Annotated in this window: 50 protein-coding genes and 2 pseudogenes (1 of these 52 running past the window's edge); 21 read left to right on the top strand and 31 right to left on the bottom strand. The window is 54.4% G+C overall.

Going from position 1 to position 57671, the window contains the following annotated elements; translation table 11 throughout:
- Positions 1-195, top strand: the 3' portion of a protein-coding gene (locus BUB22_RS09400; protein ID WP_139258920.1) for a DUF4832 domain-containing protein. 1347 nt of this gene lie to the left of the window's left edge; only the last 195 of its 1542 coding nucleotides appear in the window; the start codon falls outside the window, past its left edge; it ends in the stop codon at positions 193-195.
- A gap of 33 nt (positions 196-228) precedes the next feature.
- On the opposite strand, the pseudogene BUB22_RS09395 reads toward BUB22_RS09400, so the two are convergent.
- The 4 genes and pseudogenes from BUB22_RS09395 to BUB22_RS09385 all read right to left on the bottom strand — a co-directional run.
- A pseudogene (locus tag BUB22_RS09395) lies at positions 229-396 on the bottom strand (helix-turn-helix domain-containing protein); the annotation flags it as partial.
- A 142-nt stretch (positions 397-538) separates the two neighbouring features.
- A complete protein-coding gene (locus tag BUB22_RS16380; RefSeq protein ID WP_175547277.1) occupies positions 539-817 on the bottom strand; it encodes a hypothetical protein in 279 nt (92 codons plus the stop codon).
- Between the two features lie 332 nt (positions 818-1149).
- Positions 1150-1776 (bottom strand): SH3 domain-containing protein, encoded by a 627-nt coding sequence (locus BUB22_RS09390; RefSeq protein WP_073114911.1) that lies wholly within the window; start codon positions 1774-1776, stop codon positions 1150-1152.
- Positions 1777-1780: 4 nt separating this feature from the next.
- A complete protein-coding gene (locus BUB22_RS09385) occupies positions 1781-2644 on the bottom strand; it encodes a hypothetical protein (RefSeq protein WP_073114910.1) in 864 nt (287 codons plus the stop codon).
- A 372-nt stretch (positions 2645-3016) separates the two neighbouring features.
- On the opposite strand from BUB22_RS09385, the gene BUB22_RS09380 reads away from it, so the two are divergent.
- From BUB22_RS09380 to BUB22_RS09370, 3 genes are all read left to right on the top strand, one after another.
- Entirely contained in the window at positions 3017-5764 is a 2748-nt protein-coding gene (locus BUB22_RS09380; RefSeq protein ID WP_073114909.1) for a valine--tRNA ligase, read from the top strand.
- 154 nt (positions 5765-5918) lie between these two features.
- The gene (locus BUB22_RS09375; RefSeq protein ID WP_073114908.1) at positions 5919-6137 is read left to right on the top strand and encodes a hypothetical protein; all 219 of its coding nucleotides are present in this window, start codon (positions 5919-5921) and stop codon (positions 6135-6137) included.
- Positions 6127-6543 carry a PIN domain-containing protein gene (locus tag BUB22_RS09370; RefSeq protein ID WP_073114907.1) on the top strand — a complete coding sequence of 139 codons (417 nt, stop codon included), beginning with the start codon at positions 6127-6129 and terminating at the stop codon, positions 6541-6543. Before BUB22_RS09375 ends, BUB22_RS09370 begins: the two co-directional genes overlap by 11 nt.
- Positions 6544-6590: 47 nt before the next feature.
- On the opposite strand, the gene BUB22_RS09365 is transcribed toward BUB22_RS09370, so the two are convergent.
- Together BUB22_RS09365 and BUB22_RS16375 are read right to left on the bottom strand one after the other, a co-directional pair.
- Positions 6591-7178, bottom strand: a complete 588-nt coding sequence (locus BUB22_RS09365) for a hypothetical protein (RefSeq protein WP_139258916.1) — start codon at positions 7176-7178, stop codon at positions 6591-6593.
- Positions 7175-7639: a hypothetical protein gene (locus BUB22_RS16375; RefSeq protein WP_139258914.1), complete on the bottom strand. Its 465-nt coding sequence runs from the start codon at positions 7637-7639 to the stop codon at positions 7175-7177. Before BUB22_RS16375 ends, BUB22_RS09365 begins: the two co-directional genes overlap by 4 nt.
- Before the next feature lie 326 nt (positions 7640-7965).
- Here BUB22_RS16375 and BUB22_RS09360 point away from each other — a divergent pair, with 326 nt between their 5' ends.
- On the top strand, positions 7966-8163 hold the full coding sequence (locus tag BUB22_RS09360) for a hypothetical protein (RefSeq protein ID WP_139258912.1): 198 nt from the start codon (positions 7966-7968) through the stop codon (positions 8161-8163).
- Positions 8164-8295: 132 nt separating this feature from the next.
- Here BUB22_RS09360 and BUB22_RS09355 read toward each other — a convergent pair whose 3' ends face one another.
- The 7 genes from BUB22_RS09355 to BUB22_RS09325 form a co-directional block, all read right to left on the bottom strand.
- Complete coding sequence (locus BUB22_RS09355) at positions 8296-8631, bottom strand: GerW family sporulation protein (RefSeq protein WP_072808079.1); 336 nt, start codon at positions 8629-8631, stop codon at positions 8296-8298.
- 119 nt (positions 8632-8750) lie between these two features.
- Positions 8751-9614, bottom strand: a complete 864-nt coding sequence (locus BUB22_RS09350) for a hypothetical protein (protein WP_254794705.1) — start codon at positions 9612-9614, stop codon at positions 8751-8753.
- Positions 9615-9635: 21 nt separating this feature from the next.
- On the bottom strand, positions 9636-10487 hold the full coding sequence (locus tag BUB22_RS09345) for a hypothetical protein (RefSeq protein WP_073114904.1): 852 nt from the start codon (positions 10485-10487) through the stop codon (positions 9636-9638).
- Between the two features lie 19 nt (positions 10488-10506).
- Entirely contained in the window at positions 10507-11358 is an 852-nt protein-coding gene (gene asd / locus BUB22_RS09340) for an archaetidylserine decarboxylase (RefSeq protein ID WP_073114903.1), read from the bottom strand.
- A 25-nt stretch (positions 11359-11383) separates the two neighbouring features.
- The gene (locus tag BUB22_RS09335) at positions 11384-12229 is read right to left on the bottom strand and encodes a hypothetical protein (protein ID WP_073114902.1); all 846 of its coding nucleotides are present in this window, start codon (positions 12227-12229) and stop codon (positions 11384-11386) included.
- Positions 12230-12261: 32 nt separating this feature from the next.
- The gene (locus tag BUB22_RS09330; RefSeq protein WP_073114901.1) at positions 12262-13203 is read right to left on the bottom strand and encodes an asparaginase; all 942 of its coding nucleotides are present in this window, start codon (positions 13201-13203) and stop codon (positions 12262-12264) included.
- Entirely contained in the window at positions 13203-14189 is a 987-nt protein-coding gene (locus tag BUB22_RS09325) for a hypothetical protein (RefSeq protein ID WP_139258910.1), read from the bottom strand. The genes BUB22_RS09330 and BUB22_RS09325 overlap by 1 nt, the downstream gene beginning before the upstream one ends.
- Before the next feature lie 58 nt (positions 14190-14247).
- On the opposite strand from BUB22_RS09325, the gene BUB22_RS09320 reads away from it, so the two are divergent.
- The 5 genes from BUB22_RS09320 to fliB all read left to right on the top strand — a co-directional run bounded on the left by BUB22_RS09320 (position 14248) and on the right by fliB (position 19589).
- On the top strand, positions 14248-15072 hold the full coding sequence (locus tag BUB22_RS09320; RefSeq protein WP_073114899.1) for a TIGR02147 family protein: 825 nt from the start codon (positions 14248-14250) through the stop codon (positions 15070-15072).
- Positions 15073-15074: 2 nt separating this feature from the next.
- Positions 15075-16622 (top strand): DUF2341 domain-containing protein, encoded by a 1548-nt coding sequence (locus BUB22_RS09315; protein WP_073114898.1) that lies wholly within the window; start codon positions 15075-15077, stop codon positions 16620-16622.
- A gap of 226 nt (positions 16623-16848) precedes the next feature.
- Positions 16849-17613: a prohibitin family protein gene (locus BUB22_RS09310; RefSeq protein WP_073114897.1), complete on the top strand. Its 765-nt coding sequence runs from the start codon at positions 16849-16851 to the stop codon at positions 17611-17613.
- A 40-nt stretch (positions 17614-17653) separates the two neighbouring features.
- On the top strand, positions 17654-18409 hold the full coding sequence (locus BUB22_RS09305; RefSeq protein ID WP_073114896.1) for a fibrobacter succinogenes major paralogous domain-containing protein: 756 nt from the start codon (positions 17654-17656) through the stop codon (positions 18407-18409).
- A gap of 67 nt (positions 18410-18476) precedes the next feature.
- A complete protein-coding gene (gene fliB, locus BUB22_RS09300) occupies positions 18477-19589 on the top strand; it encodes a flagellin lysine-N-methylase (protein ID WP_073114895.1) in 1113 nt (370 codons plus the stop codon).
- Here the strand turns inward: fliB and BUB22_RS09295 are convergent.
- From BUB22_RS09295 to thiL, 3 genes are all read right to left on the bottom strand, one after another.
- The gene (locus tag BUB22_RS09295; RefSeq protein ID WP_073114894.1) at positions 19586-21004 is read right to left on the bottom strand and encodes an MATE family efflux transporter; all 1419 of its coding nucleotides are present in this window, start codon (positions 21002-21004) and stop codon (positions 19586-19588) included. The genes fliB and BUB22_RS09295 overlap by 4 nt on opposite strands.
- A 76-nt stretch (positions 21005-21080) precedes the next feature.
- Entirely contained in the window at positions 21081-23015 is a 1935-nt protein-coding gene (locus BUB22_RS09290) for a GspE/PulE family protein (RefSeq protein WP_254794704.1), read from the bottom strand.
- Positions 23012-23995, bottom strand: a complete 984-nt coding sequence (gene thiL / locus BUB22_RS09285; RefSeq protein ID WP_073114893.1) for a thiamine-phosphate kinase — start codon at positions 23993-23995, stop codon at positions 23012-23014. The genes BUB22_RS09290 and thiL overlap by 4 nt, the downstream gene beginning before the upstream one ends.
- A gap of 153 nt (positions 23996-24148) precedes the next feature.
- Between thiL and BUB22_RS09280 the strand changes: the two genes are divergently transcribed.
- Both BUB22_RS09280 and BUB22_RS09275 read left to right on the top strand, forming a co-directional pair.
- The gene (locus BUB22_RS09280) at positions 24149-24571 is read left to right on the top strand and encodes a hypothetical protein (RefSeq protein ID WP_073114892.1); all 423 of its coding nucleotides are present in this window, start codon (positions 24149-24151) and stop codon (positions 24569-24571) included.
- Positions 24572-24673: 102 nt separating this feature from the next.
- The gene (locus tag BUB22_RS09275; RefSeq protein WP_073114891.1) at positions 24674-25651 is read left to right on the top strand and encodes a hypothetical protein; all 978 of its coding nucleotides are present in this window, start codon (positions 24674-24676) and stop codon (positions 25649-25651) included.
- A 19-nt stretch (positions 25652-25670) separates the two neighbouring features.
- Here BUB22_RS09275 and BUB22_RS09270 read toward each other — a convergent pair whose 3' ends face one another.
- The 3 genes from BUB22_RS09270 to efp form a co-directional block, all read right to left on the bottom strand.
- Positions 25671-27251 carry a sialate O-acetylesterase gene (locus BUB22_RS09270; RefSeq protein ID WP_073114890.1) on the bottom strand — a complete coding sequence of 527 codons (1581 nt, stop codon included), beginning with the start codon at positions 27249-27251 and terminating at the stop codon, positions 25671-25673.
- Positions 27252-27362: 111 nt separating this feature from the next.
- Positions 27363-28595 (bottom strand): fibrobacter succinogenes major paralogous domain-containing protein, encoded by a 1233-nt coding sequence (locus BUB22_RS17115; RefSeq protein ID WP_254794703.1) that lies wholly within the window; start codon positions 28593-28595, stop codon positions 27363-27365.
- 519 nt (positions 28596-29114) lie between these two features.
- Positions 29115-29699, bottom strand: a complete 585-nt coding sequence (gene efp / locus BUB22_RS09255) for an elongation factor P (protein ID WP_072808129.1) — start codon at positions 29697-29699, stop codon at positions 29115-29117.
- Between the two features lie 41 nt (positions 29700-29740).
- Here efp and BUB22_RS09250 point away from each other — a divergent pair, with 41 nt between their 5' ends.
- Positions 29741-30715 carry a KamA family radical SAM protein gene (locus BUB22_RS09250; RefSeq protein WP_073114887.1) on the top strand — a complete coding sequence of 325 codons (975 nt, stop codon included), beginning with the start codon at positions 29741-29743 and terminating at the stop codon, positions 30713-30715.
- A gap of 119 nt (positions 30716-30834) precedes the next feature.
- Here the strand turns inward: BUB22_RS09250 and BUB22_RS09245 are convergent, their stop codons facing one another.
- From BUB22_RS09245 to rpsT, 6 genes and pseudogenes are all read right to left on the bottom strand, one after another.
- Positions 30835-32424 (bottom strand): BamA/TamA family outer membrane protein, encoded by a 1590-nt coding sequence (locus BUB22_RS09245; protein WP_083535481.1) that lies wholly within the window; start codon positions 32422-32424, stop codon positions 30835-30837.
- Positions 32425-32673: 249 nt separating this feature from the next.
- Positions 32674-35547, bottom strand: a complete 2874-nt coding sequence (locus BUB22_RS09240; protein WP_073114885.1) for a hypothetical protein — start codon at positions 35545-35547, stop codon at positions 32674-32676.
- Positions 35548-35551: 4 nt separating this feature from the next.
- Positions 35552-36061 carry a hypothetical protein gene (locus BUB22_RS09235; RefSeq protein ID WP_073114884.1) on the bottom strand — a complete coding sequence of 170 codons (510 nt, stop codon included), beginning with the start codon at positions 36059-36061 and terminating at the stop codon, positions 35552-35554.
- Between the two features lie 11 nt (positions 36062-36072).
- Complete coding sequence (locus tag BUB22_RS09230; RefSeq protein ID WP_072808144.1) at positions 36073-36489, bottom strand: roadblock/LC7 domain-containing protein; 417 nt, start codon at positions 36487-36489, stop codon at positions 36073-36075.
- Positions 36490-36892: 403 nt separating this feature from the next.
- A pseudogene (locus tag BUB22_RS17350) lies at positions 36893-37456 on the bottom strand (ATP/GTP-binding protein); the annotation flags it as partial.
- A 199-nt stretch (positions 37457-37655) separates the two neighbouring features.
- Positions 37656-37916, bottom strand: coding sequence for a 30S ribosomal protein S20 (rpsT, locus tag BUB22_RS09220; protein WP_072808151.1), 261 nt, complete (start codon positions 37914-37916; stop codon positions 37656-37658).
- 111 nt (positions 37917-38027) lie between these two features.
- On the opposite strand from rpsT, the gene BUB22_RS09215 reads away from it, so the two are divergent.
- The 3 genes from BUB22_RS09215 to BUB22_RS09205 all read left to right on the top strand — a co-directional run bounded on the left by BUB22_RS09215 (position 38028) and on the right by BUB22_RS09205 (position 41220).
- The gene (locus tag BUB22_RS09215; RefSeq protein WP_073114883.1) at positions 38028-39242 is read left to right on the top strand and encodes a DegT/DnrJ/EryC1/StrS family aminotransferase; all 1215 of its coding nucleotides are present in this window, start codon (positions 38028-38030) and stop codon (positions 39240-39242) included.
- Positions 39239-39751: an acyl-CoA thioesterase gene (locus BUB22_RS09210; RefSeq protein ID WP_072808157.1), complete on the top strand. Its 513-nt coding sequence runs from the start codon at positions 39239-39241 to the stop codon at positions 39749-39751. Before BUB22_RS09215 ends, BUB22_RS09210 begins: the two co-directional genes overlap by 4 nt.
- Before the next feature lie 128 nt (positions 39752-39879).
- Positions 39880-41220, top strand: a complete 1341-nt coding sequence (locus BUB22_RS09205; RefSeq protein WP_073114882.1) for an MATE family efflux transporter — start codon at positions 39880-39882, stop codon at positions 41218-41220.
- Here the strand turns inward: BUB22_RS09205 and BUB22_RS09200 are convergent.
- Together BUB22_RS09200 and BUB22_RS16715 are read right to left on the bottom strand one after the other, a co-directional pair.
- Positions 41217-42107, bottom strand: a complete 891-nt coding sequence (locus BUB22_RS09200) for a fibrobacter succinogenes major paralogous domain-containing protein (RefSeq protein WP_083535480.1) — start codon at positions 42105-42107, stop codon at positions 41217-41219. The two genes, BUB22_RS09205 and BUB22_RS09200, sit on opposite strands and share 4 nt — an antisense overlap.
- An 8-nt stretch (positions 42108-42115) precedes the next feature.
- The gene (locus tag BUB22_RS16715; protein WP_175547276.1) at positions 42116-43675 is read right to left on the bottom strand and encodes a fibrobacter succinogenes major paralogous domain-containing protein; all 1560 of its coding nucleotides are present in this window, start codon (positions 43673-43675) and stop codon (positions 42116-42118) included.
- A 698-nt stretch (positions 43676-44373) separates the two neighbouring features.
- On the opposite strand from BUB22_RS16715, the gene dnaG reads away from it, so the two are divergent.
- From dnaG to BUB22_RS09175, 3 genes are read left to right on the top strand one after another with little or no spacing between them, the layout of a single operon-like run.
- Complete coding sequence (gene dnaG / locus BUB22_RS09185; RefSeq protein ID WP_073114878.1) at positions 44374-46299, top strand: DNA primase; 1926 nt, start codon at positions 44374-44376, stop codon at positions 46297-46299.
- 4 nt (positions 46300-46303) lie between these two features.
- Positions 46304-47047, top strand: a complete 744-nt coding sequence (gene sufC / locus BUB22_RS09180; protein WP_073114877.1) for a Fe-S cluster assembly ATPase SufC — start codon at positions 46304-46306, stop codon at positions 47045-47047.
- Positions 47048-47049: 2 nt separating this feature from the next.
- Positions 47050-48024: a SufB/SufD family protein gene (locus BUB22_RS09175; protein ID WP_073114876.1), complete on the top strand. Its 975-nt coding sequence runs from the start codon at positions 47050-47052 to the stop codon at positions 48022-48024.
- 347 nt (positions 48025-48371) lie between these two features.
- On the opposite strand, the gene BUB22_RS09170 is transcribed toward BUB22_RS09175, so the two are convergent.
- From BUB22_RS09170 to BUB22_RS09160, 3 genes are all read right to left on the bottom strand, one after another.
- Positions 48372-50279: a SulP family inorganic anion transporter gene (locus BUB22_RS09170; protein WP_073114875.1), complete on the bottom strand. Its 1908-nt coding sequence runs from the start codon at positions 50277-50279 to the stop codon at positions 48372-48374.
- An 87-nt stretch (positions 50280-50366) separates the two neighbouring features.
- Positions 50367-50882: an OmpH/Skp family outer membrane protein gene (locus BUB22_RS09165; protein ID WP_073114874.1), complete on the bottom strand. Its 516-nt coding sequence runs from the start codon at positions 50880-50882 to the stop codon at positions 50367-50369.
- Positions 50883-50898: 16 nt separating this feature from the next.
- Positions 50899-53658, bottom strand: a complete 2760-nt coding sequence (locus BUB22_RS09160; protein WP_254794702.1) for a BamA/OMP85 family outer membrane protein — start codon at positions 53656-53658, stop codon at positions 50899-50901.
- Between the two features lie 275 nt (positions 53659-53933).
- Here BUB22_RS09160 and BUB22_RS09155 point away from each other — a divergent pair, with 275 nt between their 5' ends.
- Together BUB22_RS09155 and BUB22_RS09150 are read left to right on the top strand one after the other, a co-directional pair.
- Positions 53934-55271: a phenylacetate--CoA ligase family protein gene (locus BUB22_RS09155; RefSeq protein WP_072808184.1), complete on the top strand. Its 1338-nt coding sequence runs from the start codon at positions 53934-53936 to the stop codon at positions 55269-55271.
- 11 nt (positions 55272-55282) lie between these two features.
- On the top strand, positions 55283-55708 hold the full coding sequence (locus tag BUB22_RS09150; RefSeq protein ID WP_072808187.1) for an ACT domain-containing protein: 426 nt from the start codon (positions 55283-55285) through the stop codon (positions 55706-55708).
- A gap of 146 nt (positions 55709-55854) precedes the next feature.
- Here BUB22_RS09150 and BUB22_RS09145 read toward each other — a convergent pair.
- On the bottom strand, positions 55855-57671 hold a 1817-nt coding region (locus BUB22_RS09145), incomplete at its 5' end, for an FISUMP domain-containing protein (protein WP_305773999.1).

The raw sequence follows: 57671 nt of genomic DNA, 5'->3' as shown, positions 1-57671 counted from the left end.
TACAAGGCAAACCTCAGCGCAAGCGCCGAAGTCATCGAGGGCCTGCTAGATGAAAGCGGAACCACCGGGATCGCGGGCGCGCGCTTGAACAAGGACGCGAGCAACCTCGGCAAAATCCGCGCCACCGATCTCAAGGGCCGCAGCGTCCCGAACAAGGCCGCACACGGAGCGTACTACCCCGTTACAAAACGCTAGTTCTTCGTGATTTGCCAGTGACCACCCTTGTCAGGGCCTATCTTCCATGAGCCTTTTGGCGTTCAGCACTCCACACACTTGTCCATCGTCGCTGACGCCGATATACAGTTTGCCGCCCTGCGCATTGGCAAAGCCGCAAATCCACTTGAGATATTCGTCCCTCCAAGACGACTTGTATTCGATATTTTGACTTTCTGGCATAGGAACTCCTTGAAAAAAAAGAAAAACATTTGATAATCATCAAATGCCTTTCGGAGCCTACACTATTAGGAACCGCAGCTGAAATGTAGATTATGTACTAGAATTGGCAAGGGGCGAAAGGAAATTTTACAATCTATTATAATTAAAAACCATACCAACTAGGAGGTATTTTTCCATAGGCTGTATTTCCTAAACGACCCTTTCCATATATATGTTCAAGGACCTTTTCTGCATTACTTTTAATCGTATTCCTTGGAAAGGTTTCGTAAAAGCGATGATTAGCTAGTTCACTAGATATCCATTGGCAATACAGGACCTCTTTTCCACTGCTGAGTTCATACCAGCTAGGCGGCGTCTTTGCCCGCGCAGAGTTAACCAAATGTCCTTTTCCATATTTGTGTTCTAGTGCTTTTTCAGCCACCCAATTACTCGTATTCCTTGAAAAGGCTCCGTAAAAGCGCTGATTTACTAGTTCACTAGACACCCATTGGCAGTACAGGGCCTCATTCTCACCACCGAGTTCATACCAGCTGGGCGGCGTCTTTGCCCGCATAGAGCGTCCCAAACGTCCTTTTCCGTATCTATGTTGAAGAGCAATTTCTGCATCCCGGCTGCTAGTATTCCTTGGAAAGGTTTCATATATACATTGATTTAATTCGCTAGATATCCATTGACAATATAAGAGTTCCCTGTTTTCCGAACCGTTTTCGGTTGTACCAAGCGTTAGTAAACCCGCTAGTTTAATTACAGAATCTACGATAGATTCTCCTGATTTTTCCCTATTCGATGGCTTACTTCTTCTCGAATCACCAAACGATTCTTTTTTTTTCTACTACTTTCATTTCGATCAGACAATTCATTTTTATAGAATCTCTTTGGTAGAAATTTTTTATTTCTCATGAAAATCGCAAGTATCGCTAAGGCAATGACCAGTATTGCATACCCCGTCCCAACATGAAAAACATCCAATAAAAGCCATAAGCATGATATTGCAACAACTGCCCCCGCTGCAGAAATGCAACCGATTTTCTTTCTCAAGCCCAATTCCGTAACACCAAGAGCAAGAACAATGAATAGAACCAAAACACCCCAACCATCGCTAGAGGATTTTTCCGCATCGGCAGATGTGCTGGAAACGGGATTCAAAAACTTTTCGCTAACATAGCCTGAAGTTGACCTGGATTCAATTTTGCAAAAGCCACTATTACAAGATTCTACTTGTACGACATCCTCTTTTTGAAGCTTTCCAACAACCTTTGAAGTTGCAGTCGGTTTTTCTCTAACATTCAGTGTGTTAGCAACAACAGTCGCTTGATACGAAGACACTGCGTTCACTACCAAAAATATTGTAATGACGAAAATCTGTTTCAACACTTTCATAAAATCAACCTTCTTGTTTAAAGATATTGTAATAATGAGCCAAATACGCTTTCACCCCATCAACTTTACCTTTGTAATCATCTTTTAAAATCCGCGTATAGGAAGAAATAAATTCAGCAACATTTTCATCTAACTTTTGGTATTCTATCCCCCATTCACCATCAGTATTCAATTTACCCGAGGCTCCGCGTAAAATCCAAGACGGATCACTAACTGAATAGAGTGTATAGCCAAATTCTATAGAATAAGACGCCAGCATTCGAAGTTTATAGCCATTAAAAGAAATTACATACTTTGGACTTATTGCGCCGAGTTCCTGACGGACGAGCTTGTCATTAAGCGCCCAGTATTTATATTGATCTTGATTATTAAAATGAGATATTTTTCCATCGGGATTGATATCCCTAGCCTCAGTATGCAGAGAAAATTTGTAGTAGTTCGTCACCCCACAATAATCGAGTATATGTTCGGCAGGAATTTTAGTTCCTGTTTTAGCCATTATAAAAACGGCAATTAATGCAGGAATAACTCCATTCTCAAACGGAGCTATATCTACATCGCTTATATCAAAATCCGTCTCGCCATAATGGCGATTAAAGTCATCGCCATATTCCAATCGGCAGTTCAACTTTTCAAAATTATCTGAATACCGTTTTACTAAAGAGTTGTTATGCGAAATATTTTGCGCCGTACAATATACTAGAACACCATATTCATCGAACAATTTTCCTAAAAAGGGAACATATGGAGGGAAAGCCCCTTTTTCACTTTTAGTGGACAAGTAATTCAAGACTTCTCTACTGAAAGCAGCGCTCAAATCCATTTTCCGAAACTCATCCTTCAATTTTTCAAATTCGGCCTTATCCATCAATGTACCACGTTATATCATAAGCATATAAGTCCTCTCAAAATTTAACATAATGTATATAATTTCACAAACGATTTTAAATTCTACCCCATAATTTCAACAGCAGGAACTTTGCGAGCCAAGGGAAGGCATTCCCCTACCCTTCTTTGGATTGCTTCGCTGCGCTCGCAATGACGAAATGGGGGCTTTTTCTAACTTGGCGCCCCTTTGGGGCGCATTTAGTACGGCTCGGCCATGTCAAAGCAATGAATTGCTTTGACGTCTGCGACGTCCGTGGCTACGGCTCGAAAATGCAAAAAACAAGTTTTTCGCGCTTTCTCGCCTTGCACACTTTTGCCGCGGCACTCGCCTTTTACTAAATTTGTGCCCACTATGGAAACTCGTTACAATTCTAAAGATGTGGAAGCCCGATGGCATAAGACCTGGGCTGAGAATAACAGTTTTGCACCCAGCGGAAAGGGCGAACCGTTCTCGGTCGTGATTCCGCCCCCGAACGTTACCGGCGCGCTCCATCTGGGACACGCACTCAACGATACGCTCCAGGATATTTTGGTACGCTACCGCCGTAAGACGGGCCGCGACACGCTGTGGATTCCGGGTACGGACCACGCGGGTATTGCCACGCAGGCCGTGGTCGAAAAGCGCCTTTTCCAGGACGAACACAAGACCCGCCACGACATCGGCCGCGACGCGCTGGTGGAACGCATCTGGAAATGGAAGGACGAATACGAAGCCCGTATCACCAAGCAGCTCAAGAGCCTGGGCGTCAGCTGCGACTGGAGCCGTCAGCGCTTCACGCTCGACCCGGTCTGCGCTAAGGCCGTGCGCCACGCCTTCTTCAACCTGTTCAAGAAGGGCCTCATTTACCGCGGCAAGCGCCTGGTGAACTGGGATACCAAGCTCCAGACCGCCGTCGCCGACGACGAAATCTACTACGAACACGTGAAGGGCCACTTCTGGACGTTCAAGTACCCTCTGGCCGACGGTTCGGGATTTATCCCCGTCTCGACGACCCGTCCGGAAACCATCATGGGCGATACCGCCCTCGCCGTGCACCCCAACGACGAACGCTACGCGCAGTTCATCGGCAAGATGCTCAAGGTGCCGTTTGTTGACCGCGAAATCCCGGTGATTGCCGACGCCATCCTGGTGGACAAGGACTTCGGTACGGGTTCCGTGAAGGTGACGCCCGCACACGACCCGAACGACTATGCGACGGGCCTGCGCCACAAGCTCCCGATGATCAACATCATGAACGATGACGGCAGCCTGAACGAGAACGCCGGCAAGTTCCAGGGTCTCAAGGGCCAGGCCGCCCGCGACGCCGTGGTGGCAGGTCTCGAGGAACTCGGACTTTTGATCAAGGTGGAAGACCACGAAATGGATGTGGGCCACTCTGACCGTTCCAAGACTGTGATTGAGCCGTACCTCAGCGACCAGTGGTTCGTAAAGATGGACGTGCTCGCCGAAAACGCGATGAACGCCGTGAAGTCGGGCGAAATCAAGATTATCCCCGAACGTTACGCCAACAAGTATCTGGACTGGCTCGCCGAAAAGCGCGACTGGTGCATCAGCCGTCAGCTCTGGTGGGGCCACCGCATTCCTATCTGGCACACCGACGCTAGCGAAGACGAACTGAAGACCGCATTCGCGGGCCGCGACGACATCTACTTCTACAAAGCCGAAAACGGCGGCTACCTAGTGTGCAGCCAGGAAGAAGACCTGAAGCCCGACGCGGTGCCGGGTCACGAACTCAAGCAGGAAGAAGACGTGCTGGACACGTGGTTCTCCAGTGGACTCTGGCCGCATTCTACCATGGGCTGGCCGGAAAACACCGACACGCTCAAGCGCTACTACCCCACCAGCGTGCTCGTGACAAGCCGCGACATCATTACGCTGTGGGTCGCCCGCATGGTGCTCTTTAGCCAAGAGAATATGGGCACGGTCCCGTTCCACACGGTGTACATCCACCCGAAGATTTTGGACGGCAATGGCCAGACCATGAGCAAGTCCAAGGGCAACGGCGTGGACCCGATGGATATCGAAGAGAAGTACGGTACCGACGCTCTGCGTTTTGTGATGGCAAGCCTCTGCACCGACAACCAGGACGTGCGCCTGCCGGTGAAGAAGGAAAAGCAGCCGGATGGCCGCGAAATCAACACCAGCGAAAAGTTCGAAATCGGCCGTAACTTCAGCAACAAGCTGTGGAACGCCTGCCGCTTCCTTTACCCGCAGCTCGAACAGGCCGGCGCTTTGGCCGCCGAGCTCCCGATGGACAAGAACTTGTTCGCGCTCGAAGACAAGTGGATTTTGAGCCGCCTGCAGACGACCATCAAGGACGCGACCCGCATGCTCGAAGAATACCACTTCGCCGAACTCGCCGGGTTCCTGTACCGCTTCGTGTGGGACGACGTGTGCTCCAGCTATCTCGAGATCAAGAAGTCCGTGATCAACAGCGAAACGCTCACCGCCGAGAAGAAGAACGCCATGGCCATCCTCAGCTACGTGCTGAAGAACGTGCTCGACCTGCTCCACCCGGTGATGCCGTTCATTACCGAAGAGCTCAACAGCATTCTGTTCCAGGGCAGCGAAATGGTCATCAGCCGCGCATGGCCCAAGGCCGACGAATCGCTCATCGACGCGAAGATCGAAGCCGCATTCGACCAGGCATTTGCCGTGGTGGAAAGCGTGCGTGGCGTGCGTGGCCGCTACAACGTGAGCCCCGCTACCAAGCTGAACGCCGTGGTGAGTGTGGACGACGCCGCGACGGAAGCAAGCGTGAAGGACTGCATGGCAATCATCACCGAACTTTCGGGTCTTTCTGACCTGAGCGTCGCCGTGAAGGCCGTGAAGCCGAAGTTCAGCGCCAGCGCCGTGGTGCCCGGTGGCGAACTCTACATCCCGCTGGAAGGTATCCTCGACCCGGCTGCAGAAATCGCCCGCCTCGAAAAGGAAATTGAGAAGGCCAAGGCATTCGCCGCTTCAATTGAACGCAAGCTCTCAAACGAAAAGTTCGTGAGCGGCGCTCCCGAAGCTGTGGTGAATGCCGAAAGGACGAAGCTCGCCACGCAGCAAGACATCATTGCGAAAAATGAGGCGGCGCTTAAAGAGTTGAAGTAAGGCTCGCGACTTGTCATTCCCGGCTTGGTCGGGAATCTTCAAAACAATTCAAAAGAGGTGCCCCGCACGGGCACCTCTTTTTTCATCCCCCACATTGGTCTATTGACTATCGTTGTCAAAAAATATATATTGGTAATGTAAATGGAGGTTTCCTATGTCCGAAGCCATGGTTGCAGAATTCACAAAACGAGCAGCGTCCCTTTCTAACGAAGAGACGATTTTCGTCATTTCCATTCTTTTGGAAAAGCTGAAAGCACCTGCAACCGCAACTACGAAAAACGGCTCTTTGGACAATATTTTCAACTTGGCTGACAAGCTCCACTTAAACTCTGCCGGAAAGTCCTGGACACGCGAGGAGCTTTATGACCGCTAGTTGTTTTCTGGATACAAACATTCTTATACATTCAGTTGACGAAAAGGACAAAGCCAAGCAACGCACCGCCAGAGATTTGATTGCCACCTTGGTCCAAAATGATGACGCAATTATTTCCACGCAAACCTTGCAGGAATTTTACAACGCAGCAACAAAGAAACTGATTGCATCAAAGAAAGATGCCGGAACATTTGTCAAGCAATTCTCCGACATCATTCCAGTCCATAGCAACACCGTAAACGATGTGTTGGCGGCGATAGACATTAGTGAAGCGTCTCAGCTATCCTTTTGGGATTCTCTTATTTTGGCATCCGCAAAGGCATGCGGGTGCACAACGGTCTATTCAGAAGACCTGAACGACAGGCAAACGATTAACGGCGTAAAAGTCGTGAATCCGTTTAAGTAAAAGCGAAATTCTGTCGAGGCACGCTACACAAAATGTAGCGGGATTTTTTAATAACTAGGTTCCTTAAATTTTTCAGTTTCTCGGCATTTGGGATCATCGTAATAAATTGCGTATCGGGATTGTCGCCTGTTCTCTGGCGTTCGATAGTCTGGCATATGAATAAACTTCCTTCCATCGAAATCCAAGTAAGCGTTCATACAAAGTCTTCGTTCTCCATTCCAAAGAGCTTGAATTGAAACAATTTCACCATGCTTTATCGTATATTCAATTTTCAAGGTTTGATAAGCAATTCCCTTATTATACCAAACAATTTCATCAGCTGGTGTATATTCTTCAACAGATACTCGATAATAAAAATGCGGCTCGTTTAAATCTGGTTCTCCATTTTTCCTTTCATATCCACAGTCCATCTGCAATAGGTATGGAGCAATTTTTTTGTCTAGACGCGTCTGATACGCAACAATCTGAATATCCTTGGGTGAAGTCCCTTCTGGCAGTTCTCCAACGACCACAAAAAGAGTATCAGCCAAAGCAATTCTTTGCGGAACCTTGCTAGAATAGTCCGGTGTTACATGACTGGAGGAACCCGTGCAGGCAACAAGAATTGACACCAACAGTAAGAAAAGAATTCTCATTTTACCTCAACCACCAAGTCAGCAAATTCATCATCAGAAGTTCTCAAAACAGGCGCCTCTCTGGATTCATCACCGGACAGGAAGACAGCCTTTAAATCTCGGGTTGAATCGTCACAAGATATCATCAAAGTTCGGTACGGAACGCCCTCTTTGTACCAATCCACAAAATACCTATCACGACTACGGTCGCCCCAAAGTCTGCTAGGTTCACAAGACTTTGGTCCATACCGATAAAACTTTATTTGACGAGTATCTCCATCATAATTCAGAGCATACCAATGAACATTTTTATTTTCTAAAGGACAATCTCCACTAGAACAATCTCCTTGAGCATAGGCAACAATAGTTTCTTTTTCAACAGGGGCATTTTTAGGCAAAGATTCATTAACACGTATTAAATGGCTTGGATAAGGACAAGCCGTAAAAAACAAAGCAGCTAGCAACAACAATAAAAATTTCATCGCCAATAAATATAATTACAAATTCGCTAAAAAATAAATTCACAATAAGATACGTTCATTTTCCCAATTGCAGAAATAGCATCCGCGTTAGGGATAGCGAGCCTGCGAAACGTGACCACTTGGGGCGGAGACCTGCGTAGCAGGACTCCGTTTTAACAGCATTTCGGGCGGTTCGCAAGAATTGACCGGAATGCGTTAAAATATAGCCCGACCCGCACGGGCAGTGCGGAGAACGCCTTGAATTACATTTTTCCCGGCTGCAGAAATCGCCCGCCTCAAAAAGGACAAATGCGTAAGCCGAGAGGCGCGGGCAAATTTATTTGCCCATGACCGAGGCAAGCATTTGGCACGAAGTGCAAATCGAGAAGGCCAAGGCATTCGCCGCCAGCATCGAACGCAAGCTTTCGAACGAAAAATTCGTGAGCGGCGCCCCCGAAGCAGTCGTCAATGCTGAAAGAACGAAGCTCGCTACGCAACAGGATATTATTGCGAAGAACGAGGCTGCGTTGAAGGAACTGAAGTGACAAAAGCCGCAAAAGCGGAGTCAAAAGATCAAATAAGATTTAAGCCTCGGCCATGCGCCGAGGCTTTTTTATATAAAAGACGCCCGGCAGAGCTTGTTCTGAGCAAGCCGATAGGGCGGGCATGACAAAGCGCTATTCTGCGTCAGTCTTCTTGCTGAACTTGTTCACCACGTCGGGGACGATGTCCATGACCTTCGACACAAGCGAGCTATCCTTGCTGATGGGCATGATGCGCACGTCGTCGCCCTTGATGACGAGGAACGCTACCGGTTCGACCGAGGCGCCACCACCGGATGCGGAGGTGTCACCCTTGGACTGGTGACCGCCAAAGCCGAAGCCGACAGACACGCGGCTCACAGGCACGACCGTAGATTCACCGGCCTGGATAGGTTTTCCGATAACAGTCTCCGCCTGCGTGATGAAACGGAGCTTTTCCAAAAGAGTTTCTGCAAGTTTTTCGATAGCCATGATTTTAATATAACAAATAAAAAGGTTATTGGTCACTGGTCATTAGTCATTAGTTTAAATCAAATCGGGCAAACTTTCTTTTTTCTAATGACTATTGACTAAAAACTAATGACCAAGTATCAATAGCGGGCCTCGTAAACGCGGTCGCTTGCGGTAAAAAATCGGCGTTCCAGGTCGAACCAGCTGAGGTACCCCCAAACAACCACCACTCGACCGCCCGGCAGGTGCGTCGCCATCCCGTTTACGCCCTCACCCACGTTAAAGTACGAGACCTCGACATCCCGTGCGATTCCCTGCGGCGTAACCGGTTTCAACTGGGCTGCCCACTGGCGGTAGACATCGTCTTCCACCTGCTCCCAACTGCGGGCCACGCTCCACTGCAGGTTCGCATCGCGGTAGCTTTGCACCAGCACGGGGAAAAACGACTTGAGCCCGAGAAAATTCTGCGTCTGGATAGACGTGCGGTTCGCATCGCGGTGCTCGAATGGCAAGCTCAGGAATTCCTGCGGGAACCCCCCGTGATAGCCCGGGAAACCGCGCACGTAGTTTTCCAGGTCAATGCGTTCGTACCTGCGGAAACTGTCATGCGTGAAGATGAATATGCGGGCATCGGAACGGATACTTTGTTCAAGATGTTCCCCGCGGAGAATCGGGGTTATACCCTGGAAGCGCCCGCTGTTGATGTAGTAATCCATCGCGTACACGTCGCTCTTGAACTCGAGAATCGTCACGTCGAGCGTATCGCCCACCATCATGGGGTAGCGCATATCGATACGCTTCTGCAGTGCCGCGATATGTTCGCCCGCCGGAGTTTCGTTCTCGCGGACCTCAATCGGGCGCACGCCCTTGTAGAGAATTGCCGTATGGTCCACGGGCGGTTCGGGTTCCTTTTCACACCCGAGCAGCCCGAACGTTACCGCACTCAAGGCGAGCGTGGCGGCTATGCGGGCAACCCCCGCAATATGGCAAAAACGTTCCGGCATACTCCCTAAATTTAGCATTGATTACCTTGAACGTCGGGTGGCATAATCGCAATATTCATAGAGCGGGCACTTGGCACAGCGCTTGGTGCGCTCGCGACAGACAAAATCATCTGCCCCCGCCTCCAGGAAAAACTGCAGGGAATGTGCCACCGTGTACGGGACCTCGGGGCAAAGCGCCTTGCCGTACACATCCATGAGCTTCTGTTTCTGTGCAGGAGCGAGGTCGGCAAACCCTTCTTCGCGGGCGGGGCTGAACATGGCAAGGAACCGGCGGGCACCCATCGTCAAGGGTAGCGGGGGGAGTCCATGCAAGGCCTTCCTCGCGCTGCCTTCCGGCATGCGACACTGCACGCCAAGCCCGAGCGGTTCTGCCGACACGATGCGGTAAATCGCGGCACAGGCCTTCGGGCGGACGGCCGCCTTCCCCATGAAGTAAATTTCACCGAGGTCGCGCCACATTTCTTCGGGAGAGCGTTCGCGCGCCCAGGCAACCAGGTCCGGATGGTGCCGCACAAACAGGCCCACGCTCCAGAAGATTCCCGCGACATGCTCGAACATGCTCCAGTCCCTGCTTTCGAACGTGCGTTCGACCACATCGTTTATCGTACCCGCCGCAGGTACCGGGAGAGTCCAGAGCTTTTCTTCCGGGAAGGCTTCGTAGAAGGCGGAAAGCAGCCTCATGATTTCGGGAATGTCCCTGTCCTGGTAAATCGCCGTCCCGAATAGCACCCAGGCGACCTGCGCCGTCTGGGTCTTTGCCTGCGAGGCGATAGCGACAATCGGGTCGGACATGTGCGAAAAGCCGCAGACAAACTTGCAGACCGCATCGACCAACGCAGGTTCGTCCTGCACGAATCGCTTCACCGAAACCATCGACTAAACCGCGATAAAACTACAGCGCCTCACCCACCTTGACCGGCTGGCCAAGTCGCGAAACAAACAAGTCGGGGTGGCGTTCATGAATCTTCTTGTCCACAACGAGAATCACGGTGCTGCCCATCTCGAAGCGGCCTAGTTCACCGCCCTTCTCGAAGGTAACCTTCGTGCTCGGGACCCAGTCAAAGCGCTTGCAGTCCTTCGGCAACTTGCCCGCATTCGTGAGCAGTTCCTCGCTATAAACGACACCGATGCGGCCCACGTTCGTGGCCCCCACCTTTACCACGAGAATCTCGGAACCGTCTTCCAGACGGATACGGCTCGTGAGGCGTTCGTTAATGCAGAAAAGCCCTTCCACGCGTTCGACACTCCCCACGTTCACCGGCCAGAGCGTACCCGGGCAGTAGGCGGCATCCACAAGTTCGCCCTTCACGGGGCTATGGATGCGGTGGTAGTTGAACGGAGCAAGGTAGATTGTCGCGAAGGCGCCGCCCTCGAAACGCTTTGCCATCGCATCGTCACGGAGCAGGTCCTTGAGCGTGTAGTACTTGCCCTTCGCCTGGATGAGTTTCTGGTTCTCGTCGAACACGCCTGTCTGCGAAAGCACGCCATCGACCGGAGAGACAATCTCGCTATCGGCAATCGGGCGCGCACCGGGCTTAAGTTTGCGGATAAAAAGTTCACCGATGTTGCGGTAATGGCTAAGCGGGTACTCCGACTCTTCCATGTTCAGCTTGTAGTAGTTGGCAAACACGTTGCGCAGGGCCTTCGACACAAAGGGAATACGGAGGCGCGTGACAATACCGAAGGCGCGACTTGCGGCATTCTTCGGCAAGAGTTTCATAAAGACGTAGAAGGGCGTATTCATAATTTGGAAAGATAGTAATTAGAGATTAATGATTTTCCAGCGCATTCACGTCGGTAGTGAACATTTTTCCAAGGCGCTCGGCAAACGGAGCCGCCCATTCCTTCTCGGGAGCCACGCTACTCGTCGTCTCGGCCGTAAATTGTGAATAAACTAAAAACACCAGTTCCCCGTAACGGGCATCCCACATGCACCAGAGGGTTTTCCAGGTGTAGCCACCGCTCGAGCCCAAACTGGGGATCATTTCTACCTCGAGCGTTACCGGCATGGTGATGTAACGCAGTTCGTAACGTGCCGCAATATCGTTCAGCAAGTTCTTGAACGCGGCAGGCAGTTCGCGGGTCAGCGTCTGTTCCACGCCGTCACGCGATATCCAGGGTTCCATATTCGAGAGCGCCTTGCCCTCCACAAACTCGCTCTTCAGGAGTTTCACCGAAAGGGTATCTATATAGAGGGAATCCTTGTCGGGGAGCCGCATTCCCGGTAACAATAGTTCGCGGCGCATCTTCGGGAAGGCCGCCATGAACAGGGAATCTTCCACGCGGGCCAAGTCAAAGTCGAGAGCATCTGCGCTGAAGCTATGGCACATGCGGCACTTTTCGGGTTGCATCGCCTTCACCCTGAGCGTCGGGAGCACGCCCACCACCGCAGAGGAATCCAGGCGGGAATACGCCTCGCGGTTCCACTCCCGGTAAGATTTCTCATCGCTTATCTTGAGTTCAATTTCGCCGCGGGCCCCGCATTCCTCGCACGGAGCGTCGCGCATGCCGGAATCCCCGCCCGCAGAGCCCCCGCGGGCATCATCGCGCAGGCCGGCACAGGAAACAAGCCATGCGGCAAGGAACAGGAAGGAAATTTTCAAGAAAACGTTCACGCAATGCAATCTAAAAAAATATCTCGACACATTCAAACAAAGAACTTCTGGATGACCGCATTCTTGTGCGTCACCGTGAGGGCCAGCCGCAGAAGCACCGCCGCCTTCTGCGGCGGGAGCGTCCCTGCACAGATGCATCCGGGAGCAAGACGTTCGTTGAGCGTCACTACCCCATGATGCGTGCGGCTCGCAATCACGACAGGAATATCAATCTCCCTGAGGGCTTCTGCCCAGGAGAGGCTGAACTCGCCCGAGCCAGCACCCGCAATCACGAGCCCGTCGGAAACGCATGCGGCATACTTGAGCACCTTCGGGTTCGCATCTACGTTAAAGTACACAATATTCACCTGCGGGAGGCATTCCTGGCGAGAGATATCGAAGAAGTTCCTTTCGGCAGGGGCGTTCAGGACTGCGCCAACTCCCGGAGCATCCACCCCCATGGCGTTCAGCGCGCTCGCGCTGCACTTCTGCACGCCATGCGCATCGAAGAGTTCCCCTGCAAAATAGACCCACACCTTGTTCGCGGGCTTGTCGTCATCGACGGCAAAACCCACCGCCACGCGCACCGCCCCGAGCAGGTTCGAGGGTCCGTCCGGGTTCTTCGCCGTCGCGGGCTTCATCGAGCCCGTAAAGATTACCGCCTTCTCGCACCTCACAGTAAGGCTCACGAAGTACGCGGTCTCGTCCATCGTGTCTGTCCCGTGGGTAACGACAATCCCGTCTACGGTGTCATCTTCCTGCAGTTCCGCAATGCGCCGGGAAAGCGCAATCCATATTTTGTCTGTAATATCGTCGGAATTCACGTTACAGACCTGCTCGGCAACCACGTCGGCATATTCCGCAAGTTCCGGAACCGAGGCAACAAGCGCCTCGCCCGAAATCTGGCCCGACACGTAGCCCGAATCCTTGCCCGCCTCGCCCACGCCGGCAATCGTGCCGCCCGTGGCAAGTACCACAATACGTTTTTTCGCCATCACCTTACCTCGTCGAGCAACTGCGCGGCCGTCACCCCGTAAAACTTCTGGAGAGCCTCTTCGTCGCCCATCTTGTGCATGCTCTGGATAAAATCCCTGAAATACACGAAACTCGCATTGCGCGCAAGCAGGCGTTCCACCATGCGCTGCGAATACCAGTACAACCGTTCCGCATTGTCGCTCCGGCTTTCCTTCACAAAGGGCGCCGTCAGCGCATCAAGTGTCGGCACCGCCCCTTCCGGCCTCGGGAGCGCGGTTCGCGAGGCATCGACTACCTGCGCAATGCCCTCGTTCACCCAGAAAGGCACGTGACTGCGCGTCATCGCCCGAATAAAGGCGTGCGTGAGTTCGTGGAAAAGTACCGGCCTGTAGAGCTCGCGGTACTGCATCATTCCCACGGGAATGCGGAGTTTCCCGTCGAATATCGCCCCCACCCACTCGGGTCGCGGGCCCATTCCCTGATACTCGCTCGACCTGTAAAGCACAAGGCTCATCTTGTTCTTGGGCCTAAAATCAAACAGGCGGCAGAGGGAATCATAGGCCACCTCGAGAACCGCAAGCGCTTCCATCACGTCGCTTTTCGAAGGGTGCCCCTCGAATTCTACGCGAAAATGCATCGAGCGCTCTATTCCGAGTTCCTCCATCTCGCGTATGAGCTGCTCTGACTTTTTTCTCAGGAACTCAAAATCGGGAGTTTTTACCCCGACACTATCGATATAGCGAATACACTCCTCGTACCTTTCCTGCTCGTACAGGATGCCCGCCAGGTGAAGTTGCAGGTTCGAATCGTGAGGAGCATCACACAAAAGGGCCCGGACGCTCTTCTCCGCACATTCCCAATTCCCCGATTCCAGGCATTCCGTGGCATTGCGGACAATATGCTCCCGAACTTCAAACTCCTCCTGCTCGGCCCTATACTTCTCATAGAACTGCCAAGCGACATAGAAGAAGACTATTGACAAAAAGGTAACGATATAATTCTTCATAACCGGGAATCCGCCCATATCAAATTATATATTTTTTTACAAATACGGGGCAAGAACAATGCCAACTATATACGATTATACAGACTACCGCGACGCCATTCGGGACTTCTACCTCGAAAAGAAGAAGAGTAACAGCAAGTACTCCTATAGCGTGCTCGGGCTTGCCATTGGCTTGAACGCAAGCCATGTGTTCTGCGTCGTGGAAAAGAAGCGGAACCTGCCCGTCCGTTGCGTCCCCGCCATCAAGAAACTCCTCGGCCTCACGGGCCGCGCCGCGCAGTACTTTGACCTGCTGCTCGCCGCCACCCGCACCAAGTCCGAAAAGACCCGCGAAGAAATCCTTGCGAAGGCAAGCCTGCTGCGCGACGTGAAGAAGCACTACCTGCAAGAGAAGGAACAGAAGTACCTGAGTGACTGGTGGACCCCCGTCATTCGCGCCCTTATCGAAGTAAACCAGGGCAGAATCAACGCACAGGAAATTGCCGAGACTCTCGAGCCCAACATCGGTGTCGAGAGCGTACAGGAAAGCATAGACCTCCTAAACGAACTGGGTTTCATCCAGCCGCTCGGAAACGGGCTCGTGAAGCTTGCCGACGCCCATATCAACATTTCGGGCGAGGAACGCGCCCAGGCCATCCGGAAATTCCAGGCAAATGTGATGCAAATCGGTGCCCGTTCCTTGAACGCGATACCCCCTGCGGACAGAGATATTTCTACACTTACAATGGCAGTTGACCAAAAGGGATTTGAAGATATCAAGAATATGATCCAGGAATTCCGGAAGGAAGTGCAGGTACGGGTAGACAAGTGCGGTAAGCCGACACGCGTCCTGCAGATGAACCTTGCATTATTCCCGGTCGCATTCAACAAGAAGAAACAGTAACCATGAACGCCTTGTATAAAACACTTGTACTTGCTCCGTTCGCGCTGTTCTGTGCGTGCACCAATTCCGGTACCGCCGGCAGCACCACCGAAACGGAAAACGCCATCGCACGCGGTGACGGTACGGTTACTATTCGCCTGAACGATGCCGCCAGGGCTGCATACAGGGTCCTTCCCAACAGTTTTGTCGCCGATACGGCCGGGACCCCCGTCCCCGACAGCGCCTATACCTACATGGGCGAAACCGACTCCGCCGGGGGCATCCTTATCAAGGACCACCTCGAAGGCTCGTTCACCATAGAGATTGAAAAAGGCGATTCCGCCATTGCGTTCCAGTACACGCTGAGCAAGGAAAACAAGGAATTCGCCGTCAAGAGCGCGAAACTTACCGCAAGGGGCGCCGTAATGGGAGCCGTTTCCGTTCCTGAAAATGCTCCGCACGCCTGGGTGCATGTGCCGGGTGTCGGCAGGGTCGTCAAGACCGACACGCTCGGGAACTTCCTCATCGAAGGCCTCCCCACGGGCAAGCTCTCGATTGTCTCCTGGAACGTGCAGACGCAAGACACGATTGCGGAAACCTCCGTCGAGGTTCCGGCGAAGGACACCCTCGACCTGGGGCATATCCTCGCCCCGGGCGAAACAATCAACAAGCAGTCCATGTCCGTGAAGGCAAGCGGAATCATTTCCAGCTGGATGAAGCCGGTGAGCATCCCCTCCGTGATGACCCTCAGGCTCGATTCCGCGAATTTCGACTTTGCAAGCGCGAAGGGCGACGGGAGCGACGTGCACCTGCTAGACAAGGACGGCAACGAAGTGCCGATGCAGGTTGACTTCTGGGATTCCACTCGCCAGAGCGCGGCTATTTTCGTGCGGCTCGAAAGCCAGAAGGATACATCTGCCACATGGACTCTGGAATGGGGCGACCCGTATGCCAAGCCTCAGGAACAGGTGGATGTCTGGAAATCCGTTAGCGACTCGCTCAAGTACGCCCTCAATTCCGTGGAATTTTTCAACTTCGACAGCAAGGCTATCGTAAACGACCTGCCCTCCCCGCTCAAGAAGTACGACTGGTACGTGCAGTTGCATACGGTCGACACGCTTTCTGACTCGGTAACGGTCAAGACCCTCACGCCCGCAAGTTTCTTGCAGGCCGATACCAAGGGGCGTCCGGGAACGGTAGCACATATCGAGTACACTGCCGACTATCCAGACTACATCGTGTTCGGGACCCGCGTTGCACAACACACGCACGACTGGGGCCGCATGGATTCGCTGGTCGTATGGCTCCGTGGGGATGGCGACTACGAGATTATTCTCGAGAACCTTATCGACAGCCTGAACTACAAGGCATCGCACAAGGGCAAGTTGAGCAGCAATTGGGAACGCATAACGCTCAAGCCTGAAGATTTCGACTATGTCCAGCGCGATTACCACGGATGGGATGCGGCCCGCGACAAGATAACGAACTTCACGATTTTCGCCTACAATGGCTCGGAAATCTGGATTGACAACGTGCGCGCCTACGGGATAAACGTCGACGAATTCAAGTAAGATTCGCGGCTTTTTACTACAAACAAGCTAACAAAATACAGACAAAAACCGCATCTTTGCGAGCATATAGTGCGTATCCAGCGCGATTCCAGCGTGCATTTGTGGCAATCCGCCGATTTCAAGTTCCCATTCGCCCCGATTTCAAAAAAATCCACCCACATTTTTGCACAAAGAATTATATTATGCAGAGAAATTCAAAAGAGTTACACCCAGAAAGGACTCCGACATGAAAAAATTCATCATCATGGCCGCCACCCTCGCGCTTCTCGGCTGCGCACAGATTGACGAAACGGAACGCGGCGTCGTTCTCCAGTTCGGCAAGTACAGCGAGACGTTCGAACCCGGCCTCAACTTCTACAACGTTATTACCAAGGAAGTCATCCGCATCCCGGTCAGCACGCAGCTTGAAACCGTCAAGATTGAATCCGGCTCGAAGGACCTGCAAACCGTCTACGTAGGCACGAACGTGAACTACCACGTTGACCCGCTGAACGTCGACAAGATTTACTCCAAGTACGGCACACGCTACGTATCTACCGTGCTCCAGCCCAAAATCAAGGAAACCATCACGGGCATCACGCCGCAATACGTTCCCGAAGAAATGCTCCAGAAGCGCGAAGAAATCCGCAGCCGCATGGAATCGGCGCTCAAAGCAAAACTCGATTCTGCAGGCGCACATATCGTGATTGACGGCTTCACCATCACCGAATTCCAGTTCAGCCGCGCCTTCAACGAGGCCATCGAGGCCAAGCAGGTACAGGAGCAGGAAGCCCTCAAGGAAAAGAACATCAAGATCAAGATGGACTACCAGAACGAGCAGCGCGTCGCAAAGGCCAAGGCGGACTCCGCCGTCATTGCGCTCCAGATGGAAGCCCTCAAGAAGCAGAACGGCAAGGAATACCTGATGCTCAAGTGGATTGAGAAATGGGACGGCAAGCTCCCGCAGGTAAACGGGAACGATAAAGTCATCCCGATGATTAACATGCAATAAAAAAGGTTATATTTACATACAACCTGCACCAGGAGTCCATATGAATACATCGTTTGTCGTTTTCGTAGTCCTCGCCATAGTCATTGTCGCTATCTCGGCTTACCGTCTAGGCGTCAGGGTCAGCAGGGCCGCAAAACAGGAGGCCCCCGAGGCCCAGAACAAGATTCCGTACGAAAAGTGCGTCGAAAAAAACACGATGGCGTTCAAGTACGGCTCCTTCACCGATGCCCGCGATGGCGAAACCTACCGCACCGTAAAGATTGGCGGCCAGACCTGGATGGCAGAGAACCTGCGTTTCAAGACCGAGGGAACATTCGCCCCGAACGACGAGGAATCCAACGTGAAGCAGTTCGGCCGCCTCTACACATGGACAACCGCGCTCGATATTCCGGCGAAATACGCCGAAGAATCTACGGGCAACGACAGCGAGCTGCACAGCAAAATCAAGGACAAGGACTTCCAGGGAATCGCACCGGAAGGTTGGCACATCCCGAGCAACCAGGAATGGGAACAACTCCTTGCCAATATCGACCCCAAATCGGACGGCAGCGAGTTCCGCAGCGCATGCTCTTGGCAAAAACCGGGCAAGGATACCTTCGGGTTCTTCGCCCTGCCCGCCGGTTACCGTTTCAACAACGGCACGTTCCACCACTTTGGCAGGCGCGCACGCTTCTGGAGCAAGGACGAATACGGCAAGGCGAACGCATTCCGCCTGAGCATCACGGACAACTCCATCGACATCGAGGGAGTATACCGGTCCGATGCCGTTTCTATCCGGTGCGTAAAGAACGCCTAACGCAACAATCCATAGCGAGGCCCCGAGCCCCGCTATTTTTTTACCCTCTTCGCCAGGAACTCTCAAGATGATTCTGCGGAAGCCTGATTTCTACGACACTTTCAAGTGCATCGCCTCGCAGTGTACCGACACATGCTGCGTCAGCTGGGAAATCGATGTGGACAGGAACTCGCAGGAAGTTTACAACAAAGTAGCAGGGACGTTTGGCGAGAAGTTGCGCGCGAACATCGAGGACGGGCATTTCAAGCTGCTCCCCCACGACCGCTGCCCGTTCCTTACCGGCGTGAACCTTTGTGAAATCTACACGAACCTGGGAGAGGGCGCGTTGTGCGACATCTGTCGCGAGCACCCGCGATTCGTGGAGGTCTACGGCGACATTATGGAGCGGGGGCTCGGCCTCTGCTGCGAAGAGGCAACGCGCCTGCTGCTTGCGGGTAACGGCCCGCTTGCATTCGTGAACGAGGAATGCGACGAGCCCGAAGACGAACTGAGCGAAGATGACCGCGAGATATGCAACGAGGTGCTTTACGAGCGGGAATACATTTTCAATACGCTTGCCGATTTCGACAAGCCTTTTGGCAACCGGCTATACGACGCCTTCGGGTACACAGGCGACAAGCCATTCGCCCCGCTGAACGATGCCCGCGGGCTATATGAGTTGCTCGCCAAGACGGAAAGTTTTGGCCCCGCGTGGGACGAAGCGCTCGCCCGCATCAAGGCGCGCGTAGATGCCGCGGGCGCAATTCAAGATGCAGCACAGTCTAAGACAGCCGCGGGTGTTAAAAATATTACGGGTGTTAAAAATATTGCGGGTGTTGAAAATGCCGCAGGGCTCCAGGACGATGGCTACTTCTCGGAAACAGAAAGTGCACGCCTCCTCGCCTACCTCGTGTACCGTCACTACGCCAAATGCCTCTTTGAGGGGCGCGAAGATGGCAAGCGCAACTTCGCCCTGTTCTTCTGGAACGCAGTTCGGTTCTTTACCCGCGAACTTGCGGGCATCCCGGCATCCGAAACAAACAAAGCATCAGAAATAAACGGCATCGCAGAATTAAACAGCGCCGCGCCCGAGGGGCAGACCGCACAGCGCGTAAAAATCAACGCCATCAAGATTCTCTCCCGGCAGCTGGAATACTCCGAGGAGAACATGGAACTCATCGAAAAAGAACTGGATGGCTAGTTGCCCTTTTCCAGCACATGCCTGCGCCACTTGCCGCTTTTCCACCGCATCCAGAAAATTATCGGGGCCGTCCCGTACACGGCAACGACGGCAATCCATGCGTAATGCGCCGGCAGGTGGAACACGTATGCGGCAACGTAGAGCGCACCCGCAACACACCAGTTCATTATGGCGCAAGTGAACATCACCCACACCGTATCGCCCGCGCCGCGCAACGCACCCGCATACACCACAAGCAGCACTTCCACGAATATGTAGACAGTCGCAATCCGCAGCATGAATATGCTCATGGGCCGCGCCGCATCGAAAATCGCAACTGCGCCGGCAGCCGCTTCCGCAGCATCGGGCTTGAAGATATCCGTCAACACACCCGGCAAAAAGATAAAGAAGATTCCCATAATGAGCGAGTAACCCCACCCGAGCTTGAGCCCCGAATAAGTGGAGCGGCTTGCGGCAGCGCCATCCCTTGCCCCCACATAGCGCCCCACCAGGCTAGTAGACGCAATTTCCAATCCCATCAGGGGCACGTACGCCACCATGTCCCAGTTGAACATCACCGAAGATGCCGTCGCCGCCTCGGGCCCGAGCGCATGGAACATGAGGATAAGCATCTGGAACGCACTCATGTTCAGGAACATCTCGACACCCGACGGTATGCCCTTGCGCAAAAGTTCGCGGGTAAGCGGGCCGTTAAACGCAAACGACTTGCGGGAACCGAACCGAGCGTCACAATCGCGCCCGAAGAACTTCACGAACAAGATGACGGTCGATACCAGGTTCCCGATGAGCGTCCCGTACGCGGCCCCGGCCACGCCCAGCGCGGGGATTGGGCCCAGGCCGTATATCAGCACAAAGTTGCAGGCAACGTTCACGATCATGCCCACGAAGGCAGCCTTCATCACAATCTTGGTCTCGCCGATGCCGCTAAAGAAGCACGGTGCCGCATTGCGCACCAGGTTTATGACACCACCGAACATCAGTATGTTGAAATACGTCTTCTGGTATTCCAGCTGGTCGGCAGGCAAATTTTCGAGGCCGAAAACGAAATGGCCCAAGGGAATCGTCAGGTACAAAATCGGCACGCACACAAGCGAAACATACAGCGCCTGCATAAAGACCTTCGCGCAATCCCCATGCCGCCTTGCCCCCAGTCGCTGCGCCACCATCGCGGTCGTGTAACTGATTGCGCCGGTAAAGAACGTCGTGAGAGCAAGCTGTACAGCGCCAGCACCGAGCGCGGCATTCATCTCGGCGGGGCCGAGCTTCGAAAGAAACAGGCGGTCGATAAACGTCATGATGGTATCGAAAGACATCGACAGAAGCATCGGGAGCGCCACGACGAGCACATCCTTCACGTCGCCGTTCTTCTTGAATTTTGACGGCCTGTAGAACCTGTTCAATATTGCATCGACCATATTGGGCGGCAAATATAGAAAAAGCCATCGCGTGACGGCGATGGCTTTGAATCTTTTGTATGGCGAAAGCGACCGCTTAATCATCCGGTGCAGATGCACCCACGGCCTGTTCGAGCGTGGTAAGGCCCTGCAGCGCCTTGTTGATTCCGTCCATACGCAGCGTAATCATGTCGCATTCCTTCATGGCGCAACGCTTGATTTCGTCACCGGAGGCGCGCTTGATAACCAGGTTACGCACGGATTCGTTCGGCACGAGGAACTCGTAGATACCGCAACGGCCCTTGTAGCCCGAACCATCGCACTTGTCGCAACCCTTGCCGTGATAGAACTGCATATCCGGAGACAGGTGCAGTTCTTCGCGCAGGGAGTCGGAAATTTCCACCGGCTCCTTGCAGTACTTACAGATGCGGCGCACAAGGCGCTGGGCCAAGATGCCCTTGATGGCAGTAGAAACAAGGAACGGCTCCAGGCCCATTTCCAGCAAGCGCGGGAAAGAACCGGCAGCATCGTTTGTATGCAGCGTACTGAAGACCAAGTGACCCGTCAAGGCAGCTTCGATAGCCATGGACGATGTCTCCTGGTCACGCATTTCACCGATCATGATAACATCCGGGTCCTGACGGAGCAGGGCGCGAATGCCCGCCGCGAAGGTAAAGCCCGCGGCGTTGTTAATTTGTCCTTGGTTAACGCCATCGATGTTCAATTCCACCGGGTCTTCCATGGTAGAAATGTTAATCGTGGAATCAAGAATCTCGCGAATAGAAGCGTAAAGCGTAGTAGACTTACCGGAACCCGTCGGGCCGGTTACGAGCACAATGCCGTTAGGAGCGTTAATCGCATCGATAAACTGCTTGAACACGCGCGGGTCAAAGCCCATATCCTTCAGCGGGAACTGACCCGAGTTCGGGTCCAAGATACGCATAACAATCTTTTCGCAAACACCGCGCTTACGCAGCGAAATCGGGAACGAGCTCACACGAAGGTCAACTTCCGAGCCCTTGTAGCGCACGGTAAAGCGTCCATCCAGCGGGCGGCGCTTTTCTGCAATGTCCATCTTGGAAAGGAGCTTGATACGCGAAAGAATCTGTGGCATCAGTCGCGCCGGAATCGGGGCCATCACCTGCAGGTCACCGTCAATGCGGTAACGCAGCTTGAGGAAGGTTTCCTGCGGTTCCAGGTGAATATCGGATGCGTGGCGCGCAATCGCTTCGTGGATAAGCGTCGTCACAATCTTCACGACCGCGCGGCCTTCCTCGTCGGTCAGTTCCGGTTCGTCGTTGCCGCCCTGACCGCGTTCCACGGTCTCAAGTTCTTCGCCATCCTTGCTTTCGCTGATAAGTTCGGCAAGCGATTCTTCTTGCGGGCCATGACCGGCGTACACACGCTCGATAGTCTTCTGCACGTCGACTTCGGATGCCATCACGACATCCACTTCCATCTTGACCTTGAACTCCACAATCTGGATGACGCGCATGTTCGTGGGGTCGGTCATCGCAAGCGTCAAGGCCTCGCGGACTGCCTTGCGGTCGTCATCGTTCTTCGAAACGAACAGCGGTACAATCTTGTACTGCTTGCACATTTCCTCGGGCAGGTACGTGTAGGCGTCCGGGTCGATATTGAAGTTCTCGAGCTTCACGTACGGGACTTCGAACTGCCTCGAGAGAATCTCGACAAGCCTCTCTTCGGGCATGTAGCCCAGTTCCACGAGCGTGCGTCCCAGGCGCTTGCCCGTAGTCTTCTGCGTTTCGAGAGCCTTCTCCAGCTGTTCGGGCTTGATGTAGCCCTGCGCGAGGAGCATCTCGCCGATACGCATCTTGGTCGTGGACTGCATCTGCACGCCAAGGATGCTCGTGAGCGTATCTTCCGACACCATGCCCAAGCGCACAAGGATTCGCGCGAGGGGAATGCCGGTACGCTTGTGTTCGGATGTAGCGTGAGCCAGCTGGTCTTCGTCGAGCACGCGCTGACGGAGCAACAACTCACCGAGGTTCATTTTCACGTTACTAATCATAAATGTGACCAAGCCTGTGCTTTAACAATCGAAACCTTCCCGTCCAAGCCCCGCATGCGGACTTCCGTACCTTCTACGACAGTCCCAATCCTGTAGGCTCCGCCCGGGAGGGCCCCTTTTTCAAGAAATATATCATTTTTGAAAGATTCGGTGAACAGGAGTTCGTACTCTTCGCCACCATTTAACGCAAAATCAAGAGAGTCAAGGCCATAGCGCTCTGCCATACGCAAGACTTCGGGGTCTATCGGCAACTTTTCGCAGTCAATCTCGATACCCACATGCGACGCGCCCGCCAGGTGGTTCAGTTCCGAGGAAAGCCCGTCGCTTATGTCTATACAGGCTCCCGAAACGCCAAGTTCCACAAGGCGCGCCCCGCAGCGTTCGTCTATTACGGGAGCGAGATGATAATTTACCAGCGTCGGGAACTCATCGCGCGCTTCCGGGTGGTTCAACAGGAGCCAGAGTCCCGCACCCGACTTGCCGAGGGTGCCTGCAACATACACGCCATCGCCCAGTTTGGCGCCCGAGCGCACCAGAGGCTTTCCACCCGCACATGTTCCTAACAACGTTGTACTGAACATACCGCATTCACCCGCAACCGTATCACCGCCAATCAGCGCTATTCCACGCCTAGCGAAACCTTCGGCAAGGGCCTTGCCCACGCGAGTACGTACCTCATCGCTCCAGTCCCTGTTCACGCAGAGCCCGCAAACGGCAAACCTGGGCACGCCACCCATCGAAGAAATGTCCGACACGTTAGAAACGACATGCTTCTCTACCGCCTGCTCAGGGTTTGACCAGTCCATGCGGAAATGCGTCCCTTCCACGGAAAGGTCCTTCGTCACGAGCCAGCCGTCGAACATGGCGCAGTCATCGCCCACGGGGAGCCAGCCCCTCCTTTCGGGCGCAAATTCACCCATCGGGAGCGACTTTTTTAGCACGGAATCGATAAACTTGAACTCACCCAAATCAACAGACATACCGCAAATTTAAATAAGTCTTGGAACCGCGCAAAAAACATCTTGGCGACAAACAGTGGATAAGTTGGCTATAATCGTGGGGTAAAAAATAAATTTTGAAAATACCCCCAAAAATCTATCCACAATCCGCAATAAATACCTATCTTTTAGGGCATGGGACACATCTTCTTCATATCGCCGTCCGCCCCCGGCAGTCTTGACAAGATGAGCCAGTGGACACTCCGCTGGCTGCTCGAGAACGACATGGCGGAAGACTGCACGATGTACACCTGCAATTCCGTGGAAGAAGCCACCGGAATCCTCGAAACGGCGCTCATCGTCGGCGAATCCCCGTCCCTCATCATCTTCGACCATGCCGACCGCCCCACTGACGTGAATATTGCGTTCAGCAAGACGCTCCACAGCAGCATTCCCGAATCGTGGATTGTGGAAATCGTACCGGACTCCATGCCTATCCAGAAAAGCGACGACAGCAGCCTCTACTGGGTACGCAGGCCGCTTGACGAGGACGAATGGCGCGAGACGCTCGAGCAGGTGCTCCGCAGGACCCCCACGCCGCAGTGGGCGAACGAATAATTGATAATGTATAATTGATAATGGATGATGAGAGATTATCAATCATCAATTATCAATCATTATTCTTTCCACATTTTAAGTTTCAAATACTAAATTCTACACATGATTAAAGGTGTAAGTTACTTTGGTGTGCGCGCGCCCAAGCACGTTCTTGCCGACATGGCCGACATCAAGGCGGCAGGCTACAACGCGGTGCTCCACACGTGGAGCGAGGAAGACCAGCAGTATTACTACGGCACGATGAAAGATATCGTGGACGGGAGCGCCGGAATGGGCCTCAAGGTCTACATAAACCCGTGGGGTGTGGGCCGCGTGTTTGGCGGCGAGGCGTATTCGGAACTGACTGCACGCAACCACGACTTGTGCCAGGTGGCGCTCGACGGCAAGCCCAAGGTGGCCGCCTGCCCGAACCATCCTGAGTTCCGCGCCTATATGCACAAGTGGATTGAAACCGTGTGCGCGACGAAGGTCGACACGATTTTCTGGGATGAGCCGCACTTCTATTTCGAGAAGGGCGGGCTACAGAACTGGAGTTGCAGGTGTTCGCATTGTCGCGAGATGTTCCGCGCAAAGTTCGGGTACGAGATGCCCGCAGAACTCACCGACGACGTGAAGAAATTCCGCGAAGACAGCCTGATTGATTTTCTGAAAGAAATGACCGAAGATGTGCACGCGCGCGGCAAGCGCAACTGCGTGTGCATGCTCCCGCCGTGGTTCCCCGCTGGGCTTGACGACTGGGGCCGTGTAGCCTCGCTGGAAAGCGTCGACGAGGTGGCCAGCGATCCGTACTGGGAACGCGGCGCCACCGAGGAATGGGTACGCGAGAAATATGCGGAAACAGCCAAGAAACTCACGGATGTCGCCGCCCGCTACGGCAAGGCCGTGCAGATGTGGGTGAAGGCGTACCAGATTGAAGCGGGTCGCGAAAATGATCTCGCCATCGCCGTTTCCGAGAGTCGCGCCGCAGGTATCGACAACATCTTCGCGTGGAGCTACCGCGGCACCGAGACGCTCACCTGGCTAAAAAGCGACAACCCGGACGAAGTCGCCCGGGTGTTCAGGAAATCGCTCGATCTCTAACGGAGCGCGCGAACGCTAATTACTTCGTCACGCGCACAATCGTGGAGCCGGCACGGGATTTTGCGATGAACATGCCGCCCGTTTTCACGAGGGTTTTCGCGCTGGCCCGGAGTTCCTGCATTCCAGAGGCTCGCACCATTCCCAGATAGTTGCCGTTCATGTCAAAGACGCGGTAGTTTTCGGCTCCGGTCGCATGCGATAGCGCAGGCCTTACAAAGTCTGTGCATCCGTCAACGCAAACGATTTCGTCTTCTCCGAACACAAAGTAATCCACGTCCATCCAGGAACCGGTTACCGTAAAGCGCAATATGTGTTCGCCCGCGGGGAGGTTCACCGTCGCACGCACCTTGTTGTAGTCGTCGTAGTTATCCTCGCCTTCGTTTTTCGGGACAGAGATTATGTCGCTGATATTCACACCGTCAAGCGACATCTGGAAGCCCGAAGTCTCGTTTGCGGATGCGACCGACGCGTAGAAGGAATATTCGCCCGCTTCCTTGACGTTCACGCTGTATTCCAGCCATTCGCCTTCCTGGTTGTAACCCACGATGTAGCCCGTCGCCTTCTTGTAAATGTCGACGCCCGTCCCTTCGCGGTAATTGGTGCCGCCGTGGTCTTCGGAATCGTTTTCCTTGTAGGAGTCGTTGCCCGAGCCGACACCCGGGATGTCGAAGTCTTCGGCCTCGATCTTGCCCGGAATTTCAAACGGCTTACCCTTGAAAGGCTTTTGCGGTTCGGGAACCACCGGAGCGCGGTTTATTGCCTTGAGCATCTGTTCGGCATAGCGCTTGCCAAATGTCACGTAGGCATCGTGACCGAAGTGGTAGCGGTCCACGCCGTTGCCGTCAAGGCCTTCGGAAGAAGCGTAATAGGTATTATCCATCGTGTTCGGGAGTTTCGACACGCGGTCGGAATAGCAGCAGCCCGAACGCAGGAGCTCGCCCGCCACGAACGGCACCGTGTCGGAACTCATGTCGAGCGCCTTGAGGATATCGTCGCGAGTCTTCTTCACGATTTTCGGCCAGTCCGGATAGCCGCCATCGGTTTCGCCCTGGTGGAAAATGAACCCCTTGATGACGCCCACCTGCTGCGCCTTCTTCGCAATATCGATAATCGTCTTGGTGACGTTGCCGTCGCTCGCGTATTCCTTCGCGTAGTTCTTCAGCCAGTCTTCTGCTGTCGAGAGGTACGTTGCATACTGGTCCTGGTCGAAGAGCTTGATGCTCGCGCCGCCTACCGCGACCGGAATAATCCCGATAGTCACGTCGGGCATGCTGTCGGCCATCGTGCGCCCGAACCAGTCGGCAATGGAGATCGTGTTGCCGCAGTTGAAGAGCGAGGGCACCGCCGGGTAGACCTCGCCGATGGTGTTGCGGCCCTTGCCACTGCACTTTTGCGAGGCGAAAATCTTGAAACGCGGGTTTTCGACCTTGTCGGCGCTCTGGGCATCGGCTGTGCCACCCATGTTGGACTGGCCGTACGCGATGTAGATGTGGAAATTGGGGTCCGGAGCGGCAGTTGCAGGCGCGGTACCGAACGCAAAGAAGCCCGCGGCAAAACACGCCACGGACGCAAACCGTGAGAGTTGTTTAAACATTCCCATACATACTCCTTTCAAACAACACTCTAAATTTACCCTCCAAAATGCAAAAAAGGCGCCCGAAGCGCCCTTATTCTATAGACAGATTGTCAATGCGTAAACTTTTTGAAAAAGTTAGGGATCGTCCTTGAGACAACGGACGGAGAAGGCGTGAACCATGATAGCGAAATCCAGGATCCCGCGGACACGAGATACTCTCATAACGTACGCGGAAATGTCACCGTAAACAGTTACACTCCAGAATTCAGTAGCATAGTCATCATCGTTGAGGAAGCCGTCATCATCATGCCTATATCCTGCAGGTAGCACAGAAAAGCCGTAAGCATCACCTTTGCCGCCAACTTCGTCAAATAAAGTGTTCCATTCGGTTGTGTCAGGCATGTGCCAACCTGATGGACAAATTCCACGCACTTTTTCAGGCAGAGTGCAGCTACCGGCGTGAAAACCGCAATTCACACCATCGCCATCATCATAGACTGCGACGGAATCTATCGCCGCGGCCCAGGTATAAAGGCGACCATATTTTGTACAACTATCCGGTTCATTATTGAAACACCAGCTTTTACCAGAAAGACTTGGGGTCGCTATGCTATCGGCATAATTAAGATTCTCAGCCATCCACCACTGGTCACCGATTTTTACAATCTTGTAGCTCTGTCCGTCGCGGTCATCCATCAGCGAGCCATATTCAACATCTATCTGCCATTCATTTTCCCGACAAATCACTTTTATGCCAGTAGTATCAATACCAATTACCCCTTCAAGGTTCGTATTGCATTTTGGCAACGTCTTTACAGTATCCTTCACGCAACTCTTTATTTTGTTGTCGTTCCCGCCGCCGTTCTTGCAAGTCAATTTTGCGGCATTGAAGGCGTATTCCTGACTGATTTCATTGGTCATGTCGCTATAGACTTTCAGCGTGTCGATGTCTTCGACCCCCTTGTAATCGATCGTCTTGACCATAAGCTGCGTGCCTTCCACAAAATAGATGTATTCCATGTCCCTGTCAAAGCCATCCTTGCGCACAAAGTGCCACGTGCTGATGTCGGTCTTGACCATGGCGTCACAGGCTCCCACTTCGGTGCAGGTCTCGTTCACGGTGATTTCGGGTTCAAGGATTTCCGTGGGGCGCGAGCTGCTTGAACTCGACTGCAGAGTGACGCTAGAAGATGATTTCGCTGAACTGCTGCTGGATTTAGTACTGCTACTGGACCCACTTGTCTCGCTATCGTTCGACTTCGGCATGACACTCGAAGACGAATCGTCCGAAGGACGAGTCGCGAAATCGCTGTCGTCGTCACCGCAGGCGACAAGAACAAAAAGCAGGCAAGAGATTGCCACGGTCACTATGTTCCCTCGCAATGACATACAAGGCGAATGCCGCGACAGTCTGTTTACAAGACTGGCATGGCTGAGCCGCCGTGTCATGCACTTGTGCAATGACATTCTAAGCATATTTCCTCCAAATTATGGTTCGTTAAATAATAGAATTTTTTCATTCTGGCGGTGAAATCAAGATTTTTTTATCATTTTCACCGCCGTTTTGTTAGTTTATCAGCACTATTTCTCTCGTTTTTGGTCAACAAAGGCAACATGTGGCGGTGTTTTTCGTTATTTTCACCCAATTTCACCGCCAACAGAGGCATCAATCAGCGTCTGTCGCTCCATTTTTATACATACAAAATAATTTTCGGCGGTGAAAACAGCAATTTTTCTTCCATTTCACCGCCACTTTTGCATTTTCAAGCATTCTAGCAATACAAAAAGACCCCCGAACGAGTCGGGGGTGACAAAAGCGTCATTTTCGCGCAGGCGAAAGGGAGATGCCCGCCTTCGCGGGCATGACAAAACGACGAACGAGCGGTCTTACTTCGCGCGTTCGAGGTAAGAACCGTCGCGGGTATCCACGCGGATCTTGGTGTTGTTCTCGATGAACAGCGGGATCATCACCTTGGCGCCAGTTTCGAGAGTGGCTTCACGCATCACGTTACCGCTCGTGTTGCCCTGCACTGCCGGAGGAGCTTCCACGATCATCAGGTCGACAAATGTCGGCGGGATGACTTCGATGGGGAGCGTAGAACCCGTCTTCGGGTCCTTCCACCACGTGACTTCGACGGTAGCGCCGTCAAGCAGCCACACTTCGCAGCCGTTGAGGGCTTCCTTCGCGATTTCCATGGTTTCCTGCGTGGTATTGTCGAGGAAGTACCAGGTGGAACCATCGTTGTAGAGGTAAGTCATTTCGGTGTAGGTCACGTCGGCTTCTTCGACAGTGTCGCCGCTCTTCCAGGTACGTTCGAGAGTACGGCCAGTCACCAGGTTCTTGATGCGAACGCGATTGAAGGCCTGGCCCTTGCCCGGCTTCACGAACTGGTTCTCGATGATTTCGTACGGCTGACCGTCAACCATGATTTTGAGTTTCTTGCGGAATTCGTTGGTGCTTACAGTACCCATATTATCCTCTTGTTGATTTTGATGCTAAATTTAGCAATATAATGGACGATGCCACAAAAGTTTTCACGCAAATTTCCGCTTTTTTAGAATATCTGGGCCCGGAATGCGCGGCTACAATCGCAAATGTGACCCCGCAAGGCGAATTGGACCATAGCCCCAAGTTCCCGTTTTTGTGTTCGAGGCACTATGCCGACCTAATCAGGAAGGCCACTGAGCCCGAGGCGCTTTTGCGCGAAATATTGCCGCATATTGCCGAGCGCGAGAACGTCGCCGGATTCGTGGACGACCCGGTAGGCGACCTGCCCGCGGGCAAGGCGGACTGCGTCATCCAGAAATACGACCGGAGGGCATTGATTGTCTCGACCGCCACCTGCGGTGCGCGTTGCCGGTTCTGTTTCCGCAAGAACTACCCCTTCCAGAACATCCCCGATGTGGCACGGCAGGTGGGCGACTGGCTCGACACGCACAGCGACATCTGGGAAGTCATACTTTCGGGAGGCGACCCGCTCATGCTGGGCCCCGGTGAATTCCGCGACCTGGTGGAGGCGATAGCCATGCACGGTTCTGTCACCACACTGCGCATCCACACGCGACTCCCCGTAATGCGGCCCGATGTGGCGATGCAACACTTCGAACTGCTACGCGAACTGCCCGCGCGCTTCGAGTGCGTACTCGTCTCACACGTAGACCACCCGGACGAACTCGACGAGGAATCGCAGATGGTTTTCGGGCAGTTGAAGTATTCCGGCTGGACACTTTTAAACCAGAGTGTGCTTTTGAAGGGAATAAATGACAGCGCCGAGACTCTCGAGAAACTAAGCCGCAAACTGTTCACGCAGGGGGTACTCCCCTACTACCTGCACCAGCTGGACCACGCAAACGGCGTCGCGCATTTTGAAGTGAGCGACGAGAACGCACGTGCGCTTATTGAAGAAATCCGCAAGCGCCTGCCCGGCTACCTCGTGCCGAAGCTGGTGAGAGAAATTGCGGGCGAAAAGAGCAAGACGCCTGTGTAAAAGATGCTCGCCTTCGCGAGCATGACGAGAGAAAAGTTCGCGAGCAAAATGCGGGCTTAAAAGATGCTCGCCTTCGCGAGCATGACGAAGGAATGTGTCGCGAGCATGACGAATTCCATCTAGAACAGCGTCTTGACGCCGAAGCCGATGATACCGTCGAGATAATCGCAGCCGTTGCGGAGCGCGTAATACAGGTTCACGCTCCAGTTGCTGCGGTACTGCGTAAACCCGATGCCGTAGCCCTGCTCGCGCGCCCAGCCGTGCCCCGGAGCGAGCCTGCGGTACAGTCCCGGCTGGTAGAACGCCTCGATGCTCAGGTCATAACCGTCCTGCCACAGGAGGGCAAATTCCGAAAGCCCGTAGGCGCGACTGCGGAGCATGCGGTACTGCATTCCCTTGAAATCGCCCGGGCCGCCAAGCGCAAACAAATCGCTGCGCCGGAGCGTCGCCCCACTCGGGAAAATTCCGCCCGCCATGCCGGCAAAGCGCGCAATGAAGTTGCCGTACAGCGGGTAATACGCCATCACGTTCGCCTTCGCCGCGAGGTAGTTGTCGAGCGAATCGGGGCGGGCCATCTTCCATGTGGCAGAAGCATCCATTCGCCAACCACTGCGGGGTAATACAAACCTGTCAAGTGACACGTAAGACATTTCAAAAGAAGTGTGCTTGTCGTCTTCGCTTATACCGAAGAACACGCCGATGCTGAAATCGAACCCGATATCGCGCGTGATTCCTGCCTCGCCCACGATAACCCTCTCGACCATTTCCTGCGTGGCACCGGACGTGTCGGCGACATCGGCAATGTCGCCAGCATCGGCTGTACCGCCGTTCATGCCGTCTGCGGGTGCATCAAGCGTCTCTTCGTCAAAGTTCCCGCGCACAACAACGTTCCAGGCGGTCCCTAGAATCCAGGGCTCCTTGTAGCTGCCCGAAAGGTGCCGCGTATTTTCGCCGGTAAAGCCTTCCAACTGCAGGTCGCGCGCAGTTCCCGCGATGTTGTACAGGTTCACGTCCAGCTTGCCTTCCCACACGTTGTCCTCGCTGGAATAGGTCAGCACGCCTTCCGCTTCAGACACGTTCGCCTTCCGCATACTGAACACGGGTACAATCCTGTTTCTTGCGGGGTCGCGGAAGAGGCGCGTAGGAGCCGTGCGGTTGTAGTACCCGATGCGCGAAAGCCTGCGCTCGCTGCGTTCCAGGTCCGTAAGGGACACGGCCTCTCCCGCCTCAATGCCGGAGAGTTTCGCGAACACCTCGCGTTTTGTCCCGCTGGAATCGAGATTCTCGGGCGGAGCCCACACGTAACCCGCGCCCCGCCGGATTTCAATTTCCAGCACGTGTTTTTCGCGCAATTCGCCTGCGGGCGTCCCCGGCCCCGAAACAGCGCCTGCATTTGAACCCGCGGGCGTTCCCGAACCCGCGGGAGTCCCTAAACCCGAAACTTCTTCCGAATCCGCACCCGCAGCTACGTGCCGGACTTCGCCCCGCACGCGAGCCGCGATAAATCCCTGGTCCTCGTAGTAGCGCGTTAGCTTGGCGGCGGCAGCCTTCCACGCGTCGCAAGGCTGCCCGAGGGCGCCCTTCATCTGCGTCTCGTCGAATGCGGTATGCTCGCCCTTCCACGCGATGCTGTCGACGGTACACGCGCCCTCGCCCTTCGCAAATGCGAAGGCCGCCAAGAGCAATATGCATACCATCAACTGTCTCATACCATATCCTAAACTACAATTTCCTTCAATCACTTTTCAACTAGATCCTGCTCCTTCGAACCTAACTCAACTAAGTCAACAAGTTGACTAGTTTCGTATATCGACTTCGTGCCGTTGGCACGGAGTTTACCCTGAGCTTGTCGAAGGGCTCAGGATGACACACCCCGCACTTCACATTCCACACTTCACATTCCACATTACACATCATCCATTTTCCATCATCCATTCTCCATCATCCATCATCAATTATCAGAACATCGCCCTCGCTTCCATCGAAAGTTTCTGGAAAATATTCTCTTCCGCATCACCGAAGCGCAAAACATAATGCAGTCCAAAAGAAATGTTCTGGTTCACCGACAGCTGCGCCGATGCCTCCAGGCGGTATGTCATGCCAGCGCTGTACCCCGACATCATCTGGTACGGGATATTATCGTCGGTTTCTACCCGCACCGTCGAGAATCGCGCAAACCCGTCGAACAACTTGGTTCTCGTATAGCCGAACCGCAGGCTCGCCTCCCAGAGATACGCGTCAAATTCATTGCCAGCAATTTCTTCGCCGGAGCCGTAACGGTAGCGGCCACCGGGTTCAATACTGAATCCATCCAGAAAACTGAAACGGTAACGGCCCGCAACACTCTTGATATTCCACTCCAAATTCTGCAACGCCTGCAGTTCCACGTTTTCCATAAACGCTTCCGCCCCCACGTAATGGTTATCGTTTATCCGGAATCCGCCCACAATTTCGTGATGGAAAACCGACTCGTAGTATTCGATAAACGAAAGCTTCTTGTCAAACGCAGCAGAAGGCTTGTACGCGAGCGTCGCTCCCGAAGGGTGAGCCCATTCCACATTGCCCGTCCACTGTATGGAACCCGAAGAAAAATCACTGAGCGTAGACGGCAATATCATCGGGAAGTAGATTATCTTGCCCGACGTATCCTCGGTAACCAGGCTGAGCGTACCGCCTAGCTTTATATCGCGAAGGATACCGTAATCTATGCCGAACGCACGGCCGGGAGACCACTCGAGGCTCGCGTTAAAACTCGCGTTCGAAGCAAGCACCGCCCCGATGGAATCGTTACGGCCCATGCCCTCGTACACGAAGTCGCCGTTATCCACGCCCTCGATAAACGCGCCTGTCAGGCTATCGTACCGCACATCGCCCGTGCCCTTCGCCACCGCCTTGTATATCGCCGTGTAGGTCTGTTCCTCGGTAAGCCCCAGCTTGTACGAAACATTCCCTTGTATTCCGGTACGCTCGTTGCCGAATTTTGCGTTCAGGTCGCCCGCCCAGGCGTGTTCCTCGCCCGAAGCCTCCAGGTCGCGGTGCTCGTACTGCAAAAAGTGCGAAAGGTCAAAATCCTTGAAGTGCATTTCCGCCGACTGCGTCCACCTTATCTGCCTCAGGGAATCGACCCAGTCGTCGAAAGTTTCTTCTCCGGGCTCAAAGTAGGAATCACCGCCGTGGCTTATTTTCCATACTTCGACAACCTCGCGCACATTCCAGGAACTTGCGGCAAGCACGGTACCCACATTGCCCCGTAGCGAAAGTTCAGCATCGTCAAGCGATGCGCTATCACGTTCGGTATAGCGGATATCCGCCCCGACAAGGGGCTGCACCAGGCCGCGGATCCACTTCTCGGAGAACATGCCCTGGAAACGCCGGCGCTCCGCCTCCGCCTCGCTCTGCACATGCACGAGGGAAATTTCCCCCACGCGGTTTTCCTGCTTGTGTACCAGCGTTCCCTTTATGCGCGAGGAATTCCAGTTCATGTCATCGCCCTGGCGGTAGCCCCACGACAAGTTGCCCGACCATTCCGGCCCCAAGCGGACACGCATCGCGAATTCATCGTGCCTGTAATTCCCGCGGGAAAGCAAGGAACTGTCCAGGTCCCACTCGTCCTTTAGCTTGTACGAACTCCAGTCGTCATCGCTCCCCTTGAATCCCGTAACATCAAAGCCATTCTCGACATAATTGCCATACACGGAAAAAGCCACCGGGAAGCGTTTCATCGCCGCAGAAGAATCCGTTGTCAAGAACCAGCGGAAGGCGCGGCCCTCGGGCCCACCGATGTTTTCCGAAACCGTATTGGAATCACGCCGCGACATGGCTAGTTCAAGGTCAATAAAATAGCGGTGCCTCCCCTGGAATCGCAATCTTGCTGCAGCCGCATCTACCTTTGACGGGCGGGATAGGCTCCCGAGCGAATCGTTACGCACAAAATCGCTTCCGTCGTCATTTTTCAACTGCACATAGTCTTCGTCGGTCCATACGCCCTTCTTTAAGCGGCTCACATCATTTTCCAGGCGGAAACCCGATACGTCCAGGTATAAATTCGGATGCCGGAACTTACCCGTAGCCGCATACAGGTTCTCGATTTGGTCTTCATCGTAAGCATCGTACTCCACGCGGATTTCATCTTCGATACCTGGCATGCGGAGTCCCTTGAAATTCAGGAGGCCGCCCGCATAGTTCACCTCGTAATCGGTACCCCTCTGCAACTTTTCGCCATTCAGCCATACGGATTCGGAACCGGGAACCACCGAGATGTATTCACCGAACGCGCTAAGCGCATATCCTTCGCGCTGTCCGCTCACACCGTTGAACGTACGCACAATGCGGTTTGCCTCGCCCGTACCTGCCGCCGCCCGCACTTCAGACAAATTTGTCTTAAACCCAACCATTGCCCCCAGTGTACTCCGTTCTATTGACATGAGTCCCAGGTCAAAGTCAGTCCAAGTAAGGTCGCCCAGATGTAGCATCCAGTGCCTCGACGAGGCGCGGAAATACACCTGGTCCACTTCCTGCAGTGTCGCCGTGGTCTGGTCGCCCGCCTTGCGGTCCACGTCGCTGAGCAATGCGTCGATGTACACGCTGTCGCCCACATAGCCCATTATGGAAAGCTTGAGCATCTGGTCGACCTGCGTATCGCCGTCGCCCACCGTCACCTGCATGGTCTTGATTCCGTGCGTCTCCAGGCGCGACTGCGTACCCGCCGAATCCTGCACGACAGGCTCAACGCCTCGCACGAGAATCTCGGGGTTCCACACCGGGAGCGAATCAATATCGAGAGCGAAGGCCTCTACCGCCACAAAGGCGCCCACAAGAAGCATTCGCCACATAAGGCTACCTATCGGATTCTATCCGGAATTGCTTGCTAGATAAAAGCTTACGCCCGGCAACCAGGTCAACGCTCCACTCTCCGGGCTTGAGCAGCTTGGGGGCGATTTCGGTATGGCACACGCTAAGGGTCGACTGCGACTGTCCGCGTGAATCCATGCCCTTGCGGGTTTCCTCGGTCTTCAGGATGCAGGGCACCTTCTGGATGGTATCCGTGCCCCAGAACCAGATATGCAGGAGCGTATCGCCGGAATAGCTCACGGCGTTCGAGATCGTGGAGTAGAAATACAGGCGCGTCGTTTCTTCAAAAACAGTATCTACGCCGAAGGGAGTGCCGCGCACCACGTCACGGCATACCACGCTCTGCGCAGGGGAAAGTTCCGCTCCGTAGAAATTCTGGTACGAGGAGTCCTCCATCCAGAAGTTGACGAACCGGTGAACGAAAAAAGCAAAAAAGACAAGCGCCACGACGACGGTCGTCTTTCTCAAGTTGCGAAGTGGCGGAAGGCCTGCCACGGGAAGGGCTCCTACCTGAGTTTACTCGTGTTCTGCGTGAACGCGGGAACGGCATCCACAAGTTTTTCGACCAACAGGCGGTTGAAGTCGTCGATGCGGTTCGGGAGCCTGGAGCCCGGGAAGACCTGCACCAGCAGTAGCGCCTCATCGACCGGGGAAATGTAGATGGAGCGGTTTTCGCCCGAATAGGATACGGACTGGAACGTTTCGCCGCCAAGCATAAGTCCGACCTGCTTTGCTGAGTCGAATGACGCGGTGCTGAGCACGGCAAGCGGAGTCGCATCGATACCGAGAGAGCCAACTTCGGCGATAATGGAACCGTCACGATGGCAGAGTACGATATAGTCAGCCTTGACGCTCGCCTGGTAAGCGAGCATGAGCCTGCGAACCTTACCTACGTCATCAGAATAAATCGTAAAATCACTCATTCAAACCTGCTACGATAGTCGTAAACTACTTCTTTTTCGGCACGTACGGGCGCAGTTCGATTTCGTCGTCCGACACCTCCGCATTGCCCTTGTCCACTACGCGGCCGAACGTCGGCATGCGCGGGGGTTGCGGCACGGCACGGGGCCTGCCAAACGGGGACGACACCGGTTTCTGGAACGGACTGCCACCGCTAGACGGCATTGCGCCGACAGGGGGCTTGGCTGCGAACGAGGGCATCTTGAACGGGGTCGCTGCCGCGGGAGCGGCGGGAGCGGCGGGCTGTGCAGGTGCCGCCTGCGATACGGAAACGCCTTCCTTGGTGAGGTTCACGTCGTGCACGCCCGTGTTGTTCACGCTTTCGGCCGCCTTGCGGAGGAACCCTTGCTTCACGTTGAACTTTTCAATCACGAGCATCGCGATAGTCTTGAGGGTCGTAACCACGCCCTTGCCGTTGTGGGCCGTAGCCGGGAAGAACGGCACGTTGCGCGGGTTGAGTTCCGCGTTCATCTCTTCGAGGGTGAACACGTTCTCCATATCGCGCTTGTTGTACTGGAGCACGAACGGCATATCGTCGAGGTCCATGCCGTAGTCCTGCAGGTTCTGCCGCAGGTTCTGGAGGCTCTCGAGGTTTTCGGCCTGGCGGGAGCGCTGCGAGTCAGCGACAAACACGATACCGTCTACACCGCGGAGCACGAGCTTTCGTGTACTGTTGTAATAAACCTGGCCGGGGACCGTGTATAACTGGAAACGGGTCTTGAAGCCTTTAATATCACCAAGATTCAGCGGAAGGAAGTCAAAAAACAGCGTGCGGTCACCTTCGGTAGCCAACGACACCATGTCCGTGCGCTTGTCCGAAGGCATCTTCTGGTGGATTACCTGCAGGTTCGTGGTCTTGCCACTAAGACCCGGTCCGTAATACACCACCTTACAACTGATTTCGCGTGTTGCAAAATTGATTGAAGACATTTCTAATCCTTGATACTTGTCCGTAATCTAGTAAATTATCAATCAATGATTTAGCGATATTGTCAAAAAGGGCGTTTTTTCGGAATTTTCGCCACTTTTGAGAAGTTCATCACATATTTATGCACATCTCAAAAAACACAAAACACCGGTGCAGGGGTATGCACCGGTATTAAACCGGACTAAGCCGTTTGCCTAACGATTAGGCGAAGCCGTTAACGAGCTTTGCGACCTTGGCCTTGTAGTTGGCGGCACGGTTCGCATTGAAGCCAGCGCGGCTCTTGTTGGCAGCAACGTCCAACAGACGGAAAAGCTTCGGCATTTCGGCAAGGGCGGCATCCTTAGAGGTAGCAGTACGGATGACCTTGAGGCTTGCGCGAATTTCTGCGCGGGCAGCACGGTTCATGGCATTGGCCTTTTCGGCCTGACGCAAACGCTTTTTGCAAGATTGATGTTGAGGCACCTTATATCTCCGGGTAAAACCTACTTAAAATTTTTTGTAGGGACAAAGATAGTAAAGAATGGGAATTTGTCAAGTCCCCAAATTGGGCGAATTTGCTAAATTTTAGCCATTATGATGCCATTCGTGAACCTGACAGCGCAAAGAGAGGCCTATCGAGAAGAACTCGAGACCGCAGAACGCGCCGTTCTGGACAGCGGATGCTACATTGGCGGGCCGGAAGTGGCAGCCCTCGAGAAGGAACTTGCAGATTTTTGCAAATCCGGGAATTCGGACGCCGGAAAGCAGGGCTCTTTTGCTGGAAAAGACCGTGCGGACCCCGAAACCAGCGTCATAACGTGCGCAAGCGGCACCGACGCCCTCACCATCGCGCTCATGGCGCTCGGGATTAAACCAGGGGACGAGGTCATAGTACCCGACTTCACGTTCATCGCACCGGCGGAATGCGTCGCTTTTTTGGGCGGCACACCGCGTTTCGCGGACATCGACCCCGAAACGCTCCTGATCGACCCGGAAAGCGTAAAGGCGCTGATTGGTCCCAAGACACGCGGGATTATCGGCGTGGACCTGTTCGGGCAAGTTGCGGATTTCAACGAGCTATGGGAAATCGCCGTCGCGAACGACCTCTGGCTTTTAGAAGATGCAGCACAGGCATTCGGGGCGAAGTACGACATCGGAGTGCCGCCATATTCGGATATCATAACGAGCCGCGCCTGCACCCTCGCCACTATTTCCATCACGAGTTTCTACCCGAGCAAGCCGCTGGGTTGCTACGGCGACGGCGGCGCCATCTTTACCCTTGATGCGCAGCTCGCCGAGAAGGTGCGCATGCTCGCGAACCACGGGAGCAAGGAACGCTACCTGCACGAGACCGTGGGCATGAACAGCAGGCTCGACGCCCTGCAGGCCGCCATATTGCGGGTAAAGCTCCGCCACCTCGAAGAAGAACTGAAGGTGCGCCGCGAGAACGCCCGCAAGTACGACGAATTTTTCGCGGAATACAACGTGAGAGTCAATGCGGGTGCCGGTGCTTCTGCGGGTGCAAGAATCGTGCCGCAATACATCGAGCACGGATGCACCAGCACCTACGCACAGTACACCGTGCTGGCCGACGACCGCGAAGCATTTATCAAGAAACTGGACAAAGCGGGAATCCCGCACTGCATCCACTACCCGCAGCCGCTGCACAAACAGCCCTGCTTCAGGGGGCTCGCACAGGGCAGCGAAAACAGGAACGCCATCATGGCGAGCCAGAAGGCAGTAAGCCTCCCCGTCTGCGCCTTTACCGATGTAGATTTTGTCATAAACAAGCTGAGGTCCGTCCTATGAGAAATACAGGCCTGATACCCGGAATCGCCAACGACAAGACTCCCCGCAAGGTCTCGGAGTCCGCACTGGAATCGCACGCCATCGTGCACCCCGTTGATACGAACGCGCTGAACAACGCCTTCGGGGGCTACCTGATGAGCCTCATGGACGAAGCCGCCTGCATCGTCGCCTTCAAGCACGCAGGCCGCAAGGTGAACACCGTCTCCATCGACGGCGTGCGGTTCTTCCGCCCGACTGCGGTCGGCACCATCCTCAATATCCACGCGAGCATGAACCGCGTGTTCAACACCTCCATGGAAATCGGACTCAAGATAACCGAGACCGACCCCGAGAACGGAGCCGAGCTCCCGGTCGCGCACGCCTATTTCACGTTCGTCGCCATCGACGACAACGGCAGGCCCACCGCCACTGCCCCCGTGGAACCCGATTCCGACGAAGCCCGCCGCCGCTACGAGCAGGCGCTTGTCCGCCGCGAAGCAAGGATTGAATTGGGGAAGAAACTCCAGTAAAAGATCCTCGCCTTCGCGAGGATGACATTCCAGTGAGCGAGGATGACGTTTTAAACTGTATACAGGCGGAACCATTATTTATGTTCGGGGCTCTTTCGCGGGCCCCTTCCCATTTCTAAAATTGTGCCATGCGCGGACCCCAAAAAGACGTCAAAGACCGCTCCCTGATAAGCCTCTCCTGGCCGCTTATCCTCACGTTCGCCGTGGGCATGATCCAGCCCATGATGGACAGCTGGTTCCTCTCGCGCACTTCCGAAACCGCGGCCGCGGGCGTCGGCGCCATGCTCCCGATTCTAGGCGCCCTGTTTACAGCGCTCCACGCCTTCGCGCAGTCCGGCGCAAGCATCGTCTCGCAGTACATCGGCGCCAAGCAGAACAGCCACGCGAACAGCACGCAGACGATGGTCCTCTTCGGGAGCATCTTGCTCGGGGTGGCGCTCACGCTCGTCATCTTCCCGCTTTCAGGGCATATCCCGCAATGGATGGGCCTCACCGAGGAACCCGCGAAATACGCGATGATGTTCCTGAGCGTCGTCTCGTTCGGGTTCGCCTTCCGTGCATTGCAGACCATCCTTACCGCCCTCATCGCCACGCACGGCCTTACCGTATGGAACCTCGTGGGCAACACGCTCACCATCGCGAGTAACGCCGGCCTGAACGTCGTGTTCCTCGAAGGGTATTTCGGGCTTCCCAAGATGGGCGTTTACGGCGTGGCCCTCGCCACAGCGCTCTCGTGGCTGATATCTTCGGGCATCCTGTGGTTGGTGCTCAAGTTCAAGGTAAAGCACCAGAGCAGGGCCCGCGACTGGAAGCGCTCCCGCATACTCCTCCCCGACTGGATTCGCATCGGCCTCCCCGCCGCCGCGGAACCCATCAGTTTCCAGCTTTTCCAGGTGTTCATCACCGCGATGGTCGTGTACGTGGGCACCACCGCGATGACCGCCCGCGTGTTCGCGGGTAACTTCGCCGCCCTTTCCGTGATTCTCGGGGTCGGCCTCGGCAGCGGAAACCAGATTCTCGTGGCGCATCTCGTGGGCGCGCACGATTTTGTGAAGGCGAACCGCCGCGTTTACCAGACGCTCGCCGTGGGCATCACGAGCGGGCTCTTGCTCTCGATAATCGTCGCTCTCTTGGGCGAGCACCTGCTACGGCTCTACACTGACAATCCCGAAGTTCTCAGGCTCGGCAAGATTTGCCTCTGGTGCGACGTGGCCGTACAGCCGTTCAAGGCGGTGAACTTCATCCTCACCACATCGCTCAGGGCCGCGGGCGATTCCAAGTTCCCCGCAATTGTCGGGAGCGGCATGATGTGGACGCTCGGGCTTGCGACTTCGCTCATTCTCGCGTTTGTCGTGGGGCTAGGCCTCCCCGGCCTCTGGCTCGGCATGGCAAGCGACGAATTCTACCGCTCGTTCGCGAACATCTGGCGCTGGCGCAGCGGCCGCTGGAAAAGCAAGGCCGTGGTTTAGTCCTGGATACAACGGACAGAGAACACGAAATACTTACTGAAGTCATCCAGGAGCGCATCATCGTAGCGCAAGCGCATGCCGCCATCGTCGTAGCCGAAGCGCAAGAGCATGCAGTCAGCGTAACTACTATCGTTCTCCGTAGAACTCCAGAAGAACGCGTCGCGGCCCTCAAGGCTAAATTCCCCTCTGACGTTCCTGTCGCCAGCAGGAAGCGCCGTGAACCCAAAGGCATCCGTGCCATTGCCACTGCTATTCCACCCAGATGAGGACTTGAGTTTTATGCCAGCGGTTGATTTTCCACCTACAGCGTTAATCAAAGTTTCCCATTCAGCCCTGCTCGGCAGGTGCCAGCCACTAGGGCATACACCCTGGAGGTCTCCTGATGGCAGAGAGCATGTATAGCCATAGCCACATTCACTCTCCGACTTGCCTACCGTCGCAGCCCACCTGTAAAGGCGCCCGAACTTTTCACAATACTCGGCAGAATCGTTATAGCAGAAACTAGAATCCACTTCGTAATTCAGGTTCTCCGCCATCCACCACTGATCGCCAATCTTTACAGTCTTATAAGCCTGACCATCGCGGCCATCTACCAACTCGCCGTATTCGCAGTTGTCTTCCGTTTCTGTTTTGCATGGAGTCGCCAAAGTGACCGAACTCGATGACTTCGCAGAACTGCTACTCGACTTGACGCTGGAAGAAGACCCGTCATCGCAGTCCCCGCACACGCTCGACGACGAGCCATCCGAAGGCCGCACCGCGAAATCGCTATCGTCGTCGCCACAGGCGACAAAGAAAAACGCCAAGAAAAGCGCAAATACAAGATGTATGGATCCTCGCCTACGCGAGGATGACCGCAATCCAGGATGACACCACAAATTCTTCATAATTTCTCCTAATCCTTGACGCAACGGACCGAGAACCCATCGACCTTATAGATGCAGCCCAAGTACGCATAGTCGCCGGATCCCAAGTCCATGTGGTACGCGTAGCTGTTACCGTTCTCCGTAGAACTCCAGAAGTCCGGGTCGCTACCCTCGTCGAAGTAATCCCCATCTTCATTCCTATAACCAGTAGGGAGCGCCGAGAACCCGAAATCATCCGTACCGTTGTCACTACTATTCCTTCCGGACATAGACTTGAGCACATTGCCAGCGGTCGATTGTCCACCGACAGCATTGATCAAAGTTTTCCATTCCGTTGTGTCCGGCAAGTGCCAACCACTAGGGCAAGCGGATGACGCAGCACCCCACATGTAAAGACGGCCGTACTTTTCACAATACTCGGCAGAATCATTGTAGCAGAAACTAGAGTCCGTTCTGAAGTTGAGGTTCTCCGCCATCCACCACTGGTCACCAATTTTCACTGTCTTGTAAGCCTGACCATTGCGGTCATCCACCAACTCGCCGTATTCGCAAGTGTCCGTGCTATCGGTTTTGCATGGAGTCGCCAAAGTGACCGAACTAGACGAAGACGGCTCCACCAGACTGCTGCTGGACTCTTCGACAGGCTCAGGGACCTTTGAGGAACTGCTTGACTGCGGGGTAACGCTAGACGAAGACTTTGAAGCATCGTCCTTGATACAACGGACCGAAATAAGATAGTCCTTACTGCCGGTAAACTTGGACATTTCCGCCTTGTCCCATTGGTTGCACAAGAACACTTCATACGCATCAAGGCTCCTGCGCTGTACAGAACTCCAGAAATACGCGGCTTCGCCTTCGTCGTAATACCCATCGTCACCCAAAAGGCCTGCAGGGAGCGCCGAGAACCCAAAATCATCCGTGCCGCCGCCTTTTTCACCTTTGTAATCATACCAACCAGACATGGACTTGAGTTTTTTACCAGCGATTTCTCTACCGCCAACCGCGGCAAGTAAGGTTCCCCATTCCGTTGTGTCCGGCAGGTGCCAACCGTTAGGGCATATCCCGCGCACGGGATAAATCGGCGAGCAATCCTTCCCAAAACGGCCACAACCCTTGCCGTTCGTGCTCCATGTCCCTGCACTATCCATTGCATCACCCCAAGCATAAAGGCGCCCGTACTTGACGCAATTGGGATTTCCATAACTGAAGCAATCGCTACTTCCTGTTTCGTAGTTCAAGTTCTCCGCCATCCACCACTGGTCACCAATCTTTACCGTCTTGTATTTTTTGCCATCGCGGTCGTCAGTTAATTCGCCGTATTCGCAGCTGTCTACCGTCTCTGTTTTGCAGGGCGTTGCCAAAGTGACCGGACTGCTGCTGGATATAGTACTGCTACTGGACCCTTCGACAGGCTCAGGGACCTTTGAGGAACTGCTCGACTGCGGTGTAACGCTGGACGAGGAACCATCTTCGCAGTCATTGCACACGCTCGATGAAGAATCGTTCGAAGGCGGGGTCGTAACATCGCTATCGTTGTCGCTACAGGCGACAAAGAAAAACGCCAAGAAAAGCGCAAATACAAGATGCATGGATCCTCGCCAGAGCCTGTCCTGAGCTTGCCGAACGGGCGAGGATGACCGCAATCCAGGATGACACCACAAATTCGTCATATTTCCTCCTTTTTCCATTACCTGCATAAAATATAAGATATCCATTTACGCTCAAAATGCCGAAGTGGCGGTGAAATCGGAACTTTTTTGCTATTTTCACCGCCATTTTGTTAGTTTATTTGTAAACATTCGGCATAAAATGAAGTTCTTCCGCGATTATTGGCGGTGAAATTCGCATTTTCTACCCCATTTCACCGCCGTCAACACCCTCCGCGACAAGAAAAAGATACATTTCAATACACACAAGTTAATTTCTGGCGGTGAAATCGACACTTTTTACTCCATTTCACCGCCACTTTCACATTTTTTCATATTTTTCTGATCGTGTGAGCGTGCGAAGCGCCCCTCGCAGCAAACATTACCTGAATAAAAGCAGTTTAATCTTTCCCCTGCAGTTTAAAGGAAATCCGAAGTGACTAACAGCCACGAGGATTTCCTCCCGCCGCTCATCTCCTACATGCGCCATAGCAATAAACTATTCCCAAACAGAGACTTTATCGTTTTTTTTGCGGAGAGGGGCAATTCGCAAAGCGAACACTGGAACGAAGTGATTGTGTGAGCGTGCGAAGTGCCCCTCGTAGCAAACATTAATCAAACAAAAAAACTATCTTTGGCGCATGCCCTTTTACCCGGAAGATGTCATTCAGCAGCTCAAATCGCAGGCGGACATTTCGCTTGTGATTCAGCAGTTCTTGCCGCTGAAACGCTCCGGCACAAACCGCTTCGTGGGCGTATGCCCCTTCCATGACGACCACTCCCCCTCCATGACGGTAAACCCGACGCTCGGCATCTACAAGTGCTTTGCCTGCGGTGCGGGCGGCGACGTCTTTAAGTTCGTGCAGGAACACGAGAAAATCGACTTCAATGGCGCCGTCGAGTGGGTCGCGAACTTCGTCGGGTTCAGCCTTCCCAAGTTCGCATCAAAAGAAAACGCGGAAGTGCAAGAAGAAAAGGGCATGATCCGCAAGCTGAACGAACTTGCCTGCAACTGGTTCGAGCAGCAGCTCTCGCTGAGCGAGAAAGCCCTCGAATATCTCGCAAAGCGCAACATTTCGGAACAGACACGCAAGCAGTTCCACATCGGCTACGCCCCCGACAAGCGCGAAGGCCTCATCGCCTATGCGGCAAAGAACGGCTTTTCGCCCAAGGACTGCCTCAGGGCGGGCCTCGCCGTCGAAAAGAAGAACGGCGGAATCGACGACAAGTTCCGCGACCGCCTGATGATTGCCATCCAGAACCAGTCGGGGACAGTCGTCGCATTCGGGGGCCGTGACCTCGCGCCCAAGCAGGAAGGCTTCGAACGCCCGAAGTACATGAACAGCCCGGAAACGCCCCTCTACAACAAGAGCGAAATTCTCTTCGGGCTCAACCACAGCCGCACTGCCATCGCAAAGGAGAATGCGGTCATCATCGTGGAAGGCTACTTCGACCTCATCAGCCTCTATCAGGGCGGCGTGCAAAACGTGGTCGCGGCATCGGGCACCGCCCTCACCGAATTTCACGCGAATATCCTCGCCCGCTACGCGAAAACCGCATACCTCGTGTTCGACGGCGACGAGGCAGGGCGCAAGGCAACACACCGCACCATCGAGATTGTGCTCCCGAAGGGAATCGTACCGCGAATCTTCGCGCTCTCCCGCCCCGACGGCACAAAGATTGACCCGGACAACTTCGTGAACGAGCAGGGAGCCGAAGCGTTCCACGAGCAACTAAAGGGCGCAGAGGACTGGCTCAGTTACCTTTCGCACAACAGCGACCTCCAGGGCATCGAGGACCGCGCGAAATTTATCACTTACGTGAAATCCGTCGTCAAGAGCATCCAGGACAAGGAACTCCAGAACCAGTACGTAGAACTCATCGCCGAACGTTTCAACACGAAGCCCTCGCTGGAAGGCATCCAGGGAATCCGCCCGCAAAAGAAACCCAAGGCAGTCGCACCCCAAGCCCCGCAAGATATCGCGGAATACGCGGAGTACGGCGAAGTGCCGCAACAGTCTGCCGAACCCGAACGCGTCCCGTGGGAACTTCTCTCTCCGCTCGAGGTGCGCTTTGCGAACCTGCTTGTCCGCAACCCCACGCTTTTGGACCGCGCCTGTGAATACTTTGACGTGGAACTCGCCGCAAGCGGCATACAGTTCTTCGAATCGAGCATCATCGACGAGTTCGTGAACACGGTCATCGCGGGCTACACCGAAACAGGTTACTTTTCGCCCCAGACGCTCTACGAGCAACTTTCCCCGCTGCTCAAGCAGTTCATGGAAAACCTGCCCGAAGAAACGTGGACCAGCCCGAAAGAAATCTACGAATTCTACGAAAGCCTCATGGTGTTGAACCTGCGGCTCTGCGACCGGTTCCGCAAGGGTATTGCGCTCGACACGCCCGAAGGCGTGCAGAAAAGGCTCGACCTGAACAAGTTCATGCAGAACATGGAAAAGCTCTACAGCCTCTACAAGCAGGGCAAGCTTTCGCTCGACGCACTCGCCGACCAGCTTATAAAAAGTAAACAACCGCTATTACATATTCTAGCCGCCACGCAAGGATAGCCCTATGTTATCAATCAAGAATCTCAAAGCAAGCATCGAAGACGGTACACAGATCCTCAAGGGAATCAACCTCGAGGTGAAACCGGGCGAAGTCCACGCCATCATGGGCCCGAACGGCTCGGGAAAGAGCACTCTCTCGAAGGTCATCATGGGCCACCCCGCCTACCACCTGGACGAGGGCAGCGTAGAACTCGACGGAAAGAACCTGCTCGAGATGGACATCAGCGACCGCGCGAACTCCGGGCTGTTCATCAGCACGCAGTACCCGACCGAAATCCCGGGCGTGAACAACGTGGAATTCCTGAAGATGGCGCTCAACAGCAAGCGCGCGTACCTCGGCCAGCCCGAGATAAACGACAACGACTTCAAGAAGCTTTGCGAAGAAAAAATGCAGTTGCTCGAAATGGACGAGCGTTACCGTGAACGCGGCGTGAACGACGGCATGAGCGGCGGCGAAAAGAAGAGGAACGAAATCCTCCAGATGGCGATTCTCGACCCGAAGGTGAGCTTCCTCGACGAGACGGACTCCGGCCTAGATATCGACGCGCTCCGCATCGTGGCAAACGGAATCAACCACATCATGAGCCCCGAAAAGGCGGTTATCCTGGTGACGCACTACCAGAGGCTCCTGGACTACATCAAGCCCACCTACGTGCACGTACTGCGCCACGGAAAGATTATCCTGACCGGCGGGCCCGAACTCGCCCTCAAGCTCGAAGAACAGGGCTACGACTGGATCGAGGAATAACGATGGACGCCATTACCCGCATAAAGCAACTGGGAATGCCCCGCAGGAACAACGAACTGTGGACGTTCTTCCCCGTGGCAAAGATTCCCGCGCCCGAATTCCCCGACGCGTGCACCTGCAGTGACGACTTTGCTGAAGAAAACGACTTCGCGGCACTCCTCCCGGTGGCGCAAAACGCCCGCACGATGGTCCAGAACATCGCCGACGGTTCCGAAGAGATGGCGATGCTCAAGTGCAACAACGACTTCGGGCATACCGTGCTGAACATCGGCAAGAACGCAAAAGTGAGCATCGAGATTCTCGACAACAAGGTGATGCACCCGATTTGCGCGGAACGGTTCGACGTGAATGTGGGCGAAGGCGCCGACGTGGAGATATTCTTCGCGAACCCCGCGAACGACCTGCCGCTCACCTTCCGGCACTTCCGCATTACGCAGGCAGCCGGCAGCAACGTGCGCTTTTCGGCCATCGAGCGCGGGAACGGCATTACCCGCGTGAGCATCGACGCCTTCCTGAACGCAGCAGGGGCAAACTTTGACGCACGCACGCTGAATATCCTCGGCGGGGAATCGTCGAGCCACCACAGGCTCCACATCTACCACAACGCCCCCGAAACCACGAGCACGCAGCTTTCGCGCAACCTGCTCGACGGCAACGCAACCGCCAGCTACGACGGGAGCGTCATCGTGAATGCGGACTGCACCAAGGCCTTCTCGAGCCAGCTCGTGAACACCATCCTGCTTTCCGAAAACAGCAGCGTTTCCGTGAAGCCGGTGCTGAAAATCTACCACGACGACGTGGAATGCACGCACGGCAATACCGTGGGCGAACTCGACGCCGAGCAGATGTTCTACCTGGTAAGCCGAGGAATCCCCGAAAAGGCGGCCCGCAAGATGCTCATGAACGCCTTTGCGTTCGACACCTTTGCGCCCCTGCCCGAAGGCCCCGCAAAAAAGCGCCTTTTACAGGAAATCTAAGCGAAAACTTCGGCAAAAAAGTTTGCCTCGCGCCGAAATTCTCACAAAAAAAGGCCACCTCTCACGCAAGAGGCGGTCTTTTTTAGGAGTCGATTGGAAATTTTATGAGAGAGTATTAAGAAGGTAGAGTGTTACGCCCATGAAGGCAACCATGAAGTTCGCGAAGAACGTTCTAGACGCGAGATCCTTGAGAATTGTTGTCATCATTTTATCCATCCCTTATCCTTACGCTCCATAATATAGAATGCAATATTCCATTTTCAAAGTAATGAAAATCACACTGCGATTTGCGTCACGCGAAATGCGAACGGTCCTTGACAAGCGGGAACCAAGTTCCCAATTTTTCGCTACTTCTTCTCGTTCTCGATAATCTTGATGGGTTCGTCCATCATCTTCTCGGCAATAACTTCGGGCGTCTCTTCGGCAATCGCGGCGTTGGATTCCTCGGGCATCCACGGCTTGTCGAGGCTCTTTTCCCAAGAAACGGTGGGCGCCTGCGGAACCTCGTGCGAGGCATCCACCACAGGCAGGCCAAGCAGTTCGCGCGCACGGTTCAACGCCGCGTCAATGTTCCCGAGGGCATTTTCTTCACCGAGTTGCTTGAGCACGCCGGCACGCGTCAAGGCCACCACGGGCTGGGCATGCACGCCACTGAGCAGGAGCTGCGTCCCTTCGCGGTTGCAGCGGTTCAGCAGGTCCTCGATCATCTGGATGCCTGCGGCATCGATGCTTGAAACGCTACGCATGCGCAGAATAAGAATCTTCGGCTTGTCTGAGATGCGGGCCATCGTGTCCTTGAACTTGTCGACCGCGCCAAAGAACAGCGAACCGGCCAACTCATAAACCACCACGCCCTTCGGCACCTGGCGGCTGAGCTCGTTGTGCGCGGCCTCCTCGTCGTCATCCTTGAGGGCCTCGGTCACCGTTTCCATCTCGGACACATCGCTCATGCGCTTGATAAACAGCACCGCCGCAAGCAACACGCCCACTTCGATTGCCACAGTGAGGTCGATAATCACCGTGAGGGAGAACGCCACGAGCATCACGATAATATCGCTCTTCGGGGCCTTGAACATTTTGATGAAGCTCCGGTAGCCGCACATGTTGAACGCCACCTGGAAAAGCACTGCAGCAAGCGCCGCCATCGGGATCATTTCGGCATACTTGCCGAGCACGAGCATAATGAGCAGGAGCACGACCGCATGCACCAGGCCCGAAACCGGGCTCACCGCGCCGTTACGGATGTTTGTCGCAGTACGGGCAATCGCGCCCGTCGCGGGGATACCGCCAAAAATCGGGGAAAGGATATTCGCCACGCCCTGGCCGAAAAGTTCGGTGTTGGAGCGGTGCTTGGTGCTGGTCATACCGTCGGCAACGACCGCACTTAGCAGGGACTCGATGGCACCGAGAATCGCAATCGTGAGTGCCGGCTGGAACACCTTCTGCATCATCTCGATGCTTATGTTGGGCAGGTGCGGCACCGGGAACCCGGTCGGGATATGGTTCTTCATGCCGATGGTCACCACGCCGTGACCCGTAAGCGGGTCATCCCAGCCAAGCACCTTCACCATCACGGTCGCGACCACAATCGCGACAAGCGAGCCCGGAATCTTCGTGGTGATCTTCGGCCACAGGATGCAAACGGCAAGCGCCACGAGCCCCACAATTACCGCATACATGTTCACGGTATCGAACGAAGTCGCATACAGCTTGATTTTCCCGATGGCATCGGCCGGGTCCTTCGCGAGGAAGCGGAGCCCGAAGAAGTTCGGGACCTGGCCGAGCGCGATGATGATGGCGATACCCGCGGTAAAGCCCACCGTAACCGGGTACGGAATGAACTTGATTATTGCACCGAACTTCGCGATGCCAAAGATAATGAGCAAGATACCCGCGAGGAGCGTCGCGGAAGCCAGGCCGTCGTAGCCGTACTGGCTTACGATACCGTAGACAATCACGATGAAGGCACCCGTGGGGCCGCCAATCTGGAAACGGCTACCACCCAGCAGGGAAATTGTAAAACCCGCTATAATCGCGGTGTACAGGCCCTGTTCGGGGCCCACGCCCGAGGCGATGGCGAATGCGATGGCGAGCGGGAGCGCGAGGATTCCCACGATAAGGCCCGACATCAGGTCGCTCACGAAGTTTTTCTTGGTGTAACCCCGGCGGAGTACCCGGACAGATTCAGGGGTTACGGTCGCTTTTACGCCCAGTAGGAAGTTCTTGAACGATTCCTTGGCGTGAATATTGGTCATCTGGCACTCCGTGATTTAAAGACGGCGCCAAATTTAGAAAAATTTACACGTTTTGTGTAGGGGGATTTTACCCGCAATTTTTTTGTACTAACGGCTGTTCAGGTAATCAAGCACCTTGTTGGTCAGGTCGTTTTCCTTCTTCCAGAAGAGTACCGCACCCGTCGCGCGGTCCACGACCATATCGTAGCCTTCCTGCAAGGCAATCTCGTTCACCGCCTTGCGGATAAGCTGGATAATGGGCGCGCTCACCTTCTCGTTCTGGGTCACAAGCTCGCCCTTACGGCCATACACGCGGTCGATAAACGTCTTGAGCTCGATATCCTTCTTGTTGTATTCCGCCTCGAGTTCGCGCTTCTTTTCGTCGCTGAGCATCAGCAACTGCTTGTCGAGTTTTTCCTTGATGGCGGAAAGTTCCTTCTGCAAGAGGTTCGCCTGCTGTTCCCACTTGGCCACCTGGCGGTCGTATTCTTCCTGCGCCTTCTTCGTGCCCTTGTAGCCGTCGAAGATGAGCTTGGAATCCACGTGAGCGATGCGCAGGCCGTCTTCGGCGAAACTCGCGCACGCGAAAACCATCATCAAAGCGATTAGAACCTTGCGAATCATAGAGCCTCCCGATTCCTTAGAATCCCTGACCGATGACAAAGTTGAATTCCATGTCGCCCACCTTGCTGCGCTGCAGGCCCGTATAGGTTTCGCCCACATCGAGCGGCCAGGCGAAGTCAAACCCGATAATACCGAGCATCGGCACCACCACGCGGAACCCGAAACCGATATCCTTCTTGAGGCTCGTCGGGTCCCATTCGCTGAGCGGGTTCCTGCTCGGCTTTGCGACCTTCGTCTTGGGGTCATAGCGTTCACCGAACACGTTACCGGCGTCAAAGAAGAACGGCAACAGGTAGAACACCTGCGGCACAATGCCGAGCTGGAGTTCTGCACCCGTGTACTGGTAGCTGCGGCCCAGGCGGCGGTAACCAATGGAGCCCGAGCTGTAACCGCGCATGTTGCCTTCGTAGCCCATCACGCCACCCATCGTGAACAGCGTGCGGTACTGCAACTGGTCGCCGAACATAACGCCGTACTCGTTGGTAAGCGCAATCGCGAGGCGGTCGCGGAACAGCGGGAACCACCACTTGATGGTGAGTTCCGTCTTGATGAACTCGAAGTCGCTGAACAGCGCGCCATCTGCCACCTGGATATCAAGCTGGTAGCGGGAACCTTCCGTCGGGAACTGCGGCAGGTTCTTGTCGTCGCGCACCAGTCGGAAGTTGATGGCAGATTCGATACCGGTGTAAACCACATAGCTGCCGTCGATGTTGGGGCCCTGCTTGTTCATGAGCCAGCTGTAGCCGACCTGGCCGTAGAAGTAGTCGTCAGGCCACTTGAGGCGCTTGCCCAGGTACACGGAACCACCGTAGCGGGTAATGTTCGGGTCGCCGTAATCTTCCATGTTCCACCAAGAGTAGCTGAGGCTTGCACCGAGCGTAATCGGCTTGTCGAGCAGCCAGGGTTCCTGGAAGCTGATGGAGGCGCTCTTCTTGTCGGCACCGTATTCCACGCTCAGGCTTGCGGCCTGGCCGTCACCCATACAGCAGTTCGGGATAGAGATGCTCGCCGTACCCACAAGGCCGTCGCTCTCGCTGTACGATACACCCAGGCTGAACTGGCCGGTACCCGCTTCCTTCTCCTGCACGGTGAAGTCGAGGTCAACTTCCTGCTCGCCGTAAATCTTGATATCGGGCACGACCATGTCGAAGTAGTTGAGCTGCATGATTTCGCGGAAGCTGCGTTCCAGCAGGGACTGGCGGTACGTATCGCCCGGATACAGGCGCACCTCGCGACGGATAACCTTCTCGTTGGTTTTCGTGTTGCCGTGGATATAAACCTTGTGGATGCTCGCGGGCAGGCCTTCGCGCATGCGGTACGTGAGATTCACCACGGAATCGTTCACGAACGTGCGTTCCTCGTCGAACTGGGCAAACAGGTAGCCATCTTCGCGGTAAACTTCAAGCAGAGCCTTCCTGGAGGCATCGTAGAGGTACTGGTCGAACACCGCACCGCTATCCAGGCGGAACGCATACCCGAGCACCTTGTCGTTCAGGACTTCGTTCCCCGAGAAGTGCACGTTGCCCATGTAGTAACGGCGGCCTTCCACCATGCCGATATGGATGCATATATCGCTCGAAGTGTGGATGTTGTCGTACTTGTTCAACAGCGGGAACATGTCCTCTATCATGTAGCGCACGAGCAACTTTTCCTCGTATTCCGAGAGTTTCTTGATTTTCTTGAGCGAATCGATTTTCGGGTTGTTGAACTTGCGGCCTTCCACAATCTTGAGCCATTCCTTGCGGGAATCCTCGTAGCGGATAATGTCGTTGATGAGTTTGAGGGCGTCTTCCTCTTCCTTGACCTGGGGGAGCGGACGGGTCACGTACCCGTGGTGCGACATTTCCTTGGAGGCGCGGAAGAAGTGCGAGACCTGCATCGTGGGCTTGCCCGCCATCTTGTATATGGCAGTCGCCGGGTCGCCCATCGCGCGGTTCAACTGGTCGTAGAGCGGCTGCAGACGTTCGCCCACCGGCACCATGCGGCCCAGGTAGAACAGGCAGCTGGAATCCGGCAGGTATTCGGCACGGTATTCGGTCAGTTCCGCATCCAGGTAGCCAAAGTGGCGGATGGCGTTCAACACCGTGTCGCGGTCGGCCTCAAATACAGTCTCCTTGAACTCGCCACCACCGTACCACTGGTCCACCTTCGTGAGCATGTGGTCGGTAATGTCTATCGCGGGCACGTTGTCGTTACCCGTAATCTTGATATCGCGCACCTTCACCTTCTCGCCCTCGCGGATAATGAAGGTCACCATGTTCTTGTTGTCGTCTACGGGAGTCTCGCGGTAGCCCACCTCGGCAAGCAAGAAGCCTTCGGAATGGTAGTAGTCGATCATCGCCTGGCGGTCACGTTCCAGCTGGCTCTTGCTGTACACCTGGCCCGGAATCAGGCGCATCTTGAGGCGCAAGTCGTCCTCGGAAATCTCGTCGTTACCGTCCAGCACCGCCGTATCGAGGGCGGGCAGTTCCTTAATCTTGAATATGAGGTCCACCTCGGTGCTGTTGTCGATGTAGTCGACCCATGCAGAAACGTCGTCGAAGAGGCCCGACTTGTAGAGGGCGGACACCGCCTCCTGGACCTTGTCAGAAAGGATCGTGGGCGAAAAAGTCTGGCCGTCGCGGATGCCGATTCGACTCAACACCGCACGCTGGTCCATGTTCACGTTACCTTCGACCTTGACCTTCCTCACCTTGTTTTCGGCCATATAGTCCACAGGCATCTGGGACATGTCCAACAGCTGGGCCTGCACAAGACCAACAATACACAGAATCAATAAAAACAGACGGGTACGCAGAATAAACCTACCTATAGATTCAAAAAAACTTAAAATACCGCACAAAAATACAAAAATTGAAACTTTCTGCCCAACCGGATTTGCCGAAAAACGCACTTTGTTCGTCAACTTTTCACGTAATGTAAAGAAAGCGGTGCCAAGCGCAAGAAAAGCGGCGTCACAGAAAACATTTTCAAAAATTTTTCTTTTTCTCAGCCATAAAAAGACTAAATTACTTTCCGTAAAAATTTAAACCACTCTTTATTGAGGATTATATGCGTTCAACCGCCTGGAATGACGAAGAAAACAAGGTCCTGCCCGAAATGGCGCTGGATTTTATGCCCGAAGAAAAATTGCGCGACCTGCAGCTGCAGCGTATGCGCGCCACCGTGAAACTTGCCTACGAGAAGGTCCCGCTCTTCCGTGAACGCATGGACGAGAAGGGATTAAAGCCCGAAGATATCAAGACCCTCAAGGACGTGGCCAAGCTCCCCTTCACCATGAAGAAGGACTTGCGCGACACCTACCCGTATGGCCTGTTCGCCGTAGACCTGAGCGAAGTCGTGCGCCTGCACGCAAGTTCGGGCACCACGGGTAAGCCCATCGTGGTCGGCTACACCAAGGAAGACATGGACGTGTGGGCCCAGGTCGTGAAGCGCGGGCTGCTCGCCTGCGGCTTCCGCAGCACCGATATCGTGCAGAACTTCTTCGGCTACGGCCTGTTTACCGGCGGTCTCGGCATCCACGGCGGTTTCGAAGCCCTCGGTGCAACCGTCATCCCCATCAGCGGCGGCAATACCGAACGCCAGGTGATGCTCATGAAGGATTTCGGCGTCACTGCGGTGGGCGGAACCCCGAGTTACTTTGTCCGCATCATCGACGTCGCCGAAAAGATGGGTGTCGACATCCGCGACCTGAAGGTCAAGCGCGGCATCTTCGGTGCAGAACCGTGGAGCGACGGCATGCGCGACTACATCGAAGAAAAGACCGGCATCAAGGCGTACGACATCTACGGCCTTTCCGAAATAGTGGGCCCGGGCGTGGGCTGCGAATGCGAGTGCCGCGACGGCATCCACATTTTCGAAGACCACTTCTACCCCGAAATCGTCGACCCCGAAACGCTTGAACCGCTCCCGGACGGCGAAGAGGGCGAACTCGTGCTTTCTACGCTCAGCAAGAAGGCCATGCCCATCATCCGCTACCGCACCCGCGACATTACCGCCATCGAGAAGACCAAGTGCAAGTGCGGCCGTACCATCCGCCGCATCCGCCGCATTGGCCGCCGTAGCGACGACATGATCATCATGCGCGGCGTGAACGTGTTCCCGAGCCAGATCGAGACGGCCCTCCTCCGCGCAGAGAAGGCATTGCCGCACTACCAGATTGTGCTCGACACCAAGAACAACATGGACACGCTCGAGGTGAAGGTGGAAGTTTCCCGCGACATGGTGAGCGACTCCATGAGCGACATGGAACAGCTGAACAAGAAGTTCAAGCACTCCATCGAACAGATTCTCGGCATTTCCGTTATCGTCACGCTGTGCGAACCCGATTCGCTGCCGCGTAGCGAAGGCAAGGCCAAGAGAGTTATCGACAACAGAAAGAAGATGTAAGGAGGTCCAACATGAAAATCCCTCAGGTTTCAGTATTCGTTTCCAACCGTCCGGGCCGTCTCCAGGCGGTGTGCAAGTCCCTTGCCGACGCCGGCGTGAACCTCCTTTCGCTCACGCTTGCCGACTCCGGCGAGTTCGGGCTCATCCGCCTTATCGTGAGTGACCCGGAAAAGGCCGTAGACGTGCTCGCCAAGGCAGGCCTCAGCGCCACCATCACCGACGTGGTCGCCTGCCCCGTGAACGCCGCCATCGGTGGCCTCGCCGAACTGCTCTCCACTGCGGTCGGTAGCCAGCAGATCGACTACATGTACGCCTACCCCTCCACCCTAAACGGCTCTAACATCATGATTCTGCGCTTCCAGGACGTGGACAAGGCCATCGAAGCCCTGAAGGCCACGAACTTCAAGGCCATCAGCAAGGAAGAACTGCTGGGATAACGAGCCGTCATCCCCGCAACCTTAGTTGTCATCCCCGCGACCTTAGTTGTCATCCCCGCGAAAGCGGGGATCTTTTTTTGCAAAAAAGCCTCCCGAGGGAGGCTTCAGTTTTTCAGATATCCTAGGTGCGCACAGGGCGCTACGCGCTAGTTGTCCTGGATGCAGCGGACGGAGTTAGCCGTTTCATCTCCAACCGCAGAAACATATCCGTCATCAGCAATATTCATAAAGTGCAATGCATAATAACTAAGTGCAGAAGAAGTCGTTGTAGACCAAAACCATGTATCGTAATTTACTTTAGCATAACTTCCGTCATTCTTTCTTTGACCTGCAGGCAAAGCCCTGAAAGAATAACGATCTGAGCCATTCCCACTCATTCTTTCTTCAACCCAACGTGTCGTCGACTTCAGTAAATATCCAGCATAGTCGGAACCGCCTACTGAACTAACCAGCGTACTAAATTCTGTTTGATCTGGCAAACGCCATCCTTTGGGGCAAACTTGACTTGCTGCACCATGTGTATAAAGGCGACCATATATATCGCAGTTTGCAGCATTTTCCTCATAGCAATAACTACCATCTGTTACGCGATTCATATTTTCCGCCATCCAAAGTTGGTTCCCTATTGCTACAGTCTTATAGCTATGTCCATCAGTATCCTTAAGCACCCCCGTTACATACTGCGGATCAAACGATTTCCATTCCGAATTAACACATTTTTTGAAACTCCCTTTTACTTTATAAATACTATTTTCAATATAGCCAACACAAACTCGGCCAAAATCAATTTCGCCACTATTTGCCGGCCTAAACAATCCATCTTCACACACATACTTATTTTGTGTATTCACTCGACCGATAAGAATATTACCATAGCCATATTCACCAAATTCCTTACATTCACCCTGCATTTCCCAAGTATCATTGAATATATCAGAAGCAACGACCCACTTGCGCACGGTATCCGACGCAACCTGGTTCGTACACACATAATACAAGCCATCGTACTTGGCAGGCGTAGAATAATCACCATCTGTAATACAAGCCTTCCCTAGCAGGCTATCCAAGGCTGTTCCGTAACGCCAACCTTTATCCTGGTATACATAGTACATGTTCGGATTCAGCGGTCCCCTGCGAACAGTCGCTTCATCAGGATTCTTGGGTAACTTCGTGACATCCTTCTCTATATCGGTCGCCTCGCGCCAAGCACAGGGTAACAGTTTATTATTCATTAAAACAACTTGGTCAGAGGCGCAAGTGTACCAGACTTGGGTTTTGCCAACCGTAACACTCCTAGTCTTGTTCAAGTTATTTTTTGTGCAGGGACCCAGGCTATCCAACATATCCAGATTCGTTCCGCGGCGCCATGCATAACCGCCCTTTCCCGAAGTATCTTCATAAACGTAAACATGGGATTCGTTCACATTGCCGATTTTTGCAACCTCCCCATCGGGGGTGCCGAAAAGCGCCGTGTCGGCCTCAGCGGTAGTAGCCTTGCGCCATGCAGTGGGCACCAAAGCGTCATCACTATCATCGCAGATGTACCACGTCGTATCGTGCTTCACGATTACGCTATCGGTTTCGCCCCTATTGGCGAATACGCAGGCCTTGATTCTTGCATCAAGTTCCGTACCGCGGCGCCAAGCGCCATTTTCCTTCACGTAGACGTTCGTCGTGTCGATCGAGCCGCGCTTTACAGCGCCATCACCCGCAGCGCCAAGCGCCGCTACATCCTTCTCGATGTCAGTCGCGAAACGCCATGCAAACGAATTGCCGTAAGCAGCACATATCAAGCGCACCAGGTTGCTGTCGCCGTCAGTGTATGCGGAATCGTTCGCGGCGTAGTAAGTGGAGTGACTGTTCTTCACGGCGAAGAGCGCGCCTTCGTTGTCGGATGAGCACGTGTCCACGCCGAGTTCCTGCATCCAGAAGTTCGTCACGTGCTGTTCGAACGCGGGGGCCG

Origin of the sequence: Fibrobacter sp. UWCM, from assembly GCF_900129735.1 — a bacterium.
Taxonomy (GTDB): Bacteria; Fibrobacterota; Fibrobacteria; order Fibrobacterales; family Fibrobacteraceae; genus Fibrobacter.
Note: the sequence above shows the minus strand (reverse complement) of the source record. Positions and strands in the feature narration are given on the sequence as shown.

Bases quoted from the DNA above. Each gene is read 5' to 3' on its own strand.
- BUB22_RS09380 (WP_073114909.1), top strand. From the start codon at position 3,017: ATGGAAACTCGTTACAATTCTAAAGATGTGGAAGCCCGATGGCATAAG.
- BUB22_RS09360 (WP_139258912.1), top strand. From the start codon at position 7,966: ATGACCGAGGCAAGCATTTGGCACGAAGTGCAAATCGAGAAGGCCAAG.
- BUB22_RS09205 (WP_073114882.1), top strand. From the start codon at position 39,880: ATGCGCGGACCCCAAAAAGACGTCAAAGACCGCTCCCTGATAAGCCTC.
- BUB22_RS09275 (WP_073114891.1), top strand. From the start codon at position 24,674: ATGATTAAAGGTGTAAGTTACTTTGGTGTGCGCGCGCCCAAGCACGTT.
- BUB22_RS09315 (WP_073114898.1), top strand. From the start codon at position 15,075: ATGAACGCCTTGTATAAAACACTTGTACTTGCTCCGTTCGCGCTGTTC.
- BUB22_RS09210 (WP_072808157.1), top strand. From the start codon at position 39,239: ATGAGAAATACAGGCCTGATACCCGGAATCGCCAACGACAAGACTCCC.
- BUB22_RS09320 (WP_073114899.1), top strand. From the start codon at position 14,248: ATGCCAACTATATACGATTATACAGACTACCGCGACGCCATTCGGGAC.
- BUB22_RS09355 (WP_072808079.1), bottom strand. From the start codon at position 8,631: ATGGCTATCGAAAAACTTGCAGAAACTCTTTTGGAAAAGCTCCGTTTC.
- BUB22_RS09270 (WP_073114890.1), bottom strand. From the start codon at position 27,251: ATGGGAATGTTTAAACAACTCTCACGGTTTGCGTCCGTGGCGTGTTTT.
- BUB22_RS09280 (WP_073114892.1), top strand. From the start codon at position 24,149: ATGGGACACATCTTCTTCATATCGCCGTCCGCCCCCGGCAGTCTTGAC.
- BUB22_RS09370 (WP_073114907.1), top strand. From the start codon at position 6,127: ATGACCGCTAGTTGTTTTCTGGATACAAACATTCTTATACATTCAGTT.
- BUB22_RS09150 (WP_072808187.1), top strand. From the start codon at position 55,283: ATGAAAATCCCTCAGGTTTCAGTATTCGTTTCCAACCGTCCGGGCCGT.
- BUB22_RS09310 (WP_073114897.1), top strand. From the start codon at position 16,849: ATGAAAAAATTCATCATCATGGCCGCCACCCTCGCGCTTCTCGGCTGC.
- BUB22_RS09365 (WP_139258916.1), bottom strand. From the start codon at position 7,178: ATGAGAATTCTTTTCTTACTGTTGGTGTCAATTCTTGTTGCCTGCACG.
- BUB22_RS09385 (WP_073114910.1), bottom strand. From the start codon at position 2,644: ATGGATAAGGCCGAATTTGAAAAATTGAAGGATGAGTTTCGGAAAATG.
- asd (WP_073114903.1), bottom strand. From the start codon at position 11,358: ATGAATACGCCCTTCTACGTCTTTATGAAACTCTTGCCGAAGAATGCC.
- BUB22_RS09170 (WP_073114875.1), bottom strand. From the start codon at position 50,279: ATGACCAATATTCACGCCAAGGAATCGTTCAAGAACTTCCTACTGGGC.
- BUB22_RS09330 (WP_073114901.1), bottom strand. From the start codon at position 13,203: ATGGCGAAAAAACGTATTGTGGTACTTGCCACGGGCGGCACGATTGCC.
- BUB22_RS09230 (WP_072808144.1), bottom strand. From the start codon at position 36,489: ATGAGTGATTTTACGATTTATTCTGATGACGTAGGTAAGGTTCGCAGG.
- BUB22_RS09305 (WP_073114896.1), top strand. From the start codon at position 17,654: ATGAATACATCGTTTGTCGTTTTCGTAGTCCTCGCCATAGTCATTGTC.
- BUB22_RS09295 (WP_073114894.1), bottom strand. From the start codon at position 21,004: ATGGTCGATGCAATATTGAACAGGTTCTACAGGCCGTCAAAATTCAAG.
- BUB22_RS09350 (WP_254794705.1), bottom strand. From the start codon at position 9,614: ATGCCGGAACGTTTTTGCCATATTGCGGGGGTTGCCCGCATAGCCGCC.
- BUB22_RS09155 (WP_072808184.1), top strand. From the start codon at position 53,934: ATGCGTTCAACCGCCTGGAATGACGAAGAAAACAAGGTCCTGCCCGAA.
- BUB22_RS09175 (WP_073114876.1), top strand. From the start codon at position 47,050: ATGGACGCCATTACCCGCATAAAGCAACTGGGAATGCCCCGCAGGAAC.
- fliB (WP_073114895.1), top strand. From the start codon at position 18,477: ATGATTCTGCGGAAGCCTGATTTCTACGACACTTTCAAGTGCATCGCC.
- BUB22_RS09240 (WP_073114885.1), bottom strand. From the start codon at position 35,547: ATGTGGCGAATGCTTCTTGTGGGCGCCTTTGTGGCGGTAGAGGCCTTC.
- sufC (WP_073114877.1), top strand. From the start codon at position 46,304: ATGTTATCAATCAAGAATCTCAAAGCAAGCATCGAAGACGGTACACAG.
- BUB22_RS09215 (WP_073114883.1), top strand. From the start codon at position 38,028: ATGATGCCATTCGTGAACCTGACAGCGCAAAGAGAGGCCTATCGAGAA.
- BUB22_RS09375 (WP_073114908.1), top strand. From the start codon at position 5,919: ATGTCCGAAGCCATGGTTGCAGAATTCACAAAACGAGCAGCGTCCCTT.
- thiL (WP_073114893.1), bottom strand. From the start codon at position 23,995: ATGTCTGTTGATTTGGGTGAGTTCAAGTTTATCGATTCCGTGCTAAAA.
- BUB22_RS16375 (WP_139258914.1), bottom strand. From the start codon at position 7,639: ATGAAATTTTTATTGTTGTTGCTAGCTGCTTTGTTTTTTACGGCTTGT.
- efp (WP_072808129.1), bottom strand. From the start codon at position 29,699: ATGGGTACTGTAAGCACCAACGAATTCCGCAAGAAACTCAAAATCATG.
- BUB22_RS09345 (WP_073114904.1), bottom strand. From the start codon at position 10,487: ATGGTTTCGGTGAAGCGATTCGTGCAGGACGAACCTGCGTTGGTCGAT.
- dnaG (WP_073114878.1), top strand. From the start codon at position 44,374: ATGCCCTTTTACCCGGAAGATGTCATTCAGCAGCTCAAATCGCAGGCG.
- BUB22_RS09245 (WP_083535481.1), bottom strand. From the start codon at position 32,424: ATGAGACAGTTGATGGTATGCATATTGCTCTTGGCGGCCTTCGCATTT.
- BUB22_RS16715 (WP_175547276.1), bottom strand. From the start codon at position 43,675: ATGCATCTTGTATTTGCGCTTTTCTTGGCGTTTTTCTTTGTCGCCTGT.
- BUB22_RS09250 (WP_073114887.1), top strand. From the start codon at position 29,741: ATGGACGATGCCACAAAAGTTTTCACGCAAATTTCCGCTTTTTTAGAA.
- BUB22_RS09325 (WP_139258910.1), bottom strand. From the start codon at position 14,189: ATGAAGAATTATATCGTTACCTTTTTGTCAATAGTCTTCTTCTATGTC.
- BUB22_RS09390 (WP_073114911.1), bottom strand. From the start codon at position 1,776: ATGAAAGTGTTGAAACAGATTTTCGTCATTACAATATTTTTGGTAGTG.
- BUB22_RS09165 (WP_073114874.1), bottom strand. From the start codon at position 50,882: ATGATTCGCAAGGTTCTAATCGCTTTGATGATGGTTTTCGCGTGCGCG.
- BUB22_RS09290 (WP_254794704.1), bottom strand. From the start codon at position 23,015: ATGATTAGTAACGTGAAAATGAACCTCGGTGAGTTGTTGCTCCGTCAG.
- BUB22_RS09200 (WP_083535480.1), bottom strand. From the start codon at position 42,107: ATGAAGAATTTGTGGTGTCATCCTGGATTGCGGTCATCCTCGCGTAGG.